This is a genomic window from Ruegeria sp. HKCCA5463 (assembly GCF_013034175.1).
In the GTDB taxonomy this organism is placed as follows: Bacteria; Pseudomonadota; Alphaproteobacteria; order Rhodobacterales; family Rhodobacteraceae; genus Ruegeria.
Map to the genome: position 1 here is coordinate 280,400 of NZ_WQFL01000003.1, position 56,620 is coordinate 337,019.

56 protein-coding genes and 3 pseudogenes (1 of these 59 only partly in view) are annotated in these 56,620 nt (G+C 53.1%); 33 read left to right on the forward strand and 26 right to left on the reverse strand.

What is annotated here, in order from left to right; all coding sequences use genetic code 11:
* Positions 1-448: 448 nt before the first annotated feature.
* The 4 genes from GOW09_RS09605 to GOW09_RS09615 form a co-directional block, all read right to left on the reverse strand.
* Entirely contained in the window at positions 449-1,780 is a 1,332-nt protein-coding gene (locus GOW09_RS09605; protein WP_171117722.1) for an MFS transporter, read from the reverse strand.
* 121 nt (positions 1,781-1,901) lie between these two features.
* On the reverse strand, positions 1,902-2,870 hold the full coding sequence (locus GOW09_RS09610) for a zinc transporter ZntB (protein WP_171117724.1): 969 nt from the start codon (positions 2,868-2,870) through the stop codon (positions 1,902-1,904).
* Between the two features lie 125 nt (positions 2,871-2,995).
* Entirely contained in the window at positions 2,996-3,256 is a 261-nt protein-coding gene (locus GOW09_RS22320; protein ID WP_217360264.1) for a hypothetical protein, read from the reverse strand.
* 182 nt (positions 3,257-3,438) lie between these two features.
* Positions 3,439-4,290, reverse strand: a complete 852-nt coding sequence (locus GOW09_RS09615; RefSeq protein WP_171117727.1) for a LysR family transcriptional regulator — start codon at positions 4,288-4,290, stop codon at positions 3,439-3,441.
* Between the two features lie 257 nt (positions 4,291-4,547).
* Here GOW09_RS09615 and GOW09_RS09620 point away from each other — a divergent pair, with 257 nt between their 5' ends.
* Positions 4,548-4,796 (forward strand): hypothetical protein, encoded by a 249-nt coding sequence (locus GOW09_RS09620; RefSeq protein WP_171117729.1) that lies wholly within the window; start codon positions 4,548-4,550, stop codon positions 4,794-4,796.
* An 18-nt stretch (positions 4,797-4,814) separates the two neighbouring features.
* Complete coding sequence (locus GOW09_RS09625) at positions 4,815-5,180, forward strand: hypothetical protein (RefSeq protein ID WP_171117731.1); 366 nt, start codon at positions 4,815-4,817, stop codon at positions 5,178-5,180.
* Between the two features lie 47 nt (positions 5,181-5,227).
* Here GOW09_RS09625 and GOW09_RS09630 read toward each other — a convergent pair whose 3' ends face one another.
* Genes GOW09_RS09630 through GOW09_RS09645 form a run of 4 tightly spaced genes read right to left on the reverse strand, consistent with a single transcriptional unit; the run spans position 5,228 to position 7,953 of the window.
* A complete protein-coding gene (locus GOW09_RS09630; RefSeq protein ID WP_171117733.1) occupies positions 5,228-6,262 on the reverse strand; it encodes a succinylglutamate desuccinylase/aspartoacylase family protein in 1,035 nt (344 codons plus the stop codon).
* A 5-nt stretch (positions 6,263-6,267) separates the two neighbouring features.
* Positions 6,268-7,173, reverse strand: a complete 906-nt coding sequence (gene rimK / locus GOW09_RS09635; protein WP_171117734.1) for a 30S ribosomal protein S6--L-glutamate ligase — start codon at positions 7,171-7,173, stop codon at positions 6,268-6,270.
* A 13-nt stretch (positions 7,174-7,186) separates the two neighbouring features.
* Positions 7,187-7,669 carry a RimK/LysX family protein gene (locus GOW09_RS09640; RefSeq protein ID WP_171117737.1) on the reverse strand — a complete coding sequence of 161 codons (483 nt, stop codon included), beginning with the start codon at positions 7,667-7,669 and terminating at the stop codon, positions 7,187-7,189.
* Positions 7,670-7,674: 5 nt separating this feature from the next.
* Positions 7,675-7,953 (reverse strand): hypothetical protein, encoded by a 279-nt coding sequence (locus tag GOW09_RS09645; protein ID WP_171117739.1) that lies wholly within the window; start codon positions 7,951-7,953, stop codon positions 7,675-7,677.
* A 96-nt stretch (positions 7,954-8,049) separates the two neighbouring features.
* Between GOW09_RS09645 and mgtE the strand changes: the two genes are divergently transcribed.
* Genes mgtE through GOW09_RS09660 form a run of 3 tightly spaced genes read left to right on the forward strand, consistent with a single transcriptional unit; the run spans position 8,050 to position 10,432 of the window.
* On the forward strand, positions 8,050-9,414 hold the full coding sequence (gene mgtE, locus GOW09_RS09650; protein WP_171117741.1) for a magnesium transporter: 1,365 nt from the start codon (positions 8,050-8,052) through the stop codon (positions 9,412-9,414).
* A 58-nt stretch (positions 9,415-9,472) separates the two neighbouring features.
* Positions 9,473-9,922, forward strand: a complete 450-nt coding sequence (locus tag GOW09_RS09655) for a CBS domain-containing protein (protein WP_171117742.1) — start codon at positions 9,473-9,475, stop codon at positions 9,920-9,922.
* 21 nt (positions 9,923-9,943) lie between these two features.
* Positions 9,944-10,432 (forward strand): NUDIX hydrolase, encoded by a 489-nt coding sequence (locus tag GOW09_RS09660; RefSeq protein ID WP_171117744.1) that lies wholly within the window; start codon positions 9,944-9,946, stop codon positions 10,430-10,432.
* A 103-nt stretch (positions 10,433-10,535) separates the two neighbouring features.
* Here the strand turns inward: GOW09_RS09660 and GOW09_RS09665 are convergent, their stop codons facing one another.
* Both GOW09_RS09665 and GOW09_RS09670 read right to left on the reverse strand, forming a co-directional pair.
* The gene (locus GOW09_RS09665) at positions 10,536-11,315 is read right to left on the reverse strand and encodes a methyltransferase domain-containing protein (RefSeq protein WP_171117746.1); all 780 of its coding nucleotides are present in this window, start codon (positions 11,313-11,315) and stop codon (positions 10,536-10,538) included.
* Between the two features lie 220 nt (positions 11,316-11,535).
* Positions 11,536-12,108 (reverse strand): carboxymuconolactone decarboxylase family protein, encoded by a 573-nt coding sequence (locus tag GOW09_RS09670; protein WP_171117748.1) that lies wholly within the window; start codon positions 12,106-12,108, stop codon positions 11,536-11,538.
* A gap of 230 nt (positions 12,109-12,338) precedes the next feature.
* Between GOW09_RS09670 and GOW09_RS09675 the strand changes: the two genes are divergently transcribed.
* Positions 12,339-13,022, forward strand: coding sequence for an IS6 family transposase (locus GOW09_RS09675; RefSeq protein WP_171117750.1), 684 nt, complete (start codon positions 12,339-12,341; stop codon positions 13,020-13,022).
* A 189-nt stretch (positions 13,023-13,211) separates the two neighbouring features.
* Here GOW09_RS09675 and GOW09_RS22840 read toward each other — a convergent pair whose 3' ends face one another.
* Positions 13,212-13,880 (reverse strand): GntR family transcriptional regulator, encoded by a 669-nt coding sequence (locus GOW09_RS22840; RefSeq protein ID WP_171117752.1) that lies wholly within the window; start codon positions 13,878-13,880, stop codon positions 13,212-13,214.
* Between the two features lie 322 nt (positions 13,881-14,202).
* On the opposite strand from GOW09_RS22840, the gene GOW09_RS09685 reads away from it, so the two are divergent.
* From GOW09_RS09685 to GOW09_RS22785, 7 genes and pseudogenes are all read left to right on the forward strand, one after another.
* Positions 14,203-15,177, forward strand: a complete 975-nt coding sequence (locus tag GOW09_RS09685) for a TRAP transporter substrate-binding protein (protein ID WP_171117754.1) — start codon at positions 14,203-14,205, stop codon at positions 15,175-15,177.
* 76 nt (positions 15,178-15,253) lie between these two features.
* Positions 15,254-15,787 carry a TRAP transporter small permease gene (locus tag GOW09_RS09690; RefSeq protein ID WP_171117756.1) on the forward strand — a complete coding sequence of 178 codons (534 nt, stop codon included), beginning with the start codon at positions 15,254-15,256 and terminating at the stop codon, positions 15,785-15,787.
* Positions 15,788-15,789: 2 nt separating this feature from the next.
* Positions 15,790-17,076, forward strand: a complete 1,287-nt coding sequence (locus GOW09_RS09695) for a TRAP transporter large permease (RefSeq protein WP_058272447.1) — start codon at positions 15,790-15,792, stop codon at positions 17,074-17,076.
* A gap of 19 nt (positions 17,077-17,095) precedes the next feature.
* Entirely contained in the window at positions 17,096-17,515 is a 420-nt protein-coding gene (locus GOW09_RS09700) for a heme-binding protein (RefSeq protein WP_171117758.1), read from the forward strand.
* A gap of 25 nt (positions 17,516-17,540) precedes the next feature.
* The gene (locus GOW09_RS09705; RefSeq protein WP_171117760.1) at positions 17,541-18,413 is read left to right on the forward strand and encodes an NAD(P)-dependent oxidoreductase; all 873 of its coding nucleotides are present in this window, start codon (positions 17,541-17,543) and stop codon (positions 18,411-18,413) included.
* Positions 18,414-18,467: 54 nt separating this feature from the next.
* On the forward strand, positions 18,468-19,211 hold the full coding sequence (locus tag GOW09_RS09710) for an SDR family NAD(P)-dependent oxidoreductase (protein WP_171117762.1): 744 nt from the start codon (positions 18,468-18,470) through the stop codon (positions 19,209-19,211).
* Between the two features lie 207 nt (positions 19,212-19,418).
* Positions 19,419-19,670: pseudogene (locus GOW09_RS22785) on the forward strand (PfkB family carbohydrate kinase); the annotation flags it as partial.
* 170 nt (positions 19,671-19,840) lie between these two features.
* Here GOW09_RS22785 and GOW09_RS09720 read toward each other — a convergent pair.
* Positions 19,841-20,707 (reverse strand): NAD(P)-dependent oxidoreductase, encoded by an 867-nt coding sequence (locus GOW09_RS09720; RefSeq protein WP_171117764.1) that lies wholly within the window; start codon positions 20,705-20,707, stop codon positions 19,841-19,843.
* A gap of 102 nt (positions 20,708-20,809) precedes the next feature.
* Between GOW09_RS09720 and GOW09_RS22845 the strand changes: the two are divergent.
* From GOW09_RS22845 to GOW09_RS09730, 3 genes and pseudogenes are all read left to right on the forward strand, one after another.
* Positions 20,810-21,001 (forward strand): annotated as a pseudogene (locus tag GOW09_RS22845) (LysR family transcriptional regulator); the annotation flags it as partial.
* A gap of 48 nt (positions 21,002-21,049) precedes the next feature.
* Positions 21,050-21,727 (forward strand): LysR substrate-binding domain-containing protein, encoded by a 678-nt coding sequence (locus GOW09_RS09725; RefSeq protein ID WP_253284216.1) that lies wholly within the window; start codon positions 21,050-21,052, stop codon positions 21,725-21,727.
* A 204-nt stretch (positions 21,728-21,931) separates the two neighbouring features.
* Positions 21,932-23,698, forward strand: a complete 1,767-nt coding sequence (locus GOW09_RS09730; RefSeq protein ID WP_174829385.1) for an adenylate/guanylate cyclase domain-containing protein — start codon at positions 21,932-21,934, stop codon at positions 23,696-23,698.
* 149 nt (positions 23,699-23,847) lie between these two features.
* On the opposite strand, the gene GOW09_RS09735 is transcribed toward GOW09_RS09730, so the two are convergent.
* Positions 23,848-24,633, reverse strand: coding sequence for a hypothetical protein (locus GOW09_RS09735; RefSeq protein WP_171206960.1), 786 nt, complete (start codon positions 24,631-24,633; stop codon positions 23,848-23,850).
* 358 nt (positions 24,634-24,991) lie between these two features.
* On the opposite strand from GOW09_RS09735, the gene GOW09_RS09740 reads away from it, so the two are divergent.
* A complete protein-coding gene (locus GOW09_RS09740) occupies positions 24,992-25,867 on the forward strand; it encodes an aminotransferase class IV (RefSeq protein ID WP_254442712.1) in 876 nt (291 codons plus the stop codon).
* Between the two features lie 230 nt (positions 25,868-26,097).
* Here the strand turns inward: GOW09_RS09740 and GOW09_RS09745 are convergent, their stop codons facing one another.
* On the reverse strand, positions 26,098-27,477 hold the full coding sequence (locus GOW09_RS09745) for an amidohydrolase family protein (RefSeq protein WP_171117773.1): 1,380 nt from the start codon (positions 27,475-27,477) through the stop codon (positions 26,098-26,100).
* A gap of 423 nt (positions 27,478-27,900) precedes the next feature.
* Between GOW09_RS09745 and GOW09_RS09750 the strand changes: the two genes are divergently transcribed.
* From GOW09_RS09750 to GOW09_RS09760, 3 genes are all read left to right on the forward strand, one after another.
* Positions 27,901-28,602: an AraC family transcriptional regulator gene (locus tag GOW09_RS09750; protein ID WP_254442713.1), complete on the forward strand. Its 702-nt coding sequence runs from the start codon at positions 27,901-27,903 to the stop codon at positions 28,600-28,602.
* A gap of 192 nt (positions 28,603-28,794) precedes the next feature.
* Entirely contained in the window at positions 28,795-30,357 is a 1,563-nt protein-coding gene (locus tag GOW09_RS09755; protein ID WP_254442714.1) for a murein L,D-transpeptidase, read from the forward strand.
* A gap of 112 nt (positions 30,358-30,469) precedes the next feature.
* A complete protein-coding gene (locus GOW09_RS09760) occupies positions 30,470-33,214 on the forward strand; it encodes an AsmA family protein (protein WP_171117778.1) in 2,745 nt (914 codons plus the stop codon).
* 11 nt (positions 33,215-33,225) lie between these two features.
* Here GOW09_RS09760 and GOW09_RS09765 read toward each other — a convergent pair whose 3' ends face one another.
* The 4 genes and pseudogenes from GOW09_RS09765 to GOW09_RS09780 all read right to left on the reverse strand — a co-directional run bounded on the left by GOW09_RS09765 (position 33,226) and on the right by GOW09_RS09780 (position 35,364).
* Complete coding sequence (locus tag GOW09_RS09765; RefSeq protein WP_253284222.1) at positions 33,226-33,570, reverse strand: hypothetical protein; 345 nt, start codon at positions 33,568-33,570, stop codon at positions 33,226-33,228.
* A 697-nt stretch (positions 33,571-34,267) separates the two neighbouring features.
* A pseudogene (locus GOW09_RS09770) lies at positions 34,268-34,693 on the reverse strand (transposase); the annotation flags it as partial.
* 229 nt (positions 34,694-34,922) lie between these two features.
* Entirely contained in the window at positions 34,923-35,150 is a 228-nt protein-coding gene (locus GOW09_RS09775; RefSeq protein ID WP_171117782.1) for a DUF1127 domain-containing protein, read from the reverse strand.
* Positions 35,140-35,364 carry a DUF1127 domain-containing protein gene (locus tag GOW09_RS09780; protein ID WP_253282546.1) on the reverse strand — a complete coding sequence of 75 codons (225 nt, stop codon included), beginning with the start codon at positions 35,362-35,364 and terminating at the stop codon, positions 35,140-35,142. The genes GOW09_RS09775 and GOW09_RS09780 overlap by 11 nt, the downstream gene beginning before the upstream one ends.
* A 100-nt stretch (positions 35,365-35,464) precedes the next feature.
* Here GOW09_RS09780 and GOW09_RS09785 point away from each other — a divergent pair, with 100 nt between their 5' ends.
* On the forward strand, positions 35,465-36,406 hold the full coding sequence (locus GOW09_RS09785) for a LysR family transcriptional regulator (protein WP_253284223.1): 942 nt from the start codon (positions 35,465-35,467) through the stop codon (positions 36,404-36,406).
* Positions 36,407-36,871: 465 nt separating this feature from the next.
* Here GOW09_RS09785 and yghX read toward each other — a convergent pair whose 3' ends face one another.
* The 5 genes from yghX to GOW09_RS09810 all read right to left on the reverse strand — a co-directional run bounded on the left by yghX (position 36,872) and on the right by GOW09_RS09810 (position 41,637).
* Positions 36,872-37,759 (reverse strand): YghX family hydrolase, encoded by an 888-nt coding sequence (yghX, locus tag GOW09_RS09790; protein WP_171117784.1) that lies wholly within the window; start codon positions 37,757-37,759, stop codon positions 36,872-36,874.
* An 89-nt stretch (positions 37,760-37,848) separates the two neighbouring features.
* Positions 37,849-39,372 (reverse strand): malonyl-CoA synthase, encoded by a 1,524-nt coding sequence (locus GOW09_RS09795; RefSeq protein WP_171117786.1) that lies wholly within the window; start codon positions 39,370-39,372, stop codon positions 37,849-37,851.
* Positions 39,369-40,667 (reverse strand): malonyl-CoA decarboxylase domain-containing protein, encoded by a 1,299-nt coding sequence (locus tag GOW09_RS09800; RefSeq protein WP_171117788.1) that lies wholly within the window; start codon positions 40,665-40,667, stop codon positions 39,369-39,371. The genes GOW09_RS09795 and GOW09_RS09800 overlap by 4 nt, the downstream gene beginning before the upstream one ends.
* 1 nt (position 40,668) lies before the next feature.
* Positions 40,669-41,325, reverse strand: coding sequence for a GntR family transcriptional regulator (locus GOW09_RS09805; RefSeq protein WP_254441770.1), 657 nt, complete (start codon positions 41,323-41,325; stop codon positions 40,669-40,671).
* A gap of 51 nt (positions 41,326-41,376) precedes the next feature.
* Entirely contained in the window at positions 41,377-41,637 is a 261-nt protein-coding gene (locus GOW09_RS09810) for a YciI family protein (protein ID WP_254442715.1), read from the reverse strand.
* Here GOW09_RS09810 and GOW09_RS09815 point away from each other — a divergent pair.
* The 10 genes from GOW09_RS09815 to GOW09_RS09860 are packed head-to-tail and all read left to right on the forward strand — an operon-like array spanning position 41,583 to position 50,059.
* A complete protein-coding gene (locus GOW09_RS09815) occupies positions 41,583-42,731 on the forward strand; it encodes a fumarylacetoacetate hydrolase family protein (protein WP_254442716.1) in 1,149 nt (382 codons plus the stop codon). The two genes, GOW09_RS09810 and GOW09_RS09815, sit on opposite strands and share 55 nt — an antisense overlap.
* On the forward strand, positions 42,728-43,393 hold the full coding sequence (locus GOW09_RS09820) for a malonic semialdehyde reductase (RefSeq protein ID WP_171117796.1): 666 nt from the start codon (positions 42,728-42,730) through the stop codon (positions 43,391-43,393). Before GOW09_RS09815 ends, GOW09_RS09820 begins: the two co-directional genes overlap by 4 nt.
* 18 nt (positions 43,394-43,411) lie before the next feature.
* On the forward strand, positions 43,412-43,867 hold the full coding sequence (locus tag GOW09_RS09825) for an OsmC family protein (protein WP_171117798.1): 456 nt from the start codon (positions 43,412-43,414) through the stop codon (positions 43,865-43,867).
* 29 nt (positions 43,868-43,896) lie between these two features.
* Positions 43,897-44,970 carry a C4-dicarboxylate TRAP transporter substrate-binding protein gene (locus GOW09_RS09830; protein ID WP_171117800.1) on the forward strand — a complete coding sequence of 358 codons (1,074 nt, stop codon included), beginning with the start codon at positions 43,897-43,899 and terminating at the stop codon, positions 44,968-44,970.
* 30 nt (positions 44,971-45,000) lie between these two features.
* A complete protein-coding gene (locus GOW09_RS09835; RefSeq protein WP_171117803.1) occupies positions 45,001-45,552 on the forward strand; it encodes a TRAP transporter small permease subunit in 552 nt (183 codons plus the stop codon).
* The gene (locus GOW09_RS09840; protein WP_171117805.1) at positions 45,549-46,853 is read left to right on the forward strand and encodes a TRAP transporter large permease; all 1,305 of its coding nucleotides are present in this window, start codon (positions 45,549-45,551) and stop codon (positions 46,851-46,853) included. The genes GOW09_RS09835 and GOW09_RS09840 overlap by 4 nt, the downstream gene beginning before the upstream one ends.
* A 10-nt stretch (positions 46,854-46,863) precedes the next feature.
* Positions 46,864-47,730 (forward strand): dioxygenase, encoded by an 867-nt coding sequence (locus GOW09_RS09845; RefSeq protein WP_171117807.1) that lies wholly within the window; start codon positions 46,864-46,866, stop codon positions 47,728-47,730.
* A 21-nt stretch (positions 47,731-47,751) separates the two neighbouring features.
* Complete coding sequence (locus GOW09_RS09850; protein ID WP_171117808.1) at positions 47,752-48,558, forward strand: amidohydrolase; 807 nt, start codon at positions 47,752-47,754, stop codon at positions 48,556-48,558.
* A complete protein-coding gene (locus GOW09_RS09855) occupies positions 48,555-48,932 on the forward strand; it encodes a FixH family protein (protein ID WP_171117810.1) in 378 nt (125 codons plus the stop codon). The genes GOW09_RS09850 and GOW09_RS09855 overlap by 4 nt, the downstream gene beginning before the upstream one ends.
* Positions 48,929-50,059, forward strand: coding sequence for a cytochrome-c peroxidase (locus tag GOW09_RS09860; RefSeq protein WP_171117812.1), 1,131 nt, complete (start codon positions 48,929-48,931; stop codon positions 50,057-50,059). Before GOW09_RS09855 ends, GOW09_RS09860 begins: the two co-directional genes overlap by 4 nt.
* Here the strand turns inward: GOW09_RS09860 and GOW09_RS09865 are convergent.
* The gene (locus GOW09_RS09865) at positions 50,046-51,236 is read right to left on the reverse strand and encodes an alanine--glyoxylate aminotransferase family protein (protein ID WP_171117814.1); all 1,191 of its coding nucleotides are present in this window, start codon (positions 51,234-51,236) and stop codon (positions 50,046-50,048) included. The genes GOW09_RS09860 and GOW09_RS09865 overlap by 14 nt on opposite strands.
* Positions 51,237-51,342: 106 nt before the next feature.
* Here GOW09_RS09865 and GOW09_RS09870 point away from each other — a divergent pair, with 106 nt between their 5' ends.
* Together GOW09_RS09870 and GOW09_RS09875 are read left to right on the forward strand one after the other, a co-directional pair.
* Entirely contained in the window at positions 51,343-54,219 is a 2,877-nt protein-coding gene (locus GOW09_RS09870; protein ID WP_171117816.1) for an FAD-binding and (Fe-S)-binding domain-containing protein, read from the forward strand.
* A 9-nt stretch (positions 54,220-54,228) separates the two neighbouring features.
* A complete protein-coding gene (locus tag GOW09_RS09875) occupies positions 54,229-54,903 on the forward strand; it encodes a GntR family transcriptional regulator (RefSeq protein ID WP_171117907.1) in 675 nt (224 codons plus the stop codon).
* A 42-nt stretch (positions 54,904-54,945) separates the two neighbouring features.
* Here the strand turns inward: GOW09_RS09875 and GOW09_RS09880 are convergent, their stop codons facing one another.
* Both GOW09_RS09880 and GOW09_RS09885 read right to left on the reverse strand, forming a co-directional pair.
* Positions 54,946-56,022, reverse strand: coding sequence for an Ldh family oxidoreductase (locus GOW09_RS09880; RefSeq protein ID WP_171117818.1), 1,077 nt, complete (start codon positions 56,020-56,022; stop codon positions 54,946-54,948).
* Positions 56,012-56,620 carry the 3' portion of an ABC transporter permease gene (locus tag GOW09_RS09885; RefSeq protein ID WP_170512646.1) on the reverse strand. It continues 264 nt past the right edge of the window, so only the last 609 of its 873 coding nucleotides appear in the window; the start codon falls outside the window, past its right edge — the gene reads right to left on this strand; it ends in the stop codon at positions 56,012-56,014. The genes GOW09_RS09880 and GOW09_RS09885 overlap by 11 nt, the downstream gene beginning before the upstream one ends.

The following is a 56,620-nucleotide window of genomic DNA, read 5'->3' on the forward strand; positions in this document are numbered from 1 at the left end:
GCCTCGCCATCTAGGAAGAAGCCATCGCTGGCTTTTGTGAAGGAAACAGTTTTCCACTCATCTCGCCGGCCCCGGCGCCCTAATCCTTCATGGTCTCGAGCGGAGAAGAGTTTGTGATATACTTGATAACTTCGTTGCTGACAGTCGGCAATTTATTGGAGCTCCTCCCATGTTGCGCCGTGTCCAATGGTAAGAGGTTAGCAATGAGGTTGAATGAAGGTCGAAACTCCGGCGATCCCGTGAAAATAGCGTCACAATTCAACTCGTCTTTGATAGAGGCCGGTGTCCCACTCTGGCGCGCAAATATCCGTCATCCACGCCGTGGTTCGGGCAAATTCGCTCTTGTCGCTCCGGCGCTTCCAGCGGTTATTGAGCGTCTTGGGCGGACGGTATTACTCTCACGCTGGCAGTGGACCAGCATCGCGCGTGGCGAAAAAATTTGCAACGATCAGGGCAGACTGTTTTCGGAACTTGAATTTGGAGCCAATTTACCTTTCACATCGGGATGGGCGCCCAGCTCGCTCTCAGCGTCAGCAAGCGAAATTGCTTCATCTTCACCGGCAGCAAGGACGGCAGTTTCAGGCGTAACCACCCTTGCGGGAGCGCTGACTCTAAATGCAGTCTTCTCGCCCTCGGGAACTGCGGACTTAGTGAGAATTCGCCAAATCGTAAATAGTATCATCAGGCAATGCGCTGCGACGGTTGTAAGAAACAAACCCCGCGGCCCGAGTGCTGTCATGGCGAAACCAGCGATCAACGGCCCTACAATTGAACCTAAGCCGAAGACCATCAAAAGGCCGCCTGAGACTTGGATGGACGTTCCAGGTGGTGCATGGTCGTTCGCGTGCGCAACAATGATTGGATACATCGCAAAAATTGCAGCGCCGAACATCCCGACCAAAGCAAGGTTCATGACGCGCGACTCCGGCGCAAGAAGGACAAAAGCCAGATCCGAAGCAAGAGCTACGACCGCTGTAAAAAGTAAGACTTTACGCCGGTCCATTCGATCACTTGCAAATCCAATTGGAATTTGTGCAAAAGCTCCGGCCAAAACCGGAATACTCGCGAACAAAGCTATTGCAGTAAGTGTTAGCCCAACGCGATCCGCATACACCGCAGCAAGAGTCCCAAATGCTGCATTTGAAATGCCAACAAGAAAGACCGCGGCGACCGCAACTGGTGAGTTTCGCCACAACGCCGGTAGATCGAGACGCACAGATGTCAGGGGTGCTGGCGATGCCGAGGTTGACAGGGCAGTTGGTATAAGCGCCAAACAATAGACCATCGCGCCTACGGCAAAGAAAATGAAACCCGTTGCATCTCCCAGTGAGATAGCCATCTGACCGGCTGTCACCGCACCCAGGTTAACCATCGTGTAGACACCAAAGACTGTACCACGCGTATTGGGTTCAACCTTGTCGTTGAGCCAAGATTCGACGATCATTGCTGCGCCAGCAAAACAAAATCCTGATACTGCGCGCGACGGTATCCAAGCCCACGTTTCCACTACAACGGCCTGGAAAAGGATCGTTACGGCAGCGAGAGCACACATTACGCCGAAGGTTCGAATATGCCCTACTGCCCCAACAAGCCTTGGTGCAACAAGGCATCCTGCTACATAGCCAACTGCCCACCCCGTTCCTAAAAGGCCGAGAGAGCTGGCGGAAAAACCTTCGAAGGATCCACGAACGGGAAGTATCAGACCGTGGACACCACCTGCAAATAGAAGAAGCCCTGATCCAAGAAGTAGCGCTGATATCGGTAAGAGCTGTCGGAACATCGGCTCCAGCCTAATGTCAAATTGGGAAATGAGAAGCTATTTTGCTCGCAAACGCGATTTGGCGAAGGTGATCAAGGCTTTCTGTCCAGCAGTTTGGTCAACCTTTGGCAATCTGCTTTCGCTACAACCACTTCGAGAGTTTGAATACGACGTAAAGTGCAATTCCGATGGCAACCGACGCCAGTGTCAGCGCCCAAAACGCAAAGGGCCCACTCAAGCCGGGCATTCCAGCAATATTCACGCCAAACAGTCCAGTCAGAAATCCGAGTGGCAGAAAGATCGCGGCCACGACAGACAAGAGATAGCCGTTTCGAGCAAGCGCATTCGCGTGTTCGGCGTCCATTTGCTCCTGAAGGGCTGTCAAGCGGTCCCGGCTTGCATCCAGTTCCTCAAGCGTACGGCGAGTGCGGTTCGCGGTTTCATTGACCAATACGGATGCGTCGCTTTGAATTACGCTACTTTTCAATGAGGACAAAGCATCGAGCGCATCGCGTTGCGGGCTGATATAGCGCCGAAGTTTGATCACCGTTTGCCGCAATCGCGCAATGCTCTCTGGTTTGATTTCATTTCCTGAAAGCCCAACCTCTTCGAGAGAGTCTGTCTCGTCTTCAAGTTCAAGGGAAACAGCCTCAATCCGCTTTGTGAGCCCCGAAGCAAGTTCTGCCAAAAATGCACCAACACTTTCCGGCCCCGTACCGCTTTCGGCTTTTAGGCGAAGACTATCTGCTACCCAGACTTTGCGCACACGGGCAGATACGATGGTTCTTTCCGTGGCCCAGAGCCTTAGAGAAACCATATCCTCCGGAGACGCGTCAGGGTTCAGGTTAACGCCGCGCAGGTTCAGGATGATGCCATCCTCGTGCAGATCACATCGTGGTCGCGTTTCGGATTGAAGCAATGCTTGCGCGGCTATGTTTGGCAGTTGTTCGGATACCCATTGCCTTAAGCCGCTGTCGGCGAGGTCGAAATGAATCCAGCGGTAACCGTTTTGCTGCCTTGCAAAGGGTTCTAGCCACTCTGAAGAGACGGGGACTGCTTGGCCAGCTACTATATCAAACGCGCAGATGGGAGAGACTGTTTGGGTGTTCATTGGCAATCCTTCTTTATGTGGGTTGGAAAGTTAAGACCACTGATGCTGGCCGCAACACGGATTGCCTTTTAAGAGTGTGCAGCTTTACTCCTATGCAATACCTTTCCGCACTAGGGTCTGGGCAATCAATCCAGACCATCCCGGCTTCGCCGCGCAGAAATGTGGCAAGGGTCATGCTGTTGCTGCGCATCTAAATGATTGGCTTTGTGGTAGGAAAGGCAAAGCGCAATGGCGACCTCGATACTCTCGCCGGTCTCATAGTCAAAACAGTGTTCCGGTCCGCAGAGTTCCAGAATCTCCCCGAGTTGGATCAGTTTCGATACCGTGGCGCCGCAGTGATCACAGAACCCGTTTGCAAGAGCAGCCTTGAGTTCAAGTAGTTCCACAGTTTTTTGAAAGTTGCACTTTCACTTACTCACATGCTTCCAAAACCCCACGTAACGCAATCAGCGATATCTCGGCGATGTCAGACTTCAAGGCTCGGCGATGAGATTAAGGGGGCTTGTGGTCTGGGTTCAGCCCTTCCTTTGAGCTGAGATTTTGGTTTCGGAATTAATCTAACTCGTATTCAACAAACGGAGGCCGCGAGGCTGCGAAGCTGTTTTGCGGCTTGGCCCGGCAACCCATCAACGTCGCTCTCATCAAACACCGCATAGGCTGCGTATGCGAAGCGCGGCGCAGCCTCTATCAATGCGAGCCAGCCTTCTTCAAGCTCTGGCATAATCACACGCTTGGGAAAGTACCCGGCTGCAGGAACTGACTTCAGATACTGAAGGCCCAGGGTTCCGATGCCAAGCTGAAGGCGCGGCGTGTCAAGCTCCGGAAAGTTCAACAAATGGTCTGCTCGGAACTCAGGGCCCCAATCAATAAAGACATAGTTGACGCTGTGAACGGTTGGAAGGGCCAACGGGCCGCTGGTGACAAGAACAAACTCATCTTCAAAGAGTTGTAATGCAGAGAGGCTCGACACGCTTCGCGGCCGATACATGATTGCAAGGTCCAGTTTTCCTTCTTCAATCTCGCGCGTCAGTGTTTCGGAAGTAGCGGCTGATGCTCTGATTGCAACATCGGGTAGCGATGTCATTAGATCTGGCAAGGCATTTATGAGATATCCGTCCCAAAGGCTTGGCGCCGCGCCGATTTCCAACGCTGCTGCCATGGTGGCGGGAAGACCAGCGTCCAGCTTTGCCTGTGTCCAGGTGCGCACCAGAACCTGAGCGTGTTTCAGGAAATGCCGCCCTGCAATGGTCAGTGTTGCGCCTGACTTACCACGTTTGAACACCGGCTGACCAAGCTGTTGCTCAAGCGTTCGAATTCGCATGCTGACTGTTGATTGCGTGACATGAACTTTGTTCGCAGCATCGAAAAAGGTGCCCGTTTCAACAACCGCGAGGAAAGTTCGAGCAAGTTCAATATCCATAGCCAACCTATTTGAATATCCGATATTATCGGCGAGAAAAATTCGTTATTCAACAAGATACGTGTGTGCCATACTCTCTATGTAGCGCGAAAGTGCCCCCACCAGATCGGAACGCCAATCAACAATTCTCGTTTGTAGTGGAGATCCCGAGCTGAGGAACCGTTGCAATCTGAATCCTGTGAATTTGCCACCCACACCGGAGCGCTGCACCAACCCCACAATGGGCAAGAAGCCCATTTTCTCATGGAGAAAACAAAATGAGTCGAGTTTCTGTTGTTGCTCTTCTCTCTTCGCTGTTTGCTGTTCCGGCATTCGCTATGCCCGCTGATCTTGACATGGACGGTGATAGCCTGGCGTCTCTGGCAGAGCTTCAGACCAAGTATCCTGAAGTCTCGGATGATCTCTTCCTGGAGATCGATGCGAATGCAGATGGTTTCATCAATGACGACGAATTGGTTGCCGCCGTTGACGCAGAACTTCTCCCTGGTCCCACAGGTGATCAGTAAGCAAAGGTTGTCACGGCTATGAGGAAGCCAATCCCGCCCCACAAATGGCTGCTTGCCGCGATGGGTATTTGGTTGGTTTTGTCCCCCTTTGTCCTGTTTCGGGAGGAAACACTGTTGCAGGGCATGGCTGAACTTGAAGCAATCGCCTTCATGGCAACTGGCATTGTTGTTCTGGTCATGTCCGGCGCTGACGGCCGGAGCCACCTTCTCGCACGGGTGGCTCCGGTTTCAGCTCTGGGGTTCCTATTGATCGCGGCTCCAACGTCGCTGAGCTTCACCGGCCATATTGTGGCGACGGCCAATGCATGGCTAACGGGATCAGCGCTGATCGCGCTCGTCGTATGGGAGGTAATGGCGAGCCGCGGATTGCGTGCAATCTCGTAACCTGGCGCGGGGCGGGCAACTGCCCCGCGTTTTTACATTCAGACTATCTAAATGATCTCGTCTTCATCGAACATTGGATCGCCGTCGAGCTGATTGGCGATCATGTCGATCCGCATTTCAACATCCGCGCTCGTCGTTTTGGCGATATGAAACAAGGCGTCGCCCTCGTGCACAAATGGCAAATTAGTGCGTCCTACAATGATGCCGTCCGCTTCTCCAAGAACGTCCATTCTGATTTCCCCAAACGGGTCCGAAATCCGGCCGAGCAAGTCGCCGACCTCTACATATTCGCCCGCCGCCTTGAATGTTCTTAGCAATCCACCGGCCGGAGCGCGTACCCAGGAACTCATTCTTGCATGAACGGGCGCCTCACGCACAGACGCGATCCCGCGCTTGGCAACCATGCCCATCGCGTTCATTACCCGAAGAATACCGGCGAGCCCCGCCCGCGCCGAAAGCTCGTCAAATCGAAGCCCTTCGCCACCTTCAAACAGCAATACATCGACGCCGCGCTCTTGGGCTGCCTTTCGCAGCGACCCGTCGCGCAGCTTTGAAATCATGACGACCGGTGCACCGAACGCATCGGCGTATCTGATCGTTGCATCCGAGGCAGGGGAAACTCGAATTTGAGGCAGGTTGGTGCGATGAATAGCGGCAGAATGAAGATCGATACCGAGATCGGAACGCTCAACAATTTCGGTCATGAAGATATGTGCGAGGCGGCCCGCCAATGATCCGCCCTCGCTACCGGGAAAAGACCGGTTCAGGTCGCGCCTGTCCGGAAGGTATCTCGATTGGGTCATGAAGCCGAACGCGTTCACTATAGGCACAACCAGCAACGTGCCCGCGATCTTGTCGAGTTGAGGGGCCCGTAGCAATCGCCGTGCGATTTCGACGCCAATCACTTCATCGCCATGAACCGCCGCGCTGACAAACAGGACCGGCCCTGGGCGGCGGCCATGAACCACATGCACTGACATGCTGACCGGCGTATGATCGGACATCACGCTCACCGGCAGGTCCAGCGTAGTCCGCGTGCCTGCCGGGACGGTGAAACCGCCGATTTCAAATGGCTCGCGCATGGCTGTTATCCGCGCCCGCGTGTCTTGGTGTTTCCCTTGGTGGCGTTCTTTTCCAGGAACTCGACGATCTTGCCCGCAACATCGATCCCGGTCGCCTTTTCCACCCCTTCCAATCCGGGTGAGGAATTCACCTCCATGACCACCGCCCCGTGATTAGCGCGCAGCATATCTACACCGCAGACATTCAGCCCCATCGTCTTGGCCGCTCGTACAGCTGTGGAGCGTTCCTCGGGAGAGATCTTGATGGACTTGGCGCTTCCTCCCCGATGTAGATTGGATCGAAACTCACCCTCGGCACCCGTCCTTTGCATTGTCGCAATGACTTTTCCACCAACCACAAGAGCTCGGATATCGGTGCCACCTGCTTCTTTGATGAATTCCTGCACCATGATGTTGACCTTTGCGCCGCGAAAGGCTTCGACAACAGATTTGGCTGATCGGTTTGAATCAGCAAGGACAACTCCAATGCCTTGCGTCCCTTCAAGAAGCTTGACCACCAGCGGTGCATCGCCCGCGAGCTTGAGGACTTCATCGGTCTGTTTAGGGTCATGGGCGAAGGTCGTGACCGGCAAGCCTATCCCGTCCCGTGCCATGAGCTGCATAGAGCGCAGCTTGTCGCGAGATCTGCCGATAGCCACGGATTCGTTGAGTGGAAAGACCCCCATGATCTCGAACTGTCGCAGCACGGCCAATCCATAGAATGTGACCGATGCTCCGATCCGGGGGATCACCGCGTCGTAGTGTCCGAGGTTTTTGCCGTCACAGTAAACCTCCGGTCGACGCGACGCTATGTTCATGTAGCAGCGCAGCGTGTTTACGACATCAAGTTCATGCCCCCGCTGTTCGGCGGCTTCCTTGAGGCGCTTGTGCGAGTAAAGATCAGGGTTCCGGGCCAGCATCACAATTTTCATTCTCGGCCTCCCTCTATGTCTTTGATGTTAGCTTTTTTCTTGGTATTGCTAGGTGTTTTGGTGCTTTCAGTAGATATGAATGACCCGGATCGACAAGGATACCGCGCCTGCGAATGGCTGTGCGGCCGAGAATCAAGTCAAATTCCATCTTCGCGCGGTTGGCCAGAGAGACGTCGATCTGCCATCGATGCCGTCCGAGCAAAAGCTGCGTTCTCACGATCAATCGACGTTCGGGGACACCACCTGTGTTCTTGATTTCGCGCTCGTCGACAACCCTGGTTCGAACCCGGTTTGGTGAACGGCGGTTTTGGACTGGTATCATGAACTCGACCCATCGCTCGCCGTCAATTTCAAACACTGTCTGGTCCACAGCATGGAGTGCTGCGGTTCTTGCACCGGTGTCTATCTTGGCCGGGATATTCTCTATTCCGAATTCGGGCAGGCTTATGCGTTCACGCCAACCTATGATTTCTGGGTTTGAGACACGCTTCACCATAGCATTTACTCTAAGCAATCATCGTTGGCACGTCTGTAGTTCACAAACGAATTGGCGCTCATCACGACATAGAACGTATCCATGTCGATTAACACGTACCCAAGTTCAAAAAGTGCAACCGACAGTGCACGGATGTCTGTTTCGTATAAACGTCTACGCCCTGCGATCCGACGGACGAGCTTGTCCGGGATTCGATAGCGTCCATTTGGCTTACCGCCAAAGTCCTGATCGTAAAGTTCGGCCAGGCGTACGGCGGTCATAGATGTCCAGTCACTTTCAAGCATGACTTTTACCTATATTGACAAAAATAATTTGTCTATAGACAAAAATATTCTGCTATAGGGTTTTCACTGAACAGAATCTCCACCAATGAAACGAAGATGAGAGACATCGATACTATCCCGAAGGAACTGGAAGCGCAGTTGCAGCAAGCCCTGGCAGAGCGTGACGGGGCTGAGCTCGCAAAACTGCTTGATCCGCTTCCGTTGAGCGATGCCCTGCGTGAACTGCTCAATCTGCCAGTAGAGCAGCGGAGTGCCGCACTATCTTTGCTGTCACCGGAACTGGCTGCCGAACTTGTCGAAGAGGCTCCGAACGCGATGGCGGTCGACCTTGTCGAGCGCATGGAGTCTGAGCAGGCCGCAGAGGTCATCGAAGAGCTGGATTCCGATGTTCAGGCTGATGTCATAGGAGAGCTTGAAGACGCAGATGCGGAAGCGATCCTTACCCGGATGGATCCTGGGGACGCCGCAAATGTACGTCGGCTGGTGGAATATGAGGATGATGTTGCAGGAGGCCTCATGGTTGCCGAAGCCTTCACGTTTTCCGAAACCGATACAGTGGGAAGAGTGCTCAGGCGCTTCGCAAATGAAGAGTATGACCTTGAACGCTATCGGGGTCAGCATCCCTATGTGCTGGATTCGAATGGTGCCCCAATTGGAGTGGTCTCATTACGCAGTCTCGTGTCCACTCGTCGAAGCGCGCGTTTGACCGATATCATGGCGCCTCCAATTGCCGTCCCGGCCAACATGCCGCTGGAGAAATTAGAAGACTTGTTCGATGAACACCCGTTTCTTGGATTACCGGTCGTGGAGGCGGACGGGCATCTGGTGGGCGTCGTCTCGCGGTCTGCCGTCGATGAAGCCCTTCTGGAACGTGCGGAATCGGCCAGCTTGAAACGCCAGGGTGTTTTCGGTGATGAACTTCGGTCGATGCCACTGCCGCTTCGGGCGAGGCGACGGCTTCAATGGCTCTCGGCCAACATTGTTCTCAATGTGATCGCCGCCAGTGTGATCGCCGCCTATGAACAAACCCTCGCGGCCGTTATCGCGCTGGCTGTGTTTCTGCCGATGGTGTCCGACATGAGCGGCTGCTCGGGCAATCAGGCCGTCGCCGTCAGCATGCGCGAGTTGTCCCTCGGCCTTGTCCGGCCCATCGACGCCATGCGTGTCTGGTTCAAAGAAGTGTCGGTCGGGGTGATCAATGGGTTCGTTCTGGGGCTTCTAATTGGCGTCGTTGCCTGGATGTGGAAAGGCAATCCGTTTCTGGGGCTGGTGATTGGTGGAGCACTTGGGCTCAACACCGTCGTCGCCGTGTCCATTGGCGGTGTTCTACCATTGCTGTTGAAGCGCATCGGTCAGGACCCCGCCGTCGCCAGCGGCCCTTTATTGACGACTATAACCGACATGGCGGGGTTCTTCCTCGTATTGAGCCTTGCAACCGCAATGATGCCACTTCTGGTTTGACGCTTTCCCGCACCCGAACCATCAGTTCGGCCGGGTGCCTTCTCATGAGGAATAAAGAATGACGATCTCAAGCATTGTCGAAACACAGAATCTGAAAAGACGCCCGTTCTGCGACGCCGACACAACGGTGTTCGAAGCGGCTGTGACCATTGCGCTATTGGAGGTGAACGCGCTTGCGGTCCTTGAGGATGGGAAGTTGGTCGGGATCATCACGGATCACGACGTGCTGTTGTGTCTCGCGGACTCAGGTTCGGCCTTCTACGAACAAACAGTGGATGACTGGATGACAGAGAAACCAATTACATGTGCAACTGGCTCGAAGCTTTCAACCGCTCTCAATCTGATGGCGAAACACGACATTCGAAACTTAGTCGTCACCCAACGCGGCGAGCCTTATTCCGTCGTTAGCAGCAAAGAGATACTGGCAAGGATTCATGAGGAAGACGAATTGGAACTGAAAGTATTGCGCGACAGAGAACGCAATAAACCCGGTCGATTTGTTGTTTGAGACGTAATGGCAACTGCATAAATGAGCAAAACCAGAAGGGCCGCCGATACGACAGGTAAGCTGTATGCGCAGGCTGCAGCGCTGCCTTTGAGACTGTCAAACGCTTCTAAGGTAGAGGTGTTGATGGTGACGTCCCGAGATACAGGACGTTGGGTTCCACCAAAGGGATGGACGAACAAGAGAAAAAGTCCTTGGTCATCCGCGAAGATCGAAGCCTGGGAGGAAGCAGGCGCAATAGGCGCTATTTCCAAAACACCGGTCGGGACATACGACTACAACAAAATCCTCAATGACGGCACCGCAATAACTTGCCGCGTGACACTCTACCCGATGGTTGTGCAGAAACTCAGCAAGAAGTGGAAGGAAAAACACGAGCGAACAAGGTGCTGGTTCTCACCCGAGCAAGCGGCAAAGAGTGTGTGTGAACCGGAGTTGGGAGCAATGATTTCGAGCATTGATGCTCGGCCAGACTGGTTGCGAAAAATGTTGAAGAAATACCCCAGTGTCTAGTGTGCACATATCTGCTCGCCCCGGAACTGTTACACCGTGTTGGACCAATCTGGAAAAGACTAACAATGGTATCATCGAAATGCCGGGCAATGGGGCCAGACGGTCAACCCTTTTTGTGCACCACGACGATAAATTGGGTCATCGAAAAGAAGAAGCGTCCGACTTTTGCAAGGCTATGCTGTTCGTCAAACCACGATTGCGCAACAGCGGGTTCAACATGGTCATTTGCGACAGCGTATTGCTTCGTGAGGTGCATCATCATGATTGCGAGGCCATCAGGCTTTAGCTGGTAATCTGTCATTGTGAACGGCAAGACATCTTCCACAAAGTTGCCGCGAGCCTTTATCAGTGCGGGCAGTCTTTCCGGGAGGGAACCACTCACAAAGTGTTGGTTCCAAGAAGTTAGCATTTTTTGCATTCTGTCAGGCTCGCCGCTGAACCAGATTAAGCTACCAAAGTGGAGATCATTGATGACAAGCCGCCCGCCGGGTTTGACGCACCGCAGCGTGTCATCCAGTGCACCGTCTATATCGTCGATGTACTCAAAGACCTGTACCGAGACGGCCTTGTCAGCACTCTCATCCTCAATGGGCAAGCTATTTGCGGCACCAGCGCGAAACTCCAGGTTTGCGTAGTCACTGCATCGTTCTCTTGCGGCTGCTGTCATATCCTCGCTTGGGTCGATCCCGATGACATAGCCATCCGAGCCAACTGCGCGAGCCAACTCCGCTGTTAACATCCCGTTGCCACAACCGACATCCAAAATAGTCTCACCGGGAGCCGTGCGCAGCGCATTAAATGAAGCCTGTCTTCGCCGCGTCAATTCGGCTCCCTGATAGGCGATTTCAAGTAATCTCGTTGTTTCAGCGTCAAATTTAAGCAACTCGCTCCCCTTACAAAGACCACAAGTCTCCAAACCTTATCAGAAAATGGGTTATCTACGAAAAGCAGACGGATCATTGAGGCTTGAACATGGATCTACCAAAATAACTGAAGGTGCCGACTGGTATCGACGAATGATTTAACCCCGAGAGCGAAGGACGCATCTGCCGTTTTATCGGACCAGCTTTTTGTCGTCGTTTGAAAGTTCGAACAACATCAATTCAAGGGATGTCGAGGCCGTTCTCGCGTCCAAAATCGGTATAGAAGCTGTCACTGCGGCATCGGTTTAAAGTGGCCTCGTCCGCATCTCTTGGATCGGTGCCAGGGCTTTGAACACCTGTTCCTTCTATGAAGCGGTTCACGAGATTAAAGACACCGCAGACCTGGATAGCATCAAACAATGCGCTCTCTGACCAGCCTGCCGCGTAGACTGCTTTCGCGTCGGCTTCTGTCATTCGTGATGGCGAGACGGTGAGCTTTTCAATGTAAGCCAGTAACGGTTTGAGATGATCCTCGACCGGTGCCGTATCGCGGTCTTCCATCAGTGCTTCGATTGTCTCGACTTCAATGCCGTAGGCTTTGGCGAAAACGATGTGCGCCCCATGGCAATACGCACAAGCATTCAAGCCAGAGACATAGGCTGCAATCAATTCACGTTCAGCAACCGAGAGGTCGCTTTCACCCCTCATCACCAGGCTTTCGTATGCACAAAGCGGAGAAAGCTTGTCTGGAAAGGCTTGATAGACACTTCCCAGTGTTGCGTTCTCGGGCAGAGATGGAAAAAGACGTTTCATTCAGTTTTCTTTCAATCTTGCTATGGATAGCTTTGCCTCAAAGTGAGGAAGCAACGATGTGTACGCTACCTTAAAGCAATTCCGGGTTCCGCACAGAGATTCTGCTGGAATACTGCGAACGGCAGGTTTGCCTGACGACACCCCAGGGGCTCTGTCGCAAACTTTGAGCGAACCTGTTAGGCCGACGGAAGTTTTGGTAGACGCGTGCTCAAAACAGACAGGGGCAGGTCGTGACAATCTCATTCAAAGGCGCTCACTTCCCAAGGGACATGATACTACACGCAGTGTTCTTCTATCTTCGTTATTCTGTATCCTACCGGGATCTGGAAGAAATTCTGGCTGAGCGAAGCACTTCGGTTGATCACGCGACACTGAACCGTTGGATCGTTAAATACGCCCCTCTGGTCGCCGACCGGGCGCGTCGTAAGAAGCAATGCTGCGATCGATCCTGGCGAATGGACGAAACATACGTGCGCGTCAAAGGTGAATGGGTCTACTTGTACCGCGCTGTCGACAAACACGGTAAGACCCTTGATTTCATGCTGTCAAAACGGCGGAACAAAGCTGCAGCGACTAAATTTTTCGCTCGTGCGCTCGAAGTAAACCGATTGCCCAGCAAGACTGTTATCGACAAAAGCGGCGCCAACACGGCCGGTATCAAAGCCGTCAACAAGATGTTGAAGGGCTTTGGTTGCCCGATCCCGATCCAGATGGTGAGACGGAAATTCCTAAACAACATAATTGAACAAGACCACCGATTTATTAAACGCCGGATCCGACCAATGCTCGGCTTCAAATCTTTTGAATCTGCTTCCGCTACGCTTGACGGGATTGAAGTTTCGCAGATGATCCGAAAGGGTCAGTTCGGACTCGGATTCTGTCCGTTCAAGCAGTTTGCGGAACTAGCCATCTAAAGACAGCAAATTTCAAGCGGCACTCAGACTTCAGAAAAAAGTGCGACAAAGCCCCTTCAGGCTTCTATTATTATTAGAAACTAGATATTTTGAGCCAAGCGAGAAGTCGATCGGTGAAATCGGTGAAGATGACAAATCAGAGATTCTCACCGCAAACTTGTTGCTCCCGTAGCTGCGACACACCCTAGGTTACTCAAAGTAGCCTGGGTGCGTCTTGTGAATGAACTCGATGGTTTCGTCGAGGCGGGACAGGTGTTTTCTAACAGCGGCTTGTGCTTGTTCATAGTCTCCTGCCGCCATGGCCTGTGCAATCTCTCGGTGATCGGCGAGGATGGCGTCTGCGGCACTGCCCTTTTCAAGACTGAGCATACAAAGCCGGTCAACCTTTTGCTTGGATTCTAGCATTACTTCAAATGCCATCGGATTGCCGCTGAGCACGTAGATCAGTTTGTGAAAATCATAGTCCAGAGAGTGAAACGCCGATAGATCACCATCACTGATTGCCTGCTCTTGTAAGGCGAGATTCTCTGCAAGTTTTGCTTCACGTGTTGCGTCCCAAACTTCCATTGCCCGATGGACGATCTCTAGCTCTACCGCCATTCTAACCAACCGCGCGAGAGCCACACGCTCCATAGAAAATCCTCGAACTACGGTCGCCTTTTGTGGTCGTATTAAGAGCAGATCTTCGTTGCCGAGCCTTGTGAATGCGTTGCGAACAGGTTGGCGTGATACGCCGAATCGGCTGGCTACCTCTGTTTCGGATAGCTTTGTACCGGGAAGAATTTTTAGCGAAACGATCTCGTCGTGTAGCGCTTCATAGACCGCATCGGTTGTGGTTCGTCTGACAATTTCTTCCACGGTATGTTGCTTGCGCCCTCTGCCTTAGTCACGTTTCAAATTACAGATTCACTGTTATAACATTGAAATAAAAAGAATATTCTATTTCACTTTGCTTGAGTGAACCAATATATGCCCGTCACCTATCAAATGCCCTGCGCTTTCGACTGTCAAGCAATCTGACATACTAGATGCCTACTGTTGACATAACTTGGATACTAGTGTCCCTTTAAGGACAGCAGCGATTCTGGTTCTTGGGGGAAATCGAAAGCTACGTGGCTTACGATCTCTGAAATTCCATGAAAGCCAAATCCTGTCCAAAATTAACCGGGGAGGAGAACCCATGACTTTCACGAAATCGTTCTTTGCAACTGCGACCGCTGTGGCATTCATTGCAACGTCAGCTTCAGCCGAAAACTGGCGGGCCTGGAATATCCACAACGACGGCCATCCCAACACGGCTGCAATGGACAAGTTCGCCGAACTGGTTAACGCTGCTACAGAAGGCGAAGTTACCGTCGATGTGTTCCACGGAGGTGTTCTTGGCTCCCAACCGGATGCCCTAGAACAAGTTCGTATCGGGGCAATCGAGGTTGGTAACTTCAACCTCGGTCCCATTGGCCCAATGGTGAAAGAAGCTAACCTTGTATCGCTTCCTTTCATCTTCAAAGATGTGCCGCACATGTTCCGCGTGCTGGACGGCGACGCCGGTGAGGTTGTCTCATCTGCGATGGGTGAAGCAGGCATTCTGCCACTGGCATGGTTTGATGCCGGTGCGCGTTCTTTCTACAGTCAAAAGCCGATCAACACGCCCGCAGATGTCGAAGGTCTGAAAATCCGCGTGATGAACAACGATCTTTATACATCTATGATTTCAGCTATGGGCGGTAACCCGTCGCCAATGGCCTTCTCCGAAGTTCAGCAAGCGCTGAAAACCGGCGTTGTTGATGGTGCGGAGAACAACTTCCCGTCGTTCAAGAATGTCGGTCACTATGAAGTGACCACAAATTATTCTTTGTCCGAGCACCTGATTATCCCCGAGTGCATCTGCGTGAACACGGCCAAATTCAATGCCCTGTCTCCTGCATTGCAAACCGCTGTGCGCGGTGCAGCAGAAGAAGCCGCATTGGTCCAGCGTGAGCTTTGGGCAATTGGCTCTGAACAAGCGCGTAAAGATGTTGAAGCGGCCGGCATCACCGTCAATGAAATCGCCGACAAAGGCCCATTCCAGTCTGCAATGGAATCGGTTTATGCAGACTACTTGGCTGCAAATCCTGACATGAAAGCGTTGGTAGAAATGGCGCAAGCCACTGAATAAGTTGTCTTAACAGTTCAACTTTGAGCGCCCGGCTCCGCCAATTGGATGCCGGGCGGTTTGTCTCAGAGGAAATCCAATGCAAGAGCCCGATACCCCCCCTGCCGCCATGCGCAACATGGACAGGATTCTTGATCTACTCGCACGAGTTTGCATGTTGCTGTCTGGCGTCGCCATTGTCGTTATGACAGCGATCTTTGCCTGGCTGGTGTTCGGGCGCTACGTTCTGAACAACACACCCACTTGGGTCGAGCAGGTTTCACTGCTTTTGGTCATGGTCATCGCGTTTCTCGGTGCGGCTGCGGGTGTGCACAATCACACGCACCTCTCTGTTGTCGTGTTCCGCAATATAGTCCCACCCTCTGTGCGAACGGGTTTCGTCGTGCTCACTGATGTCCTGATGGCAGGTTTCGGTGGCTTGATGTTTTGGTACGGGATCGAGCTGACAATATTCAAATGGAACACCCTGATCCCGCTCATCCAATGGTCAGAAGGCTTGCGATCCTTGCCTCTGACAATCAGCGGCGCTTTAGTGTTTCTTTTTTCCACTGGCCATTTGATCCGCCTGTTTCTGGGCCGAGACGAACGCCAAGACAACATAGATCAGGGATAGTCATGGGACTCATGATTCTGTTGGGGGTTTTTGCCCTATGTGTCATCATAGGCGCGCCAGTGGCATACGCCCTTGGTATTGCTGCATTGGCTTCCTTTTGGTTTGAAGGATTGCCGCTGTTTGTTGGATTCCAGCGTATCGTGTCGGGGATCAACGTCTTTTCCCTAATGGCGATCCCGTTCTTCATCTTTGCGGGCGAGCTTATGTTTCACGGTGGTATCGCGATCCGGTTGGTTCGGTTTGCGCAGGCCGCCGTAGGCGCTGTGCGCGGTGGACTTGGCATCGTCAATGTCTTCTCGTCCATGTTGTTTGGTGGCATTTCCGGATCGGCAATTGCCGATATCTCGGCGCTTGGGTCGATCCTGATCCCGGTGATGAAAGACAAAGGTTATGATGCCGACTATGCGGTGAACGTCACAGTGACGTCATCAATTGCCGGGATCATCATTCCGCCCAGCCACAACATGATCATCTTTGCCCTTGCAACGGGCGGTGCGGTTTCTATCTCAAAACTGTTTCTGGCTGGCGTTGTGCCCGGCGTCCTTATGTGTTGCTGCCTTGCAATTGCAGCATACGTCGTAGCGGTCAAGCGCGGCTATCAGGCCGAGCAGTTTCCAGGTTGGACCGCACTTGCCATTGCTTTTGTGGGTTCGATTCCGGGTCTATTGACGGCCGTGATCATTGTCGGAGGGGTCTTGTCAGGCGTCTTTACGGTGACTGAATCCGGCGCGTTCGGGGCAATGTATGCCTTTGTGGTGACGCTTGTAGTCTATCGCAGCCTGTCCTGGGAAAACTTCAAAACCGCCGTTATCTCTTCGGTGCGCACAACGTCTATGGTGATGATCCTGATCGCCTGCGCCGGTGCCTTTGCCTATATGCTGACGTTCAACCGGGTGCCGACAAAAACAGTCGAATTCCTGTTGGGTATCACAGAAAACCCGATCCTGATCTTGTTGATGATCAACGCTGTGCTGTTGCTCTTGGGGATGATCATGGACATGGCCGCGTTGATCCTGATCTGCACGCCGATTTTCCTGCCGGTGATGAACATGCTGGGTATCGACCCGCTGCAGTTCGGTATGATCCTTTTGGTGAACCTCGGTCTTGGTCTTTGCACGCCACCTGTCGGGACCTGTCTCTTTGTGGGGTGTGCTGTAGGAAAACTACCGATGGAGAAAGCGGTCAAAACTATTTGGCCTTTCTACCTCGCCATCTTTGCCGCGCTCATGCTGATCACTTTTGTACCGGCAATATCGCTGACGCTGCCGAACCTGATCATTGGCCCCTAAATCAAAGGAGAATGTGGTGATGCTGACAATAAGACGCCTGGACATCGATGACGCGGGCAAGTTGATCGCAGGAGCGCGAGCCAAAGCGCAGGAAATCGGCGTGCCAATGTGTATTGCCGTCACCGACGAAAGCGGCAACCTCATCGCGTTTGAGCGGATGGACGGCGGCAAGATCACCAGCATCAACCTAGCCATCGACAAGAGCTTCACCGCGGCCGGCATCCAAAAAGGTACGGACGCTCTTGGTGAAGCTAATCAGCCGGGTATGGCCGCACATGGAATATCTTCATCGTTGGGGGGGCGCATGGTGACCGTTGCAGGTGGCCTCCCTGTGACGGTTGACGGACATGTTGTCGGCGGGATCGGAGTGAGCTCGGGCTCACCAGCGCAAGATCTCGAAGTCGCGCATGCAGCGGTCACAGCGCTCTGCGAAGTCTAATTAGAAAGAGTTTAAGGAGTCAGATATGACAAAACCCGTCATCGGTTTCATCGGCCTCGGTCTCATGGGCGGCAACATGGCAGAATGCCTGCAAAACAACGGTTTCGATTTGGTTGTCATGGGCCGCAACAGGGAAGCGGTGGCCGCCACAGTCAACCGCGGCGCTGTGGAGGTTGCGACCCCACGAGAGCTTGCTGCGAACAGCGACATCGTGATGCTTTGTGTAACGACATCGGAAGTTGTCGAAAGCCTGATCTATGGCGATGACGGCATCCTGGCAGGCATAAAAAAAGGTGCTGTGGTCATTGACTTTGGGACTTCCATCCCAGCGTCCACACGAAAAATTGGCGCTGATTTGGCCGCCAAAGGTGCTGGTATGGTTGACGCACCGCTCGGACGCACGCCCATGCACGCCAAGGATGGTTTGCTGAATATCATGGCCGCGGGGGATATGGCCACCTTTGAGAAGGTGAAGCCTGTCCTGGATGTACTGGGGGAAAATGTCTTTCACCTCGGCGAACTGGGTGCGGGCCACGTGACCAAGCTCATCAACAACTTTATGGGAATGACGACGGCTTGCACCATGAGCCAAGCCTTTGCTGTGGCTGAACGCTCAGGGGTAAACAAGCAGCAGCTTTTTGACATCATGTCAGCTGGGCCGTCCAATTCCCCCTTTATGCAGTTTTGTAAGAACTACGCGGTGGATGGTGTCAGCGATTTGGGGTTTTCGATTAACAACGCCAACAAGGATCTTGGTTACTTCTTGAAGCTGGCCGAGGACGTGGGCACTCGTGCCGAGATCGCTGAAGGAACCGCGAACAACCTTCAGGCAGCTGCGGACGCAGGCATGGGCGACGGCAACGTACCGGAAATCTTCGACTATTTTGCCAAGCTTTAGCGTCAGATCCATCAGTCACGCATAGCAGCACCAATTGAACGGGAAAGAACAACCATGAGACTTCAGGGAAAGACCGCAATTGTCACGGGTGGTGGCCGCGATATCGGACGCGCCTGCGCTGTCAAACTCGCCTCCGAAGGGGTGAATGTCGCGGTGAACTACTTCGCCAGTAGTGCCGGCGCCGAGGAAACCGTAGCCGAGATCAAAAAGATCGGTGGACAGGCGTTTGCAATGCAAGGTGACCTGAACAAACCCGAAGAGGTCGATGCGTTGATCGCCAAGACGGTCGATACCTATGGCAGCCTGGACATTCTGGTGAACAATGCCGGAGGTTTGATTGCGCGCAAGAAAATCACCGAGATGTCGCTTGAGCATTGGCAGGCTGTCATGGATCTCAACCTGACCAGCACGTTTCTTATGGTCAAAGCGGCACTGCTGCATATGAAATCCGGGGCCATTGTAAACATCGCCAGTCAGGCGGGTCGCGACGGTGGTGGCCCTGGTGCATCGGCTTATGCAACGTCAAAAGGCGGGGTCATGACGCTCACCCGTAGTCTTGCAAAAGAACTCGGCCCCGATATCCGTGTCAATGCAATCTGCCCAGGCATGATCGACACGGATTTCCATAATATCCATACTCCCGATGCAGGCCGTCGCGGGCTAGAAGCTGCTGCGCCGCTCAAGCGGCAAGGCCAGTCTCAAGATGTTGCGAACCTCGTGGCGTTTCTGGCAAGCGAGGACTCGGCTTATCTGACCGGGACCAATGTCGATATCAATGGTGGGATGCTGTTCTCGTGACCACTGCAAAACAGGTTACCTAATTGTCGAACGCTACCGTTTGTTAAACTTCGAAGTAATGGAAACCGGAGTACGCGAATTCTAGCGATAGGTGAATGCATGGCCGAAATGGCCCCAACTGACGCGCCAAGCACGTATCAAATGGGGTTCGCCGGAGACACGTTCAATACAGCTTGGTATCTGGCCTAACTCACACCCGAAACGCCCTTGTCCTATTTTACCGCCGTCGGAGATGATGCCATCTCGTCCCGGATGCTGGGTGCGATGCGCGAAAGCGGAGTCAACACCCAGCAGGTGCGGATCGTGCCAAACCGTTCAGTGGAGTTGTATCTTATCACGCTAAATAACGGGGAACGTAGTTTTACCTATTGGCGCGGCCAGTCGGCCGCACGCCTATTGGCCCAAGACAAGCAAGCACTTGCCCATGCCATGACGCAATCAGATCTCATCTATTTCTCGGGCGTCACTCTGGCAATCTTGAACCCTGAGCCGCCCTTTCTTCGGTTGTTTCACTGGCGCGTTCAGCCCAAACCGGACATTGGCGACGAAACTTCGCAGTCCCATGTACGCAACTTTGCAACCGATTGTTTGTCAAGTCGAATGGCCATTTTGACAGTAAGCGTTCGATATCAACAGGCTTCCGTCATGTGCTTGACCAAAGAGGTTAATTGTTTGTCTCCATATCCATCCTCCCACGCCGCTTTTGTGCGGTCATGCATAATTCGGATAAAGTCAGCCGGTGCATTCAGAGAAACGCACGTCTTTAGAGCGTCCTCCTGGGCCAATGCGTAGACTTTCAACGAGGCTTCAGCGTCGTCATAGTCCTCGGTCGGAACAGTTCGGGCAAAGAGATCGTAATAGTCATTTACCAATTTGATCGTGGCAGGGAGTTGATCGGCATAGACCTGCATCGGAACACCTGCTTTCTGGCAAACCAGTGCGCCGAATATCATCCCAAACATGAACCCCTGCCGGACAGTGAAGAGACCGGCAAAAAGTGCTGCAAGAGCTGCGGGTTTCTCACCGATCTGAGCGGATTTTCCCCCCAGAGACCTTATCACTTCGCCGTAGCGATCCCAGGTTCCGGCACTGCCCACGGTGAGGATAGTGGTGTCGCTGCTACCGATGCCTGAAGGGTAGGCATTGATCATGCCCAACATGTAGTCTGCGTTTTTTTCGCTGAGAAATGAGACCAGTGAATCAGCATCGGACGTGTCGCCGGTGCTCATGTCGCAGATTGTTTTTTCCTTCAACGATACACTTAGACCGCTGATCAAATCGATAGTTTCCTTGTGACTTTTGATGCAGACGATGACGAATTCGGACGCTGCAACAGCATCTTCTGGCGAAGCGCAAATAACTGCACCTACCTTTGCAAACGACTTTGTCTTTTCAGGTGTCCGATTCCAGACGCAGACGCTGTAACCTGCTTTGAGCAGGCAATGCGCCAACGCCGAACCCATGTTGCCCAATCCGAGTACCGCAAGCGTTGCCATGGTTTTCTCCTGTTCTGGTCATTGGTGTTCCACGTCAGCATGCGTAAGAATTGAGAAAACGCGTAGTTGTAAATATTTCTGTATTGTTAGATTTTCTGACTTATGGATTGGCACACTTTACCCTCGCTGACGTCTCTCAGAGCCTTTGCCGCCGCCGCAGAGTTTAGGAACTTGACCCGCGCGGCAGCGGCACTGAATGTGACCCACTCCGCAGTCAGCCAACAAATCCGAGGACTGGAGCAGTATCTAGGAACCCAACTCGTTTCTCGGACGCGACACGGTATCGCTCTGACCGCACAGGGGGAATTCTTAGCGGCAGGTTTACATGAAGCATTCGCCTCAATGGCGTCCCTGACTGAGAGCATATCAAGTGCAGAGGCGGTTCGCCCGCTGGTGGTCAGTGCGACACCGATGTTTTCAAGCGCATTTCTTATGCCGCGTCTATCGACGTTTGTTCAGGAGTTTCCGGATATTGAGCTTCGGATCGACTCAACAATCCAAGCTGTCGACCTCAAACCAGGGGGCATTGACATAGCCATTCGATACGGCACCGGGCGCTGGTCGGGACTGGTCTCGCAAATGTTGCTACCTGGCTGTCTGACTGTGGTCGCTGCAAAAGAATTGATTGGGGAGCGAGTGCTCAAAGACCCAATTGAATTGCTCGACTTTACTCTTCTTCAGGAACAGGCTTCGGTCGAATTTGACTTGTGGTTGGAAAAGGTTGGAGTACCACCCGATGACGATAGGAGAGTTGTTCGCCTGCCGGGCAACATGCTGCTTGATGGAATCCGCCGGGGTGATGGTGTCGGGGCGACAGTTCCGGCATTCATCTCTGATGAATTGAAGTCTGGAGATCTCGTGGCGCTATTCGATGATCCAATCCCGCAGATCGGATATCACCTCGTCACGCTGCCTGGACCAGTTCGCCCAGCGGCAAAAGTGTTTCAGAAGTGGCTTTCGAACTCAATTACCGAATATGAGAAAAGCCTTTTCAGATGGACGCCGGCTCACTTGATATAACCGTTGTTGGTGTTCAACTCGAATGGATAGCAACAACCCAAAGCGGCCATGAAGTTTCGCAAGATGAGGACAAAAAAGGCCGTTTGCCCACTGAGCTGATAAAGCAGACGTATCGCAGCACTTTCCAAAGCTGAAACAGCTTTCAGACAAGATCAGACACCGCCCCTGTTCACTTTCGCATAGTCTAAACACTTAGCGACCAGTATGAAACAGAAAGGAGGACAATACGTGGAGCGAAAGCTGGCGGCCATCCTGATTGCTGACCTTGTCGGCTTTACCGCCCGGATGGAGCGGGACGAAAAAGGCACGCTCGAAGTCCTTTCAGCGTACATTGACGAAACCGCTGTTCCGCTTGTCGGTCGACATCACGGTCGCATTGTCAAACAGATGGGTGACGGTCTGCTCGCCAGTTTCGACAGCGCTGTCGATGCCGTTTCCTGCGCGGTTGAATGGCAAAATTCGCCGGTGGTGGGCTCCGACCCGCTTCGCTTTCGCATCGGCGTCACTCTTGGCGACATCATCATGCGCGACGGCGATGTTTTTGGGTCCGGTGTGAACCTTGCGTCCAGGTTGGAGCAGCTTGCCCCGCCCGGCGGTGTGTTGGTGTCGGACGCTGTTTACCGTGTGGTCGGGAACCGTATACCGGTCGCCTGGGAGGATACTGGTCAGCACACGGTAAAGAACGTGGCCGATCCGATACATGCTTGGCGCATTGGCGGGTCAAGCGCAGTATGCGCTGAACCGCCTCGGCCTGAAGCCTCAGGAAAAGCCACTATTGCGGTCTTGCCACTACAAAACATGAGCGATGACCCCGAGCAGGCATTCTTTAGCGATGGGATTGCGGAAGACATTATTGTGGGTTTATCGCGTTTTCGGACGCTTAAGGTTGTTTCCAGAAATGCGTCTTTCAGGTTCCGGACACAGGACACAGATCCGGCCAAAATCGCGGAGGCTCTCAGCGCAGATTACCTGGTTGAAGGCAGCGTGCGGAAGGCCGGCAGTCTCGTCAGAATCTCGGTACAGCTCGCTGACGCCCGAAGGGGCACTCACCTCTGGTCGGATCGGTACCACCATGAACTGGAGGACGTTCTGGCAGTACAAGACGAGGTGGCCCGAAATATCGTCGCAGTGTTACCTGGCAGGGTCCAGCACGATGTCGTCGACCGTTCGACACAGAAACCAACAGATCAGATGAAGGCCTATGAACTGATGCTCAAGGGCAAGGCATTGCGCGACGGCCTGAACGCACGAGATACGGCCAAGGCGAGAGTGTTGTTGGAACGAGCGGTCGCGCTCGATCCGACCATCGCGCGATCTTACATGTATCTTTCAGATACATATGTCATAGATTTGTGGCTTGGTCTGGCAGACGCTGACGCACCGGCCCACACGTTGAAAATCGCCCGAAAGGGCGTGGCACTGGATAACCGGGACGTCTACATTCAGGACCAGCTTGGGTTTGCTTATCTCTGCGCCGGACTGTGGAGCGAGGCCGAAGCGCAATTCAACAAGACACTTTCCATGATAGAAAGCGAGGCGGAGTCGATGGCTTGGTGCGGCTATGCTTTCCTACTGCTCGGCCAGCACGAAAAGGCGCGCGACGTAGTTTCGGAAGCTATGGCGCTGGACCCGCTACATCCGCCTGCCATCGACTGGATTATGGGGCAGGTCGAATTTTTCAACGGTAACTATGAAGCAGTGCTTGGTTTTCTAATGGGAGCAGCGCGGCTTAACTCGTTGGCCACTGCCTTTGTCGCCGCGTCTTACGCGCAGCTCGAGCGAGAGCGAGACGCCTCCGACGCGTTGCGAGAATTTGTCACCGAACGTCACGATGAGTTCACAAGTCGAGGTATTGTGGTTGAGGATGAGACGGTAGATAGCCTTGCCCGCGGGTTTCGGTCTATGTGGCGGCGACAGGATGATTTTGAACGTCTTGCCGATGGGCTACGGGCGTCAGGTTTGACCGGCTGACACCGACATTAACTCGTTTGTCCAAACAGCGCGGCCTCAATTACGCGTTTCTCTGCGCTGTGTATTTTCGGCGGCGCGAACCCAAAGCGGACATGCACAGTTAGACTTTGCAGTTTCCAAGACGCCAAAGAGCGAACTTTTGCACGAGGCTACACCCGATACCAGTTTTCAACGTCTCGGGTAGCTTCCTCGACTGTAAAAGCAGCCTCTACCTCTGCGATTACACACCGTACTTCATCCGGGCTTGCATTGAGCTCTAAAACATTCGCCCCCAGATCATGGGCTGACCCGGCATTTGAATAAATCGTATCGACCCCAATTCTGATGGCGTTTCGGTGTTGCAGTAGGTGCTCAAAAAACCGCACATAAATCATCTCCTCGTACGGAGAATGACTGTCCGCCTCAGAGATCAAACCCAATTCTGCGGCCTTGGCACAGGTCAAACGCCAGGCCAGTTCCATTGTCGATGGAGGCGCATCTCTGGCCTCATCGGGATGTTTTGGGTTCGCAAACGTAGACCTTCGGATGGCTTCGAGATTGGCACGCAAGCTCTTTGTAGGAACAGGATAGATGAATGTGGTTTCCTCGGATGCTAAGGCTGGTTCAACCTGATCCGGCTGCGCCTGGATGAACTCGGAAAACCTGTTTCCGATGATAGGGACTTCACCGACAATCATGTCTGTGGGATTGGTAGTCTCTGTCAGCCATCGCGCCAGGGCTCTCCGGCCCCACAATCCGGCTGCCTTGCGGATCAACGGATGAGTTCCATCTGAAACATCTGGATACTTTGCGAGTATGTCTTCGGTCTGAAACGCCGCGAGTCCTTTATCCCACCGCATGATATGTACGCGACGTCCCAAGGAGACCGAAATGGATAGTTGCTGGCGCAACAGAAATGACTTTCCAGACGCCGGTAATCCAGTGAAGAAAACCATGCGGCAATGGCGTGCAGCGTCGGCCAGGTGTCTTCCAATCTCAGTGTCCGTAAAACTGTCGATAGAAATTGCGTATCTCCTAATTTGGTGTCAGTCGCAGACCGGAGCGGCGAGCGTTCACCACCTCCAAGATTGTTGCCCAAGAAATTCGGCGATTTCACAGATGAATTGTCAACCTAAATTGCCCTAAAGCCCAGTTTGAGAGCTTTCCATTGCAGATAGATGCTTCAGCGCTCGCAGCCCAAAATGGACATTGCGATTTCTGTCCGCACTCCGGTAGCTTCAATTCATGACTGTTTTACCCAATCTCTCCGAGCATTACTCTGACCCAAAAACATATCCTCCTGGCGTGGCTTTCATGGACGGGCAGTATTTGCCGATTTCGGAAGCCAAGATTTCGGTGCTGGACTATGGGCTACTTCATTCCGACGCGACGTATGATGTCGTCCATGTTTGGAACGGAGCCTTCTTTCGACTCGAAAATCACCTTGATCGGTTCTTTGCAGGTTTGGAAAAGCTGCATATGTCAATCGAGTATGACCGAGAACAGGTCATCGAGATACTGCACAACTGCGTCGCACTGTCAGGGTTAAAGAACTCCTACGTCGAGTTCATTTGTACACGCGGCATGTCCCCAACATTCAGCCGGGATCCACGTGATGCCGTCAACCAGTTCATCGCCTTCGCAATCCCGTTTGGATCGGTGGCTAATCCAGAGCAGATGAAGCATGGGCTACATGCAGCAATATCATCATTGGTCCGCATTCCACCTAATTCAGTCGATCCAACTGTGAAGAACTATCACTGGTTGGATCTGGTGAGAGGCCTCTATGAGGCTTACGACCGAGGCGCCGACACGGCGATCCTTGTCGATACAAATGGAAACGTGTCTGAAGGGCCCGGATTCAATATTTTTGCCGTCATCGACGGAAGAGTCCTAACACCAAAGCTCGGTGTGCTTCTCGGGGTCACTCGTCAGACGGTCTTCGACATTTGCACGAACTTAGATAACGACTGCTCAGCCGTCGACATACCCCAAGACCAGCTCCTAGTTGCCGACGAGGTTTTCATATCTTCAACTGCTGGTGGAATCATGCCAGTGACCAAAGTGAATGGACAATATATCGGTGATGGATCTCCCGGCCAAATCACAAGCCAGATCACCGAGAGTTATTGGGACATGCACAACGAAAAGAACAACAAGTTTGTTATAAAATACTTGGATGAAAAATAGCTGTCAGTCGGTGTCGGGTTTACCCAGTGGTGGAATGTAGTTTTGGGAGCCATGACTCTGCTGGATGCGTCTTACACAATTAGCTGATCGCAGCCCAAAGCAGACATTCACAAATAGACTTTGCTAACTCCGCGAAGCGGGCAAAGTGGCTAATCGCTGCGGTCAAATCTGAAGAGTTTTCAATTGGAAAGGTGCGCGGAGTGCCGAGGTAAGTTCACCCCGCGCGACACTCATTCGAGTGCGTTCTTGTAGATCACACCATCCTTCATGATGAAATCGATGTTGTTCGCGTAGTCGACGAGGATAGTTACGTCTTCAACTGGATTGCCGTCCACTAGTAGAATATCGGCATAAGCTCCCTCCGATATCACGCCCAACGGGCCATCAACGTATGGATTTAACTTTCCTGAAAGCGCGAGCAATTCAGCAGTCTTGGACGTTGCCTGAACCAGAATTTCAAAAGATGACCAGACCTCGGTCCGATACTGGAATTCATCGTTCTGCTTCGAAAGCGCAACCGGGTCTCCAATGATGTCTGTTGAGAATGCGACCTTTTCTATTCCGAAATCCTTGATGAGCTTCATCTGATTTCTTGCACCGGCCTGGACACTGAGAAACTTTGCCCCAGCGGTCGGTCCCAGTGCCTTTGCCACTGTTTCTTCGTCCAGCCCAAGTAACGAGTAAAATGGAACAATCCATGCGTCTGCGTCTTTGATCGCCTGTGCAGAGACTTCGGTCATGAGTTGACCATGTTCGATGCTAATCACGCCAGCCTCTAATGAACGCAGGATCGAGTCATCGTTATATGCATGAACCATGACATAGGTGTCCCAGTCTGCCGCGGCCTTAACAGAGGCCTCAAGCTCCTCAGGCAGGCCCTGCACGGTGTGCAGCGGATCAACAGAAGATGACACGCCGCCGCCTGCCATAACTTTTATTTGCGTAGCGCCAAGCCTAAGAGCTTCTCGCGTTGCACGCAGTACTTCTGGTACACCATCCGCCAGAAACTCAACGTGTTGATTGAAGAATGAAGGTTGCGCTCCCATAAAGTTGGGGTGCGGTTCGGTGTAAACGCGATGTTCGCCGTGACCCGAGGTTTGAGAGATCACAGGTCCGGATGGGTATATTCTTGGTCCGACTGCCTTTCCTCGATCAATTGCCTTTTGCAGTCCAATTGCAGGGCCTCCAGCATCACGGACAGTTGTGAAGCCGCGCAGCAACATTTTTTCTGCTTCTGACGTGGAAACAGCGCCCCAATACATCCAATCAAAGTTATCTCTCAGATCAGCCACAGGCTCCGTTATTGCCATATGTACGTGGGCATCGATCAGGCCCGGCATCAGAGTTCTGCCTCCACCGTCGATTATCTTAGCGTTGGCTACGGCAAGGGGTTCAGATGATACCTCTGCGATCAGATTATCGACTACCACGACATTCGCGTTCTCAATTCTCTCTGCATTCACGCCGTCAAAAACATGCACGTTAGTAAAGAGTATCGGAAAGCTAACCTCTTGTGCGAATGTCGGAACGGAAAGAAGTCCCGCAAAGATAACTGAGGCTGCACTTCTTGACAGTGCTCGCTTGAAACGCAGCTCAAAGGGAAAGTTCATTTTCCGATCTCCGGATAAAAGGTATCCAAGGTGGCGATCATGCTATCAAGGTTTTTGAGAATTACTTATTGTCATTTGAGGACAAATTCAATTTACTCTGTCCAGTAAAGATAATCTGGATGACATATGTGCGCTCAGGCTTCTCAAGTGACGATCCCAGTCATGCAGTCAAAATTTTTGTCAGCGGTAGTGGGTCGAGCTTGCGAATTGGGTGCCGACAGAGAAAAGGTCTTGGAAGGCTGCTTACTCAGGTCAGAAGTTTTATCTGGTCCTACCCAACCAATTCCTAGCGCATGTGTGTATCGCGCGTCCAACCGTGCCGCCAGACTTTCAAAAAATCCATATCTTTGCGCAGAGATTGCTAGTCAATTTGATTGGAGTGACGGTTTCGTCCCACCTGAAACTTTAAGTTACACGCCTAGCTTGGGAGACCTGCTCGTTGCTTGGCTTCACTTTGTGGAAGCCGTGCAAATTTCAATGAATTACACAATGACGATTGAAGATGGACGGGCCATATTGATGGGTCGCCGGATGCTTCAAGCCTCTCAACCTCCCGGCCAAGCAGACGCATGGGATATTGTTGCATGGTCTGAAATGCTGAAGGCGAGATTGGGGCCAGTATGGAACAGCGCATTGGTCGAAGTACTTGTCTTTGATCCGAAAGCGATCCCGCCAACTTTTATTCCAAAAAGTCAGGTTCAAAAATGCGATGCATGGGGCCTCAGTATGTCGTTCCCCGCGTCTTGGTTGATGCAGCAGTCAAAATTTGAACGAAACGAGACGACGGAAGCGAACAGCCCCATTCAAAAAGTACTCGACTTGACCGACTTGTTCTCTGTGATTGACTACTCCGCATGGCCTGGCTTGGACGGATTTGCAAAACTCATCGGTTTGCATCCCAAAACGCTTCAAAGAGAACTTGCAAGACACGGCACGACAGGAGCAAATCTCGTAGACAGCGCGAAAATGCGTCAGGCGGAGCAATGGCTGACCGAGGGGCGCCTTTCTATAACAGATATCGGAAAGAACTTGGGCTACAAAAACCCAAGTGCGTTTACACGAGCGTGTCGCCGTTGGTTTGGATCGTCGCCTTGCCGGTTAAAGCACGACCTCGATGTTCGATGATATGCCCGTGAAGTGGGTCCGCTTTGCGAGCAAAATCTGAGAACAATAAATTACGATTTGATTATACAAAATGTTGGAGTATCCTATGTTGCAGCAACCACATATAGATTGACTATTCAGGAGGGGATGGTGAAAGTTCTTAGATCAGCGGTTGCAACTGCACTAACTGCAACGCTGATAACATGCCCTAACTTGGGCGCAGCAGACCAAGTCTCGGAGCAGATAAAAGCGCTGCTGCAGTCAAATACGAATGCGAGTAGTACACTTTCAAACAGCAAGAGTTTGGACGCAGAAATCCTTGTACCTCGTTTCTATACGGACAGAGAATTTACGCCAGCTTGGACCAGTTTTGAATTGGTTGACGAGCTTTTTGAGGAGTTGGACGGAGCAATTGATCAGGGTTTTACGCCGAGTGACTTCAAACTAGAAGAGCTTCGATCCGCATTCAAAGCCTCACAGGATGGCGATGCCTCCAGTCGAGCTTTATTCGATATTCTCGCGACTGACGCGGCCGTAAAACTCGTACACCACTTGGTGTTTGGAAAAGTCGATCCAAATGCGCTAGACGACGCTTGGAATTTCTCAAAGCCAGTAATACAACAAGACCCTTCCGTTGTATTGAGCCACTATCTTCAAGATGAAGGCTTCAGCGCTTTAATTGAACGCATCGATATCGACAACGCGCAATATACGATGCTCGTTGATGCTTTGAGCAAATACAGAGCTATCGCATCAAAGGGAGGCTGGAACACAGTCCCCGAAGAAACGGTTCTGAAGCCGGAAATGGTGGATCCTGCCGTCGCCGAACTGCGCAAAAGGTTAGCGACAGAAGGCTACGATGGAACAAATGAATTTCCAGAAATCAGCCAAAGCGGTATAAATCCAGCTTGGGTTTATGACGATCATTTGGTGCGACAGGTAAAAACCTTTCAAAATCGTCACGGCTTGGAGGCAGATGGCGTCGTTGGTGGTAAGACCTTCGCGTCTCTCAACAAACCTGTCGAAGATCGCATAGATAAATTGCGGCTCAGCCTGGAACGAGGCCGCTGGCTCATGCGCGAAATCGACGAAGAGTTCGTGCTGGTAAACATTGCAGGCGCTCGTACTTACTTGGTCACGTCCGATGGGACGCTTTGGACCACTCGGTCGATCACAGGATCAGCCTACCGAAAAACCCCAGTGTTCCGAGATGAAATTGAATACATGGAATTCAATCCGACTTGGACTGTTCCCGCCTCGATTTTTCGGAAGGATAAGCTTTCGCGCATCCGCAAGGATCCAGCCTATCTGGCGCGCAACAATTACGTAGTTCGGAACAAAGACGGGCAGACGATTCCTGCCAACGCTGTGAACTGGGGGGCAAAGAACCCCGCCGTCACTTTGGTTCAGCAGCCGGGCCCAGACAATGCGTTAGGTTTGGTCAAGTTCATGTTTCCCAATAAATACGCAGTGTATTTGCATGATACCAACGACCGCAGTCTCTTCGACCGAAATGAGCGAAACCTAAGTTCAGGCTGCGTGCGTCTTGAGTATCCATTCGAATTTGCCAGCCTTTTGATGGAGGGAGAGCCGGACTGGAGCCGGCAAAAGATGCAATCCATCCTGGATAGCGGGAAGACTACGCGAGTTAACCTACCCGAGCCCATGCCGGTCCTTTTGACCTATTGGACTGCGTGGGTCGAAGATGGGACCGTTCATTTCCGCGAGGACCCTTACGAGCGAGATGCTCGAATACTTGCGGCTTTGGACCGATGAACACGTCATCCTAAAAGAGATGCGCAATTCTAAGCGTGCTAAATTGCCAGTAGGATTGGTGACTTCCAATTGGCGGAAATTCGAAGCAGTGTGAGTTGCGATAGGGGAGCACATGAGGGTTTGGCTCGTAAGAATAGTTGGGCTGGTTACATTTCTCGTCTTCGCTGCGATCGCTTTTGTCTGGTTGTTGCTTGCTGCTCCGATGTTCTCGGACATGCGGCGCGACCTTGTTGAGCAAGTTCTTTCGGAACAAATTGGTCAGCCCCTTTTGGTCAACGATGATGTAAGCGTCGCGCTTGGCCGCATTAGCCACATCTACGTCGGTGGGGTGGTCATCCCGAGCCAGACAATGCCGGAGTCACCACTTGTGACATTGAACCTGTTGGAACTGGAGTTGAACGTTGCCGCTTTGACCAATGGGCATCTGCACTTTGACAATCTCGTGGTGGACGGCCTCCAAGCAAATATTCTTACAGCCGCAGACGGCACCACAAGCTGGCGAAAAGGCGAGCCAACGCCCAAGCCCGTTTCCGAGGAAACTGTATCAGCGGATGATCAAAAAGACGTCGCTAAAGCTGATAGTATCAATGAGAGCGGTATGGAAGGCAGTGGGATTCTGAATTACCTTAGCGACAAGAACGTCAGCTTCACATCAATTGGGTTAAACATCGACGACAAGGTCTCGGGCTTCTCATTTGTGTTTGATCTCCAGTCACTCGCGCTCGAACAAGTGGATAATGGACAAAGAACGAAGGTCTCCGGTTCCGGCTCCGTCAACGGTCAGGGTTTCCAAATCGAAGGCGACTACCCACACGCCGCGCCATTTACGACGCGAGCCAGTTTTGGCGAAATGACCGTAAGCTACGATGGTGAGCCTTTCTCGGAAGACGAAGGTGGCGGTTATCGCGCAATCTTGGAGATGGACACCGGTGAATTCGGTGATTTTCTAGATGTCATTGGATTGGAACGCGTTTTGGAAGGCAATGGCCAGTTGCAGGCTGAACTCGTGTCTCAGGACGCTCTGAAGATCGAGGCGTTTACAACAACTGTAAGCCTGGAGGATGGGCAGAAACTCGAAGCTGAAGGTTCAATAGATGACCTCTACACCGCTCAGGGCGTCGATCTGCTTTTCAACGCGCGACTTCATCCGGAAGGACAGCCGCCGCCTGCAGCCAAAAGTATACAGGAACTGAAGTTCACGGGCTTTGAAATGCATATGGTCGGATCCTTGGCTTCCTTCGAATTCGAGAAGTTGCTGTTCCAAACCAATGCATTTGACCAGGGGTTGGACGTAATCGGCCCAGCATCCATCGAAAGTATTCGCCGCATGCCAGACGGACGGCTCGCCATGCTGGGCATTGCGCTGCAAGCCGGTCCAATTGAAGAGCCTGTCCTGAAAGCCGAAGGTGAAATCCTCGATCTGCTTCAGCTTCAGGACGTAACATTCGATGGTGTGCTGAACGGGCCCGCCAAGTTGATTTTGCCCAACCTCGATGACGAATATGTTGACCAATTCGGCGGCATCAAGGCCGATTTCAACATATCCAATGCGGGCGGGCCGGTTTCACTCAACAGGTTTAACGCGGCTACTTACGACACTGATCTCTGGGCGCTTGATCTTGCGCTATCCGTCAACGAGCTCAAAGGGCTGGCTGGTCTCGATTTCGATGTGAAACTGGACGTCGACGACAGCGCCCAGTTTCTGACCGCGCTCAAGCTGCAACCTGTCGAAATCGGAGCACTCGCTATCGATGCTGAAACCTCCAGGCAGGGCGAAGACTTTGATGCCGCAATCAAGTTCGAAGCCGGGTCTTCCGATCTTCTTGCTGCTTTGGATGCGCGGTTTCCCGAAGGTGCATCCGTTGTCCGTGGCAACATTGCGAGCGAGAGGCTCGATCTCAACGACCTGAAGAACCTGACTGCCGTGCTGGACCAACTGAAGGGCCTGCTAGGCGAGACTTCTCAAAAACCTGAAGCCGAAGTTCAGCCTTTGGTTTTGCCGAAGGAGACAGACGTTCAGCCCCTGGTGTTGCCAAAAGAGAAAGGGAAACCTGCCGATCTTTTGGATGTACAACGTGTTCTGCCAGAAGCTGACGTCGAAGTACAGATCGACTTCAAAGAGATTATAGGCCAGCAAGGCGTAACATCTGTTTCAAGCCAATTGTCTGCCAAAGACGGAACCGTGGATTTCGGACCTCTTCAGATGGCTTATGGCGGCGGAAGCTTCAGCCTGCGTGCAGTCATGGATCTGATTGATTCACCCGATTGGCTTTCATTGTCGGGATCAACCTCGGGGTGGGAATTCGGTGAGATCCTTGATGAATTGGGCATAGGTATTGATGCCTACGGGCGTTTGAGCGGTGAGTTCAACGTTTCTGGCAGTACCGCCTCGGGCAAGGCCTTCATCAACTCCTTGCGCGGTAATGCGTCTTTGTCGATGTCGCAGGGCTACATCAGTACCAGTCTGCTGGAGCTGGCGGGGCTGGGTATCTTCCCATGGCTGTTTTCAGAGGAGTTCCGACAAGGTTACACCGACATCACTTGCGTGGTCGCCCCGGTTGATATCCTAGCAGGACGGGTCAGTTCAAACTCCATCGTCATTGAAACGGGATCGGTTCAGCTGGTGGCCAAGGGACATATGGACTGGCTGAACGATAACATAGCGATCAGAGCAGAGCCCCGTCGCGTTGGCAAACCCCTATCCCGAAGCGCCTGGCCCTTTGATGTGACGGGCCAGCTTTCGTCGCCAAAGTTCAAGCTGGATGTGGGTGGGTCTAGAAACAAGGCCCCTGAAGGCGCTGATGCTATGCCTGCCGACAGGCAACCCTGTGTGCCAGACATCAATCAATTACAATAATTGGACGCTACCTAGTTTTTCAGTGGTTCTGGCTGTTCGGCCTGGCACCCCAGAACGGCCTCAATGGCTTTGGCAGACCCGCTGAGGTCAAGTTCCACCTCGGCCCCGCTTTCGCCAATAATCGTGACGCTTTGGCGTTTTCCGAACTCGGTTACAAATGCCGGGTTGTCGAAAAAGGCGTAGCCACCTGGAACGCCATTCTTGAAGACTCCAACTGCTTCGCCTTCAAACTTCGCATCACCGAAGTCGAACTGTACGACCCCGGTCGCCCCGTCCTCGATTTGAACCCAGGCCGGATTAAAGGCTGCAAAAAAGCCACCAGCCTGATTGGGTGCCGCGCCGATTTCAACGGTCATTTCATTTTCAAAGGGTTTCCAAGCAAGACAGCCGTTGCCCTTTTCGGGATCAATCAGGATTGTCCAGTCCCCGGATTCACCCCACCGTTCCATACCAGCAGCAGGAAGTAAGCTTGCACAACACAAAGCCAACGTTGTCAGCACATATCTGTACATTTTTGACCCCGGATTAGTCTTGAAGGTTTACCCATCCTACCGATCAAAGAAGATCAATCAAACTATACAGGAAAAGCTTCACCAGGACACAAATTGTTAGAGCGCAACCGTGAAGTCTTCTTCCAGCTCAAAGCCGCATACGCTGCTATTGGAAGGATTGCCCACTTTGAGCAGTGCGCTGCACTTTGCAAAGTCCGCTTTCTGCGCAGAGCGGTCATTAGAGCTTCGCGCGACGGCGAACTGGAGTTTGGTCCCACAGAGCTGCCTTAGGGGAATGCAAACCCGCAGCGATTTATTTTCAATAGGAGAGTAGATTGGAACAAGTGAGCGCCACTACAACGGCGTTCTCCTGATAATTTACATTATGGCAGATATATCAGCACTACTGACCTAAATCCAAGCCTCTAAGCACTCTGATTGACCAGCTCTGGGCTATCGTTTTGCAAATTTGAGTTTCCTGTGAGCGTACGGCCGTGCCGGCGAACAAACGACTGCATAAGGCTCGGTGTTATCGTTGTCTACTGTTAGCATGATTGGCCGGTCGCAGCCCCTCTCGTCGCCAAAGTCGTTCAATTCGCCCATCGCTGACAGACCATCCAGCCCCTCTCAGCAGTGCAGTGATCCTGCGATAGCCATATCGGCCGTATTGACGGGTCAGCGCGATCATGTCGGCGACCAACCTGTATTCGCCTGTGCGACCTTGTGGGACACGCGGTTGTATGGACAGGTGTTGTCCAAGCACGCGGCAGGCGCGTCTCAGCCGCTCGTTCTCTTTCTGAAGCCGCTTCAGTTCTTTCAACTGATCTCCGCCCATTCCGCGGTACTTCTTTCGCCAGCGGTAATAGGTTTGTTCAACAACGCCAACCTGTCTGATCGCATCGAAGCGGGACATGTCTTGCCCCATCAGAACTTCAACCTGCCGTAACTTCGAGACAATCTCTTCGGGCCTCGGTCGCTTGTTTGCCATTCGTAGTCCTCCGTTTCCTAAACATAACGGTGGACCAGTTCAGTTGGGGAGGCTCAACTCCTGCTTGTCAGGTTGGTTTGGGCCAGCACTTTCGGGAGGAGTTGAAAATGCTGGCCCGTGCGTTGGCGCTCCCTGTTGGTTTTTTCGCCACCGCTCATGCTGGCTTACTCTGGGAGGAGCGAGAACCAGCATTTTTCGTGTAAGCTTTTGGACCTGAGGGCTCGCTTACCTATTCGTCAGCCATCAATTTTCCGGCATATTCCGGGATCTCAGATCGCGAAATTCCGATCTGAGAGAGTTGGTAATCGCTCATATTTGAAAGCGCAGAGAGCATCCGGGCCATTTTCAGTGCCTTCAAGGCAGCTTTTGCCGTGGATCTGATCCACGCCAAGAAGCTGATTGATAGGGCAATGGCGTGACCACGATCTGTACCAGCCGTTTGGGTGTTAGCAGCCATATGCAGCCTCCATAGCAAGTCTTTTGATGCTACTGCGCGGAATGCCCAGATCTATTAAGTCACGGTCAGATAGCACCGAGAGCTCATAATACGTTGCGCGATAAACCCTGCGTTTGGCCTGTGCCTTTCGCATTGCGTCCAGCTTTCGATGAAAGAACGTGCGGCCAGCTTCGAAAACGACATCCAGCCCGCTGTTTGATCGAGTAATTGCCATGATATTGCCTCGTCTATTGCTGCATTGCAGTATTTATGCTGCAATGCAGAGATAAGGGTATTTGGTAGCGCTCACAATTCGACAATTTGGCAAAGGCCCCATGCCATATTGGAACAGCAAAGGTCATGACATGGACATTTCTGCGCAAATGCTAATCTTTGCGACGGTTGTCGAGCAGGGCAGCATCTCTGCGGCTGCAAGATCAATGGGGCAGACCCCATCGGCAGTAAGTAAGCAAATCGGATTACTTGAAGATCAGGTGCACTACCGCCTTCTTAATCGCACCAGAACGGGTGTTTCTCCGACGCGAGAAGGTCAAGATTTCTATGAAAAATGCAAAGCAATGGCCGATAAATTCAACGAAGCCAAGGCGATGATCCACAGCTTTGATGGTGTCCCACGCGGCGAACTCAGGATCGCATCCACTGTTGCATTCGGTAAGTCCCAACTGATTCCTGCCTTGCCAGAGTTCATGAAAGAGAACCCTGAGGTTCAAATATCTTTGGATCTGACCGACCGAGAAATTGATCTTCGGAGTGAAGGGTTCGATGCGGCGATCTGCTTTGCAGAACAACGCAAGAATCCAGATATGGTCATTAGGCGCATTATGCAGAGTCGAAGGGTACTATGTGCCTCACCTGAATACCTTGAGCGTTGTGGAACACCGTCGAATTTTGCCGAATTGGCTGAGCACAATTGCTTGAGAGTTGCTGGGAGAAGCCAACGGAACGCTTGGAACAGCATCGAACCGAACGCAGGCGAAAAATTTGAAGCAACGGGTAGCTTTGAGGGGAACAGCACCGATGTCGTCTTTCGAGCCGCTCTGGCTGGTATCGGGATCGCACGTTTGCCCTGCTATATGGCAAACAGTAAATTTTGCTCCGGCGAACTTGTCCACGTCATGCCGGAGTATGCACCACCCAGCACAGATATTGTCGTAATGTTCGCCGAAAGGCGGAATCTGGCACCAAAAACCCGCGCGTTTGTGGATTATCTCGCGCGGCGGTTTCGGGCTTTCGAAGAAAACCAAATGAACAGCTAGCTAAGAATAAAAACGATCGCAGTAGTCCAAGTTAATCCGATCCCATTCGCTGTGAGTGATTAAATGTCTAGCTGAAATTTGAAGAGAACTGACGGGGTTCCTAGATCAAAAGTATGGCATTGGTCGGTAAATGCAGCATTGGTCATTTCGGTCTCCGAGCAGCCTTTCTCCGAACACGTTATCAGTGGCTGATATCAGCAGCATTAAAGTGATTTTGCGTTTAACCCGCAGATGATCTGAACACTTAACGATGGATCGCTTCAACTAAAATCGCTTCGGCAATATCCTCCCATCGTTTCGACTCTATAAAAACATCCAATAGTAGGGATAGCGGACCAAGACCTTGTCGCAGAACCTCTAACTGCGAAGTTCAAGTTACTGTAGCTTCTAAGGTCTTGGCCAAGATGGGCCGAGGATTTCAACGAAAAGATATCAACGCATGACTGGCTTGGTAGCTTGTACCAATTACTTCAGATAGGTGTTGAACCAATCAATTGTGCGGTCCCAGGCTAGGTTTGCCATTTCCTCATCATAGCGTGGCGTACTGTCGTTATGAAAACCGTGGTTGGCGTTTTCGTATATATATGCCTCGTATACTTTGTCGTTGGCCTGCAGAGCAGCCTCAAAATCCGGCCAGCCTTCGTTGATGCGCTCATCAAGCTCTCCCATTTGTATCAGTAGCGGCGCCTGAATTTTGGCAACATCCTCAGCTGCTGGCTGGCGACCATAGAACGGCACGCCTGCGGCCAGTTCTGGGTAGGCCACGGCAATTGCACTAACTACACCGCCGCCATAGCAGAAACCCACTGCGCCGACCTTTCCGGTGCTGTCATCTCGGTTCAACAGGTATTCAAACCCATTGAAGAAATCGTTCATCAACTCGACACGGTCCACTGTCTTTTGCAACTCGCGCCCATCGGCGTCGTTGCCCGGGTAGCCGCCAACCGATGTCAGACCGTCGGGGGCCAACGCCATAAATCCGGCTTTTGCCAACCTGCGCGCCACATCCTCGATGTAAGGATTCAAGCCGCGGTTTTCGTGGATCACCAGCACCCCGGGCAGGGGCTCTTCAACGCCAGCAGGTCGGACAAGGTATCCGCGAACATCACCGGTTCCATTCGGTGAAGCATAGGTGATGTAGTCCGCGTGGATATCGGGATCGTTGAACGACACTTGCTGAGCCATCGCGTAGTTCGGGCTGAGCATGTTCAGCAGCGCGACCGCTGTCACGCCGCCGACCGCAAACTTGCCTGCGCGGTCCAGGAATTGGCGCTTGGTGATCTTGCCGTGCGCGTAAAAGTCATACAGGTCCAGAAGTTCCTGGTCGAAGTCTTTTGCCGTCATGCGAGTCATTGTGGATCTCCTGATGAGTTTGGCAGTCTGAAGGGTGGGTAGTATCCGATCTGAAGGTCTTGATTTGATTGAGCGTCTGGCTGGGCTTCCTAAGATAACGCCGGTGACCGTTCCTTGTTCGCGTACCGTTCGCGCAGCGCGTTCTTTTGAACTTTTCCCATAGTGTTTCGCGGCAACTCCTGGACGAGTTCGTAGCGGCGAGGATGTTTGAATCGCGACAGCTTGTTTCTGATGATCGACTCGATCTGTTCCACCTGAAGCTGTGATCCGGGCTCAGCAACCAGAGTGGCTATGATCGCTTCGCCGAAGTCTCTATCGGGGATTCCGAAAACGGCTGATTCCAAAACGCCATCGATGTCGTTCAGGACGTCTTCAATTTCCTTGGGGTAGACATTGTACCCGCCGGTGATGATCAGATCCTTCGACCGACCCACAATCGACAGGTAGCCATCTTCGCTGTACCGGCCCAGATCTCCGGTGATGAAAAACTCATTCTCTCGAAGCTCCTCGGCGGTTTTTTCGGGCATCTGCCAATATCCTTTAAAAACATTGGGTCCGCGCACTTCGATCATTCCCACCTCGCCCTGGGGCAATGGTTCTCCGGTTTCGGGGTTAGTCACAATCACCTCGGTGCCGGGCAGAGCCATGCCAACGGTTCCCGCGCGGCGTTCGCCATCATAGGGGTTCGAGGTGTTCATGTTCGTTTCGGTCATGCCATAGCGCTCGAGGATGCGGTGACCTGTGCGCACTTCAAACGCCTGATGGGTTTCTGCCAGCAATGGGGCTGAACCGGAAATGAACAGGCGCATGCCCCGAGTGATCTGTTTGGTGAAACCGTCAACTTCCAGCAATCTGGTGTAGAAAGTTGGGACACCCATTAAAAGGGTCGACTTGGGCATTTCCTCCACGATCGCGCTTACGTCGAACTTTTCCATCAGCCGAACTTTGGCACCGGCGAGCAGCGACGTATTCATCGCTACGAAAAGTCCGTGCGTGTGAAAGATCGGCAGCGCGTGAATCAAGCGGTCGTCGCTTGTGATGCCCCACAAATCCACGAGAGTTTGGGCATTAGACAAAAGGTTCTGATGGCTCAGCATTGCGCCCTTAGAACGACCAGTGGTTCCCGACGTGTAAAGCAGGGCTGCAAGGTCGTCCGGGGCGCGATCCACGGTTTCAAACTCGTGGGGTTGTGCGTCAGCCTCGCGGCTCAGACTCGAAGTGTCGCCGCCGAGGGTCAGCAGCTTTGCGCCAAAGCGGGTCGCCAGTTTTCCGATCTCAGTTTCGTTGGTGCTGTCGCTGACGATCATGGCAGGTTGGGCATCGGCGATGAAATAGTCCAACTCTGCCAACGTGTAGGCGGTATTAAGCGGCAGGTAGACTGCGCCCGCCTGAACCGCAGCAGCGTATAGCGCCAGTGTATCAGCTAGCTTTCGGGCCTGCACAACGATGCGGTCTCCTGGGGAAACTCCGCTGGTCCGCAAAACATGCGCGATCTGTGCGGCGCGTTTCAGAAACGCGTCATATGACACTACCTGTCCGTCATCGAGTTGCAGGAACGGAGCATTGTTTCCCGCGTGGTGGGAAAACAAGCTGTCGTAGAGAGTGTTGGTCACGCTGTATTTTCCTCTGGTCTGGCCGCAAGTGCTGCGGTTGAAGCCGCGCGCACGGAACGCGAGGCTTCGATTGTGGCATGTGCCGCAAATTCTTCGTGGTGGCGCTCTGTCTTTTTCAAATCGTAGAGGTAGTTGACCATTGCGCCGCCAGATTGGGATCGTCCGTTCTGCGACAGGTCGGCCTCGGCATGCAGCTCGTGAAGCTCGGCGCCATTGCCCAAGTGAAAGCGGGCCACGGGATCCAGCGGCATCCCATCTTCGCGCTTGGCGAATAACAGGTATCGGGCGGCCATCGCCCGCACGTCCTGCGCAGAGGCTGTTCCCGCAAGTACGGCTTTGGCGGCATGGCCATGCTCGAGGTGCCCTGTTTCGCCAGCCACCCACCGGTTCATACCCGGTATTGGGGACAAGGTCACAAATGTATCGAGGCCCGGAAGCTCTCGCGAGAGTTCCGTCACAACCTGTTTGATCAACAGGTTTCCAAAGCTGATGCCCGTTAGACCCTTCTGGCAGTTTGAAATGGAGTAGAACGCTGCGACTTTTGCCTGTTCGGGTTCGATCGGTTCTCGGACTTGGGACAAAAGCACATCAATCGCGTTCGGAATTTCAGTCGTCAAAGCAACTTCGACAAAAATCAGCGGCTCATCCGGCATTGAGGGATGAAAAAACGCAAAACAGCGACGGTCGGGCGGGTAAAGCCTGCGCCGCAAATCGTCTAGATCGTTAATCTGATGGACCGCCTCATACGCCACGATCTTGTCCAGAACGCGGGCTGGTGTATCCCAACTGATTTGTTTGAGGACAAGAAAACCCCGGTTGAACCAGCTTCGCAGCAAATGCACGAAATCTATGTCTGTGCGCCTGAGTTCGGGGTTGGATTTGAGAAAACGCAACAGGTTAACGCGCATTGCCACAAGCTCTTGCGTCGCGCCGGAGGGTTGATTCAGCCGGCGCAGCAATTCTTGCCGTCGGGGTTCTGCGGCCTCGCTAAGCCTTTTAAAAAGATCGACGCTTCTATCTTTGGCATAGCGGCGCGCCGTTTCAGAAAGCTGATCCGCGTCCAACTCAAGCTGGTCATTCAAATAGGCGAAGAAGTCCAGTTTTTCCGTGTCGTCCAACGTCTGGTATCGATCCAATATCGTGGATGCGAGCACGAAACCCGATACTTCACCTTCTGCAGACAAGAGTGCTTCACACAGCTCTGATATGGATCGCTTGTCGTCTTTGCCTCGCTTCTTGCCGGGGCGGTCGAACAACTGATCAAGCAGATCGCCCAGAAACCAGTTCCGCTGCATTTCAGGGCTCCATCTGGCTGCTGAGGTATTCGCCCGTCCGACGATAGTGATCGATCAGGTGCCGGGTTGCGCTGTCTGCGTCGTGAATTAATGCGGCGTCCAGGATCTGCTGATGCTCAGCGGCTATATCCCGCTTTTTGTAGCTTGAACCTCCGGCCGCCAAATAACGGTAGCGAATGTTAAGATCGTAAAGTTGCGAACAATACCGCAACAGTAAAGGAAGCCTCGCATTGTCCAACAAGGCCATATGAAATGCCTTGTGTGCGTCTTCAAAGTCGTGTGCCCCTTTTTGGCCCGCCTTTTTCATATGGTGGTGACGCAAAACGAGCCTATCCTCCCAAGCTGAGTCTGCATTGGTGATGGAAGCGCGCAACGCGGTTTCTTCAAGATTGCATCGCAACAGAAGGATTTCCTCGAAGTTGCACTTGCTCACCGGTGCCGCCCTGAAGCCGCGCTGGTCAATTCGTTCCACCAGCATGTCCGATGTCAAAAGGCTTAGTGCCTCGCGAACCGGGCTTGCGCCTGTGTCCAGCAGCCCGCGGAGCTGCTCGATCTTGAGCTTTTGACCGGGAGGCAGCTCGCCAGTCAGGATCATTTCGCGGAGCCTTCGATACGCACCATGAGTGGCGGAAGTCTCTTTGCCCTCGGTATCAAGCATGGCGTCCATATCTGACGGTTCCTCTTTCGCGGCAAAATCTCTGGAGTGCTTTTAGCTAAGTGCACTCATTCCAGTTGACAGACCAACTGAAAGGTTCAGCGAGCCTTCGTTTATCATCCATCTGCGCAGAACAAAGCTGCGTGCCCCACTTTTGTGCATGGGATCCTCCTCGGCCAGTTTTCGGGCGACTTCAAGACTGTCGGCGCGGTAGATGATCAGACCCATACCTTGCATATGCTCTCCTGTTTCATCCGACATTGGTCCAGCAAAAGCGAGCTTCCCCGAACGTTCAAGTTGCGCCTGATATGCCAAGTGATCTGGAAGCGAAGCCTTTACATCTTCCGGTGCCTTGGCCGGCGTGCTGTGTGCAACGTAAAGCTCCAAAGCAAGAGCGCCACGGCTTTTTACTTCTGATTTATAGTCTGACCAAGCAACCATCGGCGCTCTCCAAAAAATCGATATTATTTGACATATTGCAAAATAGTCGGCAAAAATCAAGCAAGCTGACATGGATGGTGAGAATGAAATACTTGGTGGGAGAGGCTTCGGAAGGCACAGAGGTTTTTGCCGTAGACGGAGAAAACGCAGTGAATCTAACGGCTTTGGACCCTGCCGTTGGTCCCGATCTGATGGGGGTGATCTGCACGCCTGGACTGGTCGATTCGCTTTCTGAAAAAATCGTCGCTTCAGAAAGCGTGCCTGTCTCCTCTGTCACGCCAGCGCTGCCCGTAGCATCTCCCGGCACGATCATTTGCATGGGATTGAATTATACGGACCACATCAAAGAGGGGGGATACGACATCCCAAAGTATCCTGCTCTGTTCATGCGCGGGAAAAACTCGATCATGGCCGCCGGTCAGCCGATGGTGCGCCCGTCCTGCTCGGAACAACTGGATTACGAGGCAGAGCTGATGCTGATCGTCGGAAAGGGCGGTCGCCATATTTCGGAAAAGAACGCATTGGATCATGTGTTCGGCTACACCGTGTTCAACGACGGGTCTGTAAGAAACTACCAGCGCAAGACGCACCAGTGGACGCCGGGAAAAAACTTTGATGACACTGGTGCGATCGGGCCGTTTACCGTGACACCAGACGAGCTGCCTGAAGGGGCATCCGGCCTTAAAATCGAAAGCCGTGTGGGCGACGAAATCCTTCAAAGCTCGAACACTGCCAACATGATCTGGGGCGTTCGTCAAGTCATTGCGACGATTTCGGAATATACTACTTTGGAGCCAGGGGATCTGATTGCGCTAGGTACGCCTCCTGGTGTCGGGCACGCCAAAAAGCCCAATCCCCGTTGGTTGAAGCCAGGCGAAACCGTTGAGGTCGAGATTGAAGGCATCGGAATCTGCGCCAGCCCAATCATTGACGAAAAGGATGCCAAGTCCAAGGTGGCTGCAGCATGAGCGCACCAACCGGAGCAGAGCTGGAGGCACTTCGCGCCAAGGCGCAGCAAGATCACCGCGATCTGCGCGAGCGCATTCCACGCTTGTCGGATGACGCGATCGCCTTGATCCTGCGCGAATCCAGATCGCACTACGCGTGGACCAACAAGCCTGTTTCTGACGACCTTCTTGAAGAGATCTACGACATCACGATCAACGGCGCGACCAGCATGAATACGTTGCCCGCGCGCTTCGTTTTCGTGAAAAGTCCCGAAGGGAAAGAGCGGCTTGCAAAGTCTTTAAAGCCGAAGAATGTGCCAAAGATGATGGATGCTCCGGTCACGGCGATCATTGCCTATGACATGGACTTCTGGAAGGAACTGCCCTTTCTTTTCCCGCACGAAGACCGTCGGCCATTGTTCGAAAACAAGCCTGACTACGTGGCAGACACGGCCTTTCGAAATGGCACGCTTCAGGGCGCTTACTTCATGATTGCGGCCCGGGCTGTCGGGTTGGACGTCGGCGCCATGTCAGGTTTTTCGAACAAGATCGTCGATGAGGAGTTCTTCGCGGGCACGACGCTCAAGTCCAATTTTCTTTGCAATCTGGGCTACGCGGATGAAACAGGTTTGTTTCACAAACTTCCGCGATTTCAGTTTGAAAAGGTTTGTTCTTATGCATGAGGAGGCGCTGCCGTGGGTATGAAAGTGAAACCCGTCGTGACTTACCGCACGACAGCTCGGTGCCCGACACACGCGCGCACTGAGCTACCAATACGCGATCTGGATGTGGTTATCGACGAACCTGTCGAGCGGGGCGGGACAAATCTTGGTCCGTCTCCGACTGAAATCGCGATGGCAGCGCTGATCGCCTGTACCAACGTCATCGGGCACAAAAATGCGCACCGTTTGGGAATTGATCTAGGCAAAGTGACAATCGACGCGAAATGCAGGTTGGACCGGCGCGGTGTCCTGATGGAGGAGGAGATTGAAGTTCCGTTTCCGGAAATTGAACTCACCGTGAATTGTGAAACCCCCGCCAGTCAGGAGGAGCTGACACGCGTGGGTGAGGAGACAGCCAAATATTGCGCCATCGCAAAACTGTTTGAAGCGGCAGGCACCGACCTGACCGTCAACTGGGTCAAAGCAAACAAATAAAAAAGACCCGACTTTCTGGGAGGAGAGAAATGAAAAACTGGACCAAACGCAGTCTAATGGGCGCCGCTTTAGCTAGCGTTATGGCGCTGCCCGTTGTCGCAGAAGAAACCATTTCAGCTGTTGTGATTGATGGTTACCCGGACCGGGCATTGTGGGTGAAGGAATTCACAAACTTCTTTATTCCCGAAGTGGACAAGCGGTTGGCCGAGTCCGGCAACTACAAGATGAACTGGCAAGAAAACTATGGCGGTTCGATCGTAAAGCCCAAGGGCGTTCTGGAAGGCGTACAGCTGGGTTTGGGGGATATTGGCATCGTCACAACCATCTTCCATTCATCCAAGCTGCCTAGTCAGGGGATCTCGGGCTCGACACCATTCGTCGCGTCGGATGCCCGTGCAGTGGCCAAGGCGGTTGACGAGATCGCGCGAGAATACCCGGCTATGCAGAATGAGTTTGCTGCGCAAAATCAGGTTTATCTGGCGACGGGCGTTGTGCTCGACACGTATCAGATGTTCTGCTCAGAGCCGGTCGAGAAAGTTGCAGATCTTGAAGGACGCAAGATCGCGGGTGCCGGCCTGAACTTGCGCTACCTCGAGGGTATCAAGGACGCGGCGGGCGTACGCGGAGGCCTCACTGATTTCTACAACATGGTTCAAACCGGCCTTGTCGATTGCGTGATGATTTGGCCGGAAGCTTCCAAGACGTTCAAGATCGTAGAAGTGGCCCCTTACATGTTGAAGGCAGACCTTGGCGCGGTGAATACAAAAACAGTCACAGTCAACGCCGATTACTGGGCAAATCTGCCTGACGAGGTCAAAGACGTACTCCAGGCCGTGGCTATCGACTACCGTGACCACGTGGCAGGTATTGCAATGGATCGAGCCGCTGCGTCACGAGATGCATTTGTAGAAGCTGGCGGATCGATCATTGAAATCTCGGACGAAGACCGCGCTGCGTGGGCAAATGCGATGCCCAATGTTGCGCAGGAATGGGCTGCAACGCTGAATGAGAACGGCGAGCAGGGCACAGATATGCTGGCCGCTTATCTCGGCAAGCTTCAGGATGCCGGTTTCACTGGTGTGCGGGACTGGACGGCCGAATAATCGTTCAGCGACCCGAGAAAGGGGCCAGACATGCTGAAGACCGCAGTTGCCGTCCTGTCGCGGGTCGCCAATTCGCTTGCAATAACCGCCAACGCCTTGGGCACGCTCGTCGTCCTAGCGTTGGTGGTCATTCTGAATGTCGACGTCGTTGCGCGCGGGCTGTTTTCGGCTCCGCTTCGAGGCACTTACGAAATGGTGCAGTTCTCGGTCGTGATGATTGTTTTTCTGCAATTGCCCGACGTGGTCAGGGTGGACCGGCTGACACGTTCGGACGGGTTCCTGAACCTGATACACCACCGCCGCCCCGGCCTGACGGCCAACCTCAGACGCATTATAAACGCCGTCTCGGCGATCTTCATGGCCTTGATCGCTTATGTGACCTTCCCTGAATTTCTTCATATGTGGGAGACGCAGGACTATTTCGGAGTTCCGGGTCTTTTCACACTGCCATGGTGGCCGGTTAAACTGGTCATCGCGTGCGGTACTGCGCTTGCCTGCGTGATTTTCTTGCTCAAGGTCGTCACGGCGCAGGACCGCCCGCAACTTATTCGCACACCTGAACATGACGAGGACGCAGAATGACGCCGATTGAGATTGGCCTGATCTCGGTCGTAGCCATCGTCTTTCTGATTTACGCAGGCGTCTACATTCCGATTGCTTTGGGCGTGGTCTCCTTCGTGTCGATCTGGCTGATGCGGGACAACTTCACGCTTGCGCTCAACCTGCTGAAGGTTGCGGTCGGCGACAGCGCGATGGAATACAGTTTCGCGACAATCCCGCTGTTTACCTTTATGGGCCTCATCGTTTCAAAAGCGGGACTAGGCAGGGACATTTACGAGGTCATGACCATGCGATTTCGCAAGGTCAAAGGCGGTATCGGAATGGCGACCGTCGGAGCAAATGCCGTGTTTGCGGCCGTTACCGGGTCGTCCATTGCGTCCGCATCAGTGTTCACCAAGGTCTCGGTCCCGCAGATGATGGCACAGGCATATAATCCACGTTTTGCGGTTGGGGTTGTGGCCGGGTCGTCGGTTTTGGGGATGATTATTCCACCCTCGGCGATGCTGATCATCTATTCCTTTGTCGCCGAACAGTCCGTAGGGGACATGTTTCTGGCGGGAGTAATACCCGGTATCATGCTGGCAATAGCTTATGTGGGCGCGATCTGGGTCATGGGGCGTTTCACACCTGCATTTGTGGGCGGCCGGGTCGTCGAAGACACCGAATGGATGTCCGGGCGCGAGATCGCATCCAAGACCCTGCCCACATTGTTCATTATCACGGTAGTGCTCGGTGGCATTTACACAGGATGGCTAACCGCTGTCGAGGCGGGTGCAGCTGGGGCACTGGTTGCGCTCGTGATCGCAGTCGTACGCAAGTCCATGACACCAAGAGCGTTCTGGGACGCGTTGCTGGAAACCGGTCACATTACAGCGGCGATCTTGTTCCTGATTACGGCGGCTTCGATCTATAGTCGCATGCTGGGGCTGGCCGGGCTGCCCAATCAGTTGCAGGATTTGCTCGCGGGAAATTCCGCGTCCTTTTGGTCGATCATGCTGCTCTACGTTCTCTTGATGCTTTTTCTGGGAACTTTGCTCGATACGGCGTCCATCATTCTGATCGTCGTCCCGCTGTTCCTGCCCATGGCCGAAGCCTTGGACATGTCGTTGATCTGGTTTGGCATTATCACTGTGGTCGGCGCCGAAATTGGGCTTTTGACCCCGCCTTTGGGGATATCTTGCTTCGTCATCAAATCGACGATCAACGATGACCGAATATCGCTCAAGGATGTGTTTATGGGCGCACTTCCCTTTGCGTTCGTTATGCTGATCGTTCTGTTTATTCTGATCGAGTTCCCGATCCTCAGCCTTGCCCTGATTTAAGGAGGCGCAGATGCGCTCTGTTACCAAAGACAATATCACCGACGTGTTCATGGGATACCTGTCCAAAGACACCGATCCGCGGATGAGAGAAATCATAGGGTCTCTGGTCAAACACCTCCATGACTTCGCGCGGGAAACCAACTTGACACATGACGAATGGCGCGCCGGGATTGCGTTTCTGGAGGGATGCGCTGCCGTGGAATCAGAGGACAGGCATGAGTTCGTGCTCGCCTCGGATGTGCTGGGCCTGTCGTCATTGGTGGACATGTTGCATTCAAGTTCTGATGCAACAAGTTCGTCCGTACTTGGCCCTTTCCATGTCTCTGGCGCGCCCCCTCTGCCTTTCGGCGGGGATATGAAGCGCCACTACGGTGGACCTGTGCTGCTTGCTGAAGGCGTGATCCGGGACACCGATGGTAATCCGATTTCCGGTGCAGAGCTGGATATCTGGCAAACCGCGCCGAATGGAATGTATGCAAGCCAAGACGAAGAACAGGACACCTATTCTTTTCACGGCCTGATGACTACTGGTGACGACGGTAAGTATGCATTCACGACCGTCAAGCCAGTTGAATACACGGTACCGTCAGATGGGCCTGTCGGGGATATCCTGCGCGCCTGCGGCCGCCATCCCTGGCGACCTTCGCACCTGCACTATATCGTCAAAGCTCCTGGCTACCGTTCTTTGGTCACTGAGATTTTCCCCGACGACGATCCTTATTTGGATCAGGATACAGTGTTTGGTGTTCGGGATGATCTGGTGATGACCTATGTTGAAAGGCCAGTTTCAGAATTTCCTGATGGCATGGAGCTTTCTGGTAAGATCACTGAACCATTCTTGCACGTGAAGTTCGATGTGAAGCTTGCCAAAGTCTGAACGATATTGAGGAGGCTTGAGGTGCTGAAACAAATCTTCATATTAGGTGCCGCGCTGATTTGCAGTAGTGCTATCGCAGAAGAGCGCCCGATCTTTGACGCGCATATTCATTACAGCCACGATGCCGTCAAACTGGTTCCTCCCGAACAGGTGGCTAATATCCTTCGGGATGCGGGCGTGCGTAAAGCCCTGGTTTCCAGCTCGGATGACAATGGCACTCAGCTTTTGTTAGCCGCGGCACCGGACATCGTCGTTCCAGCACTGCGCCCGTACCGTCGTCGCGGTGAAATCAACACATGGATGCACGATGAAACTGTAATTGATTATTTGGAAGAAAACCTGGCCAAGAACGACTACGAAGCCATCGGCGAGTTTCACGCTTACGGTGACGACATCACAACGCCGGTCATCCAGCGCATGATTGCACTGGCGAAAGAGCGGAACCTCATTCTACACCACCACGGCGACCGAGAGGCAGTGGACCTGATCTTCGAAACCTGGCCTGAAGCTCGGGTATTGTGGGCGCACTCTGGCTTTGATGATCCAGCGAGCGTTGTTGACGCGCTGGACACGTATCCCAGGCTTTGGGCCGACCTGGCGTTTCGTTCAGACATGGCTTCACGAGGCAGAATTGACCCCGATTGGAAGGAGGCTTTCGAAGCCCATCCGGATCGTTTCATGGTTGGTACGGATACATTTGCCCCGGAACGTTGGTATTACGTAGGACCTCATGCCGATTTTTCGCGTGAATGGTTGGATCTGCTGCCGGATCGGATCGCAGACAACATCGCGTATGCCAACGCAGAACATATGCTGGCCTCAGAATGATCCGCTGGTTTTTTTTGTTTCTGGCATTGTCCAACGTTGCTACTGCTTGTGAAACGACTGGTCAGCGGTTGAGTTCGGAAACTCACGGCGCACCCGAAATACATTTGGTCGTGGGTGACATACCTTTAGCCCAACCGTTTTCACTCCAAATTTCAATCTGTGATGAAATTGCTGTCGACACGGTTCGTGTCGATGCAATTATGCCTGCTCATCGACACGGGTTGAACTACGCCCCTGAGATCACAGAGTTAGGTGATGGGTTATACCGCGCCGATGGTCTACTTTTTCACATGCCGGGTTTGTGGGAAATTAGATTTGAAATTGGCTTCAACGATAAATCTGTATCGTATACGTCTGAAGTTGATTTGAAATGAAGGTTTTGGTTACAGCTGCGCTAATAGTTCTGGCAGGTTCAGTGCATTCAAAGGTCCTGTTGTCTGAAGGCGAAATTCAACAAACACTGTCCTTTGGTCCATGGCCACAAACCTTCCCGGCGGATCCAAGCAACAGAGTTTCACACGATGCCAGAGCGATCGCGCTGGGAAAAGCCTTGTTCAATGATCCCGTGCTGTCCGTCGACGGCGCATTTGCTTGTGCAAGTTGTCATGATCCTGAACAGGCATTTACCACGCAGGAGGCGCGGGCGATTGGACGTGTTCTGTTAGACAGGAACTCACCATCACTGCGAAACCTGGCTGGTCTCCGCTGGTACGGATGGGGAGGCAAGAGTGATAGTCTTTGGGCGGCCAGTTTGCATCCGATCATCGAAGCTGAAGAGATGGCGCATACCAACGCAAGCCTAAAGACAGCCATCTCGGAGAGTGCCTACACTGATGACTTTGAAGCAATTTTTGGTGTCATCCAAGATCAAGGCCCAGAGCTTGTTCTGGTGAATACTGCAAAAGCTCTTTCGGCTTACTTGGAGACTTTGGTGACCGACCGGACGCAGTTTGACGATTTTCGCGATGCCTTAGAGCGTCGAGATTTTCCAGCGGCTGCGTATTACCCCGAAGCAGCCCAGCGAGGTCTTCAGCTGTTTTTAGGGCGCGGGAATTGCGTGTTTTGCCACAACGGCCCGAGGTTTTCCAACAATGAGTTTCATGACGCCGGCGTTCCGTATTTTCTGAGCGAAACCGAAGTCGACGAAGGGCGGTTCGGAGGACTGAACTTTTTGCTGTCAAGCCCTTACACACTGGGCGGAAACTGGAACGACGATTCGGAAAAGCAAGGTGCTTGGGTGGTGCGAAAAGTACGCAGGAGCCATTCTGACTTTGGAACCTTTCGGACGCCCAGTCTGCGGGGTGTGGCTGATACTGCCCCTTACATGCATGACGGTAGTTTGATCGACTTGGATGCGGTGATAAGACACTACAGCGAATTAGATAAGGAAAGGCTACACGCCGATGGTGAGTCGATACTTTCCGAACTGAATTTGACGGAACGGGAGATCGCGGATCTTGTGGCGTTTTTGGAGTCTCTGTCCAGCGTCACGCAGCCTTGAGATGCTCCAACGCAGCCTGCGTGCCGCCTGCGTTATGAGGCACGCCGCTCTTGTCGAGCCCCATTTCTACGCCTGAGAGTGTGGCCATCAACATAAGGTCGTTGAAATCGCCCAAGTGACCTATGCGGAAAACCTTGTCGGCCACTTTGGACAGGCCGTTTCCAAGTGAAATGTCGTAGTGCTTCAGCGCAGTCGCACGGAAGGCGTCGGCGGAATGCCCTTCCGGCACTTTGACAGCGGTCAGGACTCCCGATTCCTGACCTTGGCGAGCACACAGAACCTCGAGACCCCATGCCTGCACGGCAGCCCGTGTCGCGGTTCCGTGGCGCGAATGCCGAGCAAATACGTTGTCCAGCCCTTCTTCATGCAGCATGTCGATGGCCTCAATTAATCCGTAAAGAAGATTGGTTCCGGGGGTGTAAGGGAAAAACCCTTTCTGGTTTGGCCCGACCATATCCTGCCAATCCCAATAGCTGCGTGGTGTTGTCACGGTTTTTGAATTCTCCAACGCACGATCACTTACAGCATTGAAGCTCAAACCGGGTGGTAGCATCAGTCCCTTTTGCGAACCTGAGACGCAAACATCTACGCCCCAGTCATCAAACCTGAAATCGATCGATGCAAGGCCGGAGATTGAGTCGACCATTAGAAGTGCAGGGTGTTTCGCTGCGTCCATAGCCCTGCGCACGTCCTCGATAGGCGAGACAGACCCTGTAGAAGTTTCATTGTGGACGACGCATACCGCCTTGATCTCGTGCTGACTGTCTGCGCGCAAGCGGTCTTCGATCTGATTGGGGTCCGCACCGCCACGCCAGTCCCCTTCAATCAACTCTGGTAGCAACCCAATTTTTCCAGCCAAGTTACTCCACATGAATGCGAAATGTCCTGTTTCGTACATAAGAACTTTTCCGCCTGACGACACTGTGTTCACAAGTGCAGCTTCCCACGCGCCTGTACCGGATGAAGGATAGATAAAGACGTTTTGTTCTGTCTTGAAAATCGTTTTCATCCCAGCGAGAGCCTTGTGGCCTATTTCTGCAAAATCTTGCCCCCGGTGGTCGATGGTCTGCATGCTTATGGCCTTCAGGATGCGTTCCGGCACAGCACTTGGCCCTGGGATTTGCAAAAAATGTCTGCCCGCCTGGCGCATCTGAACTGATCCTTCCGTTGGTGTCATGAAAGTGGCGTGATTACCTATTGGAAAAATTTAATTATGAATTCATTATTCAGTCAACGGAGAAGTGAAGCCTCTAGTTGGCTAGCTGGGAAGGGAGGGCGACTCGATGCTTGAACATGAAACGTTGCACCGCCGACTGCTGTCTGATGTACAGGGTGAGGTGATGGCTGATGCGGCATCGCGTGCACGGTATTCGACCGACGCTTCGATCTATCAGATGGTACCGAAGGCCGTGGTGGTTCCCCGATCCACAGAAGATATACAGGCTGTGATGACTGTTGCGCGCGACGAAGGAAGCTCCGTTCTTCCGCGCGGCGGCGGTACATCGCAATGTGGGCAAACGGTCAATCAAAGCGTTGTTCTGGACAACACCAGGCACTTTAATCGCATTCTGGACGTGGACGTTGAGAACTGCATCGCCCGCGTTCAACCGGGTGTCGTTCTGGATCAACTGAATCAAGCATTGAAGCCGCATGGTCTGTGGTTTCCTGTTGATCCTTCAACCGCGTCTCGATGCACTTTGGGAGGGATGGCGGCCAACAATTCGTCGGGTGGAAAGTCTCTGCGCTACGGGATCATGCGCGACAACGTCCGAGCAATAAGTGCAATCCTCAGTAACGGCATGGAAGCACGGTTCAGCGCCGATACGGCGGCATCTGGCGAGTATGCGGATCTTGTTGAAGACATGCGTGCTCTGGGGCGTCGCGAGGCTTCGGAAATTGATGCCCGGTTTCCCAAAGTTCAGCGCCGTGTAGGCGGATACAACATCGACGCGCTCGTAGGTAACGATGTCAACATGTCCCATTTGCTGGTGGGATCAGAAGGCACGCTGGCCTATTTCACGGAATTGGAGCTGAAACTGGCGCAATTGCCGGGCGAAAAAGTTACCGGCGTATGTCATTTCCCGACATTCCGTGCGGCAATGGAGGCTACGCAGCACCTCGTAACGCTCAGACCGCAGGCGGTAGAGTTGATCGACGACACCATGATCGAATTGGGGCGTGAAATCCCGCTGTTCCGCAGTACGATTGAGGCGTTTGTAGAAGGCAGCCCTGAAGCGTTGTTGTTAGTGGAATTTGCTGAGGGTAGCGCTGACGCCAATGCTGCAAAGCTGGTCGAGCTATCGCAACTGATGGGAGATCTCGGGTTTGATTTCAGCGGGACTGAAAACCGTTGGGGCGGGATTGTATCAGTTACTGATACCAAACTGCAAAACTCGATCGCCGAATACCGAAAATCCGGGTTGAACGTTATGATGTCGATGAAGGAGGCCGGCAAGCCGATCTCTTTTGTGGAAGATTGCGCCGTCCCGTTGCCTGATCTCGCCGATTATACCGCTGGCCTGACGGAAATTTTTACCCGGCACGGCACAAAAGGGACATGGTACGCGCATGCCTCAGTCGGCTGTCTCCATGTTCGTCCTGTCCTGAACATGCGGCAGGATAAGGACGTCCGGACAATGAGGGCGATTGCCGAAGAGACCTTTGATCTAGTCAAGAGATACAAAGGGTCTCATTCAGGCGAACACGGTGATGGGATCGTGCGATCAGAGTTTCATAAAAAGATGTTCGGCCCGCGTATCGTTTCTGCGTTTGAACAGGTTAAGGCCCGGTTTGACCCCTACGGGCTAATGAACCCCGGCAAGATCGTACATGCGCCGGCCATGGATGATCGCCGCCTATTCCGCTACAGCCCGGACTACTCAGTTCAGCAATTCGAAACGGCGCTGGACTGGTCTGCTTGGCCGGGTGCCGGAGGAGGATTTCAGGGCGCCGTCGAGATGTGCAATAACAACGGGGCATGTCGCAAGCTCAAGGGCGGGGTTATGTGTCCCTCCTTCCGTGCGACCCGAAACGAACGTGATGCCACACGTGGGCGGGCAAACACGTTGCGTTTTGCGATTAGCGGACAGTTGCCGGGCGGTTTAACTTCGGACGCAATGCAGGACACGATGGAATACTGCGTGTCTTGCAAGGCTTGTGCGCGTGAATGCCCGACTGGCGTCGATATGGCCCGCATGAAGATCGAAGTGCTTTCAGCGAAGCGCAAAAAAGACGGGCTGACATTGGCAGATAAATTAATAGCTTATCTGCCCAGATATGCACCTAAAGCAGCTAAAGTTGCGTGGCTTTTGAATGCCCGGAATAAAATTGGCCCTTTGCGCAAACTACTGGAAAAACCGGCTGGAATTTCGGCGCGACGTGACCTGCCGGTGTGGTCCTCTGACCCGTTCCGGGATGTCGAGGCCCAAGACACAGATCCGCAGGTGCTTCTATTTGCCGATGTGTTCAACCGATATTTCGAGCCAGACAATCTGCGCGCCGCTGTCCGGGTTCTGCGTGCGCTAGGGCTTCGGGTTGCCATAGCAAGAGATGACCAAACAGGAAGGCCGCTGGATTGCGGGCGTACTCTGTTGGCTGTGGGTTGCTTGGAAGAAGCGCGTCACGAGGCACAGCGCGTGATTGACGCGACGCGAGAAGCGGTTGCACAGGGCATACCGGTAGTCGGTCTCGAACCTTCTTCTATCCTCACTTTCCGGGACGAATATTTGGCTCTTTGTCCGGGGCAGGATGCGGAGTTGCTGTCCAATGCCACTCATACCTTTGAGGAATTTCTGGCCAAACAGCCGGAACTGCCTCTCAAAGCGATAGATCGCCCCATCTATGTGCATGGTCATTGCCACCAGAAAGCACACGATGCCGTCACACCGATGGTTAACTTACTTAAGCGTATTCCCGCATCACAGGTTCATATGCTTGAAAGCAGTTGCTGTGGTATGGCAGGGGCATTTGGATACGCGCCCGGCACTATTGATGTCTCGATCAAGATGGCGGAACTCGACCTGTTTCCAGCTTTGGAGGCGGCGCCTGCGGATGCAATTGTTGTGGCCGATGGAACATCATGCCGCCACCAAATCGCCGAAGGTACGCAGCGCCAAGCAATGCACGTCGCGCGCCTGCTGGATATGGTCCTTGAATATTAGGATGTGGATATGAACCTGACGGATAGCATTAATCGCCCGACCCTTCATGAAGAGTTGGTCGAACGCTTGCGCAATCTTGTCGTCGAAGACGTTTTGAAACCGGGTGAGAAAGTGCCCGAGAAACAGCTTTGCGACTCATTGGGTGTTTCCCGGACACCATTGCGAGAGGCCCTAAAGGTTCTTGCATCCGAAGGCTTTGTGGTGCTTCAAGCCAACCGGGGTGCCCGTGTCGCGAGTGTTACGAGGGAAGAATTGGAAAACACGTTTCCAGTACTCGCAGCGCTTGAGCAACTGGCGGGGGAACTAGCGTGTCAGCAAATGGACGTTGCGGAAATTCAACGGATTGAATGTAGCCACGAGGATATGCTGAGCGCGTACGAGGCGCGTGATCGGCAGGCGTACTTTAAAGCCAATCAAGACATCCATCAGGCACTTATAAAGGGCGCGCGAAACGACATACTGGAAAACCACCACAAGCTTTTGGCCGCGCGGGTCCGCCGTGCACGTTTTTTGGCCAACTTGTCGGACGAGCGTTGGGCACAGGCAATTGACGAACATGAAACCATGATGGAGTTGCTCAAGGCCCGAGATGCAGATGGGCTTGGTAAGGCAATGAAACTTCACATGATGAACAAACTTTCGGCGCTTGTAAAAGCGCTGAAGCCAGAAGTGACGCCTCGCTAAACCCTGGTCAAAAGTGCATACCGGCTTCCCAAAGATATGCCGCTAGTCAGTGTTAACATCAGGAAACGGGGGAGTCAGTCCACAGTCCAGGGCAAGATTGTTGAGGTCTCGGCAAAGAGCGGGGTTGAGGCTTACACCGTCTTTGCGACGGGCCTCAGCTGCGGCCGTTTTTCCGTCTCCGGGCAGGCGTACCGGGTCATGACCGGGCAGGGGGTCGGATGCGCGTATTTCAGAGAAGACGCGGGCTGCATTCGAAGCAAAGTCTTTTTCCATTCCAAAGGCCGCCGGATCAAGCGCCATTACGAATTGGCCTGTGTTTGTGGATGAGGTTGTGTCTGATGTGAAGTTGACCACGTCAGAGCCGAAGGCAGCGCCGTTCAAGACTCCGGCCATCAACCCTATGGCCACGGAAAGGCCGAAACCCTTCGGACCTCCGATCGGCAAAAGAAACCCTTCTGATTTGCGGGCAGGGTCCGTTAACGGATTGCCATCACGCCCAACCATCCAACCTTCGGGCATAGGTTCGCCTTGCTGCAACAGGGTCTTGATCTTGCCCATCGCGGCAACTGTCGTCGCCATATCAAACACAAACGGGTCGGGACCATCGACGGGGGCGGAAAAAGCAATGGGATTGGTACCAAGAAGCAAGTCGCTACCGCCATAGGGCGGGACGTGGTTCGCGCTGCCCACTGCCGCGGCCATACCAAGCAGCCCTGCCTCGGCTTGTGGACGTACATAAAGTGCCAGTGGTCCAGCATGATTGCCGCGCCGAACACCAACCCATCCGATGCCGGCCTCTTTTGCCTTTTCAATTGCAAGATCCCGAGCCGCCGACATAGCCAGATGGCCGAGGCCGTCATCTCCGTCGATCAAAGCGGTTGCAGCGGTCTCATGTACTACTGTGACTTTGGGCGTAGGATTGGAGCCACCTCCCGCCAGCCGGGCTAGGTACTGTCGAAGGCGAAAAACACCGTGCGTGCCATAGCCATAAATGTCGGCCTCAACCATCGTCGAGGCCACCTTGTCCGCATCTGATTTTGGCACACCTCGAGTTTCGAGTGCGGCCGCCACAAATTCACGCAGGGTGTGGCAGTCAATTTTCAAAGGCTCAGAAGTCATCTCTTCCCACCTGTTCCTTGTGCCAGAACACCAATTTACGCTGTGTCCAAACCACCGACGCAAATACGACCAGACCGACAAGGCTGAGATACAGGATTAACGAGAAGACGCGCGGCGTGTTGAGCTGCGAGGCGGCAACCCGAATAAGTTCGCCAAATCCCTTGCCACCGCCTAGGAATTCTCCTGTGATCGCACCGGCCATAACGCCGACTGCTCCGATCTTGAGGCCGGTAAAAATCTGCGGCAGGCCAGTCGGCAGTTTCATCTTGAACAATGTCTGCATCCGACTTGCGCCCATCGTCTTGAAAAGCATACGCGCGTTTTCATCGGCGGCGTGAAGCCCAGCCGCAGTACCGACCACGATTGGAAATGTCGCGATAAAGGCAGCAAGCGCCACCTTCGATTCAATACCAAAGCCCAACCACGCTACAAAGAGTGGGGCAAATGCCACTTTTGGCATGGTATCTATCGCCACCAGGTAAGGCATCACTGCCTTTTCACCAAATGCCGTTTCCCCCACCAATACGCCCAGCGAAAATCCGATCGCGATTGCCAGTGCAAAACCATAGATAACTTCTTTGATTGTGATCCACAGCGC

What these genes read in the sequence shown, in the direction of transcription:
- GOW09_RS09605 (WP_171117722.1), bottom strand. Translation starts at nt 1,780, where the DNA reads ATGTTCCGACAGCTCTTACCGATATCAGCGCTACTTCTTGGATCAGGG.
- GOW09_RS09610 (WP_171117724.1), bottom strand. Translation starts at nt 2,870, where the DNA reads ATGAACACCCAAACAGTCTCTCCCATCTGCGCGTTTGATATAGTAGCT.
- GOW09_RS09615 (WP_171117727.1), bottom strand. Translation starts at nt 4,290, where the DNA reads ATGGATATTGAACTTGCTCGAACTTTCCTCGCGGTTGTTGAAACGGGC.
- GOW09_RS09620 (WP_171117729.1), top strand. Translation starts at nt 4,548, where the DNA reads ATGAGTCGAGTTTCTGTTGTTGCTCTTCTCTCTTCGCTGTTTGCTGTT.
- GOW09_RS09625 (WP_171117731.1), top strand. Translation starts at nt 4,815, where the DNA reads ATGAGGAAGCCAATCCCGCCCCACAAATGGCTGCTTGCCGCGATGGGT.
- GOW09_RS09630 (WP_171117733.1), bottom strand. Translation starts at nt 6,262, where the DNA reads ATGCGCGAGCCATTTGAAATCGGCGGTTTCACCGTCCCGGCAGGCACG.
- rimK (WP_171117734.1), bottom strand. Translation starts at nt 7,173, where the DNA reads ATGAAAATTGTGATGCTGGCCCGGAACCCTGATCTTTACTCGCACAAG.
- GOW09_RS09640 (WP_171117737.1), bottom strand. Translation starts at nt 7,669, where the DNA reads ATGGTGAAGCGTGTCTCAAACCCAGAAATCATAGGTTGGCGTGAACGC.
- GOW09_RS09645 (WP_171117739.1), bottom strand. Translation starts at nt 7,953, where the DNA reads ATGCTTGAAAGTGACTGGACATCTATGACCGCCGTACGCCTGGCCGAA.
- mgtE (WP_171117741.1), top strand. Translation starts at nt 8,050, where the DNA reads ATGAGAGACATCGATACTATCCCGAAGGAACTGGAAGCGCAGTTGCAG.
- GOW09_RS09655 (WP_171117742.1), top strand. Translation starts at nt 9,473, where the DNA reads ATGACGATCTCAAGCATTGTCGAAACACAGAATCTGAAAAGACGCCCG.
- GOW09_RS09660 (WP_171117744.1), top strand. Translation starts at nt 9,944, where the DNA reads ATGAGCAAAACCAGAAGGGCCGCCGATACGACAGGTAAGCTGTATGCG.
- GOW09_RS09670 (WP_171117748.1), bottom strand. Translation starts at nt 12,108, where the DNA reads ATGAAACGTCTTTTTCCATCTCTGCCCGAGAACGCAACACTGGGAAGT.
- GOW09_RS09685 (WP_171117754.1), top strand. Translation starts at nt 14,203, where the DNA reads ATGACTTTCACGAAATCGTTCTTTGCAACTGCGACCGCTGTGGCATTC.
- GOW09_RS09690 (WP_171117756.1), top strand. Translation starts at nt 15,254, where the DNA reads ATGCAAGAGCCCGATACCCCCCCTGCCGCCATGCGCAACATGGACAGG.
- GOW09_RS09695 (WP_058272447.1), top strand. Translation starts at nt 15,790, where the DNA reads ATGGGACTCATGATTCTGTTGGGGGTTTTTGCCCTATGTGTCATCATA.
- GOW09_RS09700 (WP_171117758.1), top strand. Translation starts at nt 17,096, where the DNA reads ATGCTGACAATAAGACGCCTGGACATCGATGACGCGGGCAAGTTGATC.
- GOW09_RS09705 (WP_171117760.1), top strand. Translation starts at nt 17,541, where the DNA reads ATGACAAAACCCGTCATCGGTTTCATCGGCCTCGGTCTCATGGGCGGC.
- GOW09_RS09710 (WP_171117762.1), top strand. Translation starts at nt 18,468, where the DNA reads ATGAGACTTCAGGGAAAGACCGCAATTGTCACGGGTGGTGGCCGCGAT.
- GOW09_RS09720 (WP_171117764.1), bottom strand. Translation starts at nt 20,707, where the DNA reads ATGGCAACGCTTGCGGTACTCGGATTGGGCAACATGGGTTCGGCGTTG.
- GOW09_RS09725 (WP_253284216.1), top strand. Translation starts at nt 21,050, where the DNA reads ATGGCGTCCCTGACTGAGAGCATATCAAGTGCAGAGGCGGTTCGCCCG.
- GOW09_RS09730 (WP_174829385.1), top strand. Translation starts at nt 21,932, where the DNA reads ATGAAACAGAAAGGAGGACAATACGTGGAGCGAAAGCTGGCGGCCATC.
- GOW09_RS09735 (WP_171206960.1), bottom strand. Translation starts at nt 24,633, where the DNA reads ATGGTTTTCTTCACTGGATTACCGGCGTCTGGAAAGTCATTTCTGTTG.
- GOW09_RS09740 (WP_254442712.1), top strand. Translation starts at nt 24,992, where the DNA reads ATGGACGGGCAGTATTTGCCGATTTCGGAAGCCAAGATTTCGGTGCTG.
- GOW09_RS09745 (WP_171117773.1), bottom strand. Translation starts at nt 27,477, where the DNA reads ATGAACTTTCCCTTTGAGCTGCGTTTCAAGCGAGCACTGTCAAGAAGT.
- GOW09_RS09760 (WP_171117778.1), top strand. Translation starts at nt 30,470, where the DNA reads ATGAGGGTTTGGCTCGTAAGAATAGTTGGGCTGGTTACATTTCTCGTC.
- GOW09_RS09765 (WP_253284222.1), bottom strand. Translation starts at nt 33,570, where the DNA reads ATGACCGTTGAAATCGGCGCGGCACCCAATCAGGCTGGTGGCTTTTTT.
- GOW09_RS09775 (WP_171117782.1), bottom strand. Translation starts at nt 35,150, where the DNA reads ATGGCTGCTAACACCCAAACGGCTGGTACAGATCGTGGTCACGCCATT.
- GOW09_RS09780 (WP_253282546.1), bottom strand. Translation starts at nt 35,364, where the DNA reads ATGGCAATTACTCGATCAAACAGCGGGCTGGATGTCGTTTTCGAAGCT.
- GOW09_RS09785 (WP_253284223.1), top strand. Translation starts at nt 35,465, where the DNA reads ATGCCATATTGGAACAGCAAAGGTCATGACATGGACATTTCTGCGCAA.
- yghX (WP_171117784.1), bottom strand. Translation starts at nt 37,759, where the DNA reads ATGACTCGCATGACGGCAAAAGACTTCGACCAGGAACTTCTGGACCTG.
- GOW09_RS09800 (WP_171117788.1), bottom strand. Translation starts at nt 40,667, where the DNA reads ATGCAGCGGAACTGGTTTCTGGGCGATCTGCTTGATCAGTTGTTCGAC.
- GOW09_RS09805 (WP_254441770.1), bottom strand. Translation starts at nt 41,325, where the DNA reads ATGCTTGATACCGAGGGCAAAGAGACTTCCGCCACTCATGGTGCGTAT.
- GOW09_RS09820 (WP_171117796.1), top strand. Translation starts at nt 42,728, where the DNA reads ATGAGCGCACCAACCGGAGCAGAGCTGGAGGCACTTCGCGCCAAGGCG.
- GOW09_RS09825 (WP_171117798.1), top strand. Translation starts at nt 43,412, where the DNA reads ATGAAAGTGAAACCCGTCGTGACTTACCGCACGACAGCTCGGTGCCCG.
- GOW09_RS09830 (WP_171117800.1), top strand. Translation starts at nt 43,897, where the DNA reads ATGAAAAACTGGACCAAACGCAGTCTAATGGGCGCCGCTTTAGCTAGC.
- GOW09_RS09835 (WP_171117803.1), top strand. Translation starts at nt 45,001, where the DNA reads ATGCTGAAGACCGCAGTTGCCGTCCTGTCGCGGGTCGCCAATTCGCTT.
- GOW09_RS09840 (WP_171117805.1), top strand. Translation starts at nt 45,549, where the DNA reads ATGACGCCGATTGAGATTGGCCTGATCTCGGTCGTAGCCATCGTCTTT.
- GOW09_RS09845 (WP_171117807.1), top strand. Translation starts at nt 46,864, where the DNA reads ATGCGCTCTGTTACCAAAGACAATATCACCGACGTGTTCATGGGATAC.
- GOW09_RS09855 (WP_171117810.1), top strand. Translation starts at nt 48,555, where the DNA reads ATGATCCGCTGGTTTTTTTTGTTTCTGGCATTGTCCAACGTTGCTACT.
- GOW09_RS09860 (WP_171117812.1), top strand. Translation starts at nt 48,929, where the DNA reads ATGAAGGTTTTGGTTACAGCTGCGCTAATAGTTCTGGCAGGTTCAGTG.
- GOW09_RS09865 (WP_171117814.1), bottom strand. Translation starts at nt 51,236, where the DNA reads ATGACACCAACGGAAGGATCAGTTCAGATGCGCCAGGCGGGCAGACAT.
- GOW09_RS09870 (WP_171117816.1), top strand. Translation starts at nt 51,343, where the DNA reads ATGCTTGAACATGAAACGTTGCACCGCCGACTGCTGTCTGATGTACAG.
- GOW09_RS09875 (WP_171117907.1), top strand. Translation starts at nt 54,229, where the DNA reads ATGAACCTGACGGATAGCATTAATCGCCCGACCCTTCATGAAGAGTTG.
- GOW09_RS09880 (WP_171117818.1), bottom strand. Translation starts at nt 56,022, where the DNA reads ATGACTTCTGAGCCTTTGAAAATTGACTGCCACACCCTGCGTGAATTT.